A 55328-nucleotide genomic window follows, 5' to 3' on the forward strand; every position below is an offset into this window, starting at 1 on the left:
GCCGAAACTGATGAAACCGAGCTTGAGCCAGAACAGGAAGGCTTCGCGCAGGCTGATAGTGCGCGGGGGTGGCACAGCCTGTCCGGTGATCGGGGAGGGTGTCGGGCTCAAGCGGAAATTCCTTGCGCAGATAAGCGTTGAACCCGGGACTGTAGCTACGCGCGAGCGCGTTGGATAGACGCTTCAGGCGGAGTTTGTGCCAGTGCCATCGGGCCCTGGCGGCGCGTGTTGGCAGACCCACCGCCATCGCGAGCAGGCCCGCTCCCACAGGTTTTGTGTGTTTCCTGAAAATCAGGTCAACACAAAATCCACCGGCTCCAGTTGTGGCGGTAACTCCGTCACGCCCAGAGCCGTCAGCACATCACGCTCGATGTTGCGCACGATGGCGTCGGTGGGCAGGTCGTTTTCGTCGCGGCCGAACGGGTCTTCCAGTTCATCGGCAATCGCATCCAGGCCGAAAAAGGTGTAGCTGACAATCGCCGTGAAAATCGGCGTCAGCCAGCCCAGGGGTTCGGCCATGGCGAACGGCAGGAGGATGCAGAACAGGTAGATGGTGCGGTGCAGCAACAGGGTGTAGGGGAAGGGAAGCGGGGTGTTCTTGATCCGCTCACAGACGGCCTGGGCATGGGTCAGGCTGGTCAGATGATTGGCCATGAGCGTGTAGCGCCAGTCGTTGATCGCCCCGGATTCGTTGAGTGTCGAGCACTGCTGACCGACCTGCATCAGTATTTGTCCGGTAACGTCCGTGGAGTTGCCCTTGGGCATCGGCTGCAGCCAGTCGCCACTGGCGGCCATTTCGTTTTCCTGGCGCAGCCGCGCGTTCAGGGCATGGGCAAAGCCGCACAGGTTGCTGAGGATCGTATGCCGTTCATCCGTGTCCTTGATCACCAGGGTTTCACGAATCATCGAGCGGACCTCGACGATCACATCGCCCCAGGCCTTGCGTGCTTCATACCAGCGGTCGTAGCAAGCGTTGTTGCGAAAGCTCATGAAGATCGACAGCGACAAACCCAGCAGCGTGAAGGGCGTGGCGCTGACCTTGGAAAAGTAACTGGGGTGCAAGGTTTCGATGAGCACGATGGCCGAGGCGAGCAGCGTCACCATCAGGCTGCGCCAGGCGATGCGCTTGGCAATCGAACCCTTGAGGGACGTCAGCACGCCGATCAGGTTGGGTTTGGGTCTCACGATCATGGGTTTCAGCCGCCCGTCATGTTCATGAAGCGAACCACCTGGACATCGTCGTTCACTTCGAAGTTGTGTCGATAAGGCTTGAGTTTCATCGCCTCGATAATGGCCTTTTCCAGGCGCTCGGGCTGTCCGGGTTGGCTGCGCAACACAGCCTTGAGATCCACCGAGTGCTCATTGCCCAGGCACAGCAGCAGACGTCCTTCCACGGTCAGCCGCACCCGATTGCAGGTGTCGCAAAAGTTGTGGCTGTGGGGCGAGATGAACCCCAGGCGAATCTGCGGCGCCTCGGCCAGGCGCCAGTAGCGCGACGGCCCCTGGGTCGACTCGGCGGAATCAATCAAAGTGTAGCGTTCGGCGATGCGCTCGCGGACCTGGCTGCTTGCGAAAAACGCTTCGGCGCGGCTGTGCTCGTGGATGGTGCCCAACGGCATTTCCTCGATGAAGGAGATGTCGAGGTTGCGGTCGATGGCGAAGCTCACCAGATCATTGATCTCATGGTCGTTGCGGCCTTTCATCACCACGCAATTGAGCTTGGTGTTGCGAAAACCGGCCTGGTTGGCCGCGTCGATGCCCTTGATCACCTGCGCCAGGTCACCGGTGCGGGTCAGCTCGCGAAAACGTTGCGGGTCCAGGCAGTCGAGGCTGATGTTGAGGCGCTTGACCCCGGCGTCGAACAGCGGCCCGGCCAATCGGGCCAACTGCGAACCGTTGGTGGTCATGCACAGCTCACGCAAGCCGGGCAGGGCGGCGATCTTCTCGCACAGTTGCACCACGCCCGGACGAATCAGCGGCTCGCCGCCGGTGAGGCGAATCTTGCGGGTGCCCAGTGCGACGAAGCTTTGTGCCAGTTGGTAAATCTCTTCCAGGGTCAGCACCCGTTGGCGCGGCAGGAACTGCATGTCCTCGGCCATGCAATAGACGCAACGGAAATCGCAGCGGTCGGTGACCGACATCCGCAGATAGTCCACGCGCCTTGCAAACCCATCGATCAGGACTCGTTCTGACATGACACCCTCGCTTGGAACCGCACGCATTGAATGAATATCCGAAAAACCTGTAGGAGCGAGCCCTGCTCGCGATGGTCGTTAACGATTACGCGGGCTTTCTGGTTGAGCGCGGTGCCCTTGGGTCCATCGCGAGCAGGCTCGCTCCTACAGATGCGAATTCTGTTAATAACGGATTTGTTGAGCGCAAGCTAAGAGCAACTTTAACGGGCGTCCAATCACTATTAGTGACCGGGTGATCGACCGGATCTATGATGAACTTTATTTTGTGGTAAATGAGCCTAAAGTTATTTCAAGTAATTGAAAATAAAGTTAAAAAATCGTGATGGAGCGTTTGGATAATGCTGTCATAAATAGCGATTAGACAATATTTAAACGCCATTCATATGCTTTCTCCGTCAATTCGAACAATGACCTGAATCCGGTCCAAGCCGGTGTGCATTGACACGGAGAAGTACCATGTCTCAAGTCGACCGCTACAAACCCTACAAAGGTGCCGCCGCTGGTTGGGGTGCGCTGATCGCTGATACCAAAAACTGGCTGGGCAGTGTGGTTGCGTTGGGGGTGGTGGCGGGGGCGTTGCGGAGGTTGATGCATGCGGTCGGGATGAGTAGCCACTGAGGTTCACTGCGAAAAATGAAACCCGGAGCCCACGATGGGTCTCCGGGTTTTTTGTTGGGCAGGCGGTGTGATTTTTCCAGAACGGACTTGATTCTTTAGTACGTTTCAATGGCTCCCTATGAAGTAGGTTGAAACCCTGAGTGCGATCAGGGAAAAAAACAAAACGAACAAAATAATCACCGGAATTATCAAAAGATTCTTGTAGTGCCTTGGAAGGTTTTCCACTTCTTTGGCATCAACAACGCCTCTTCGAGCGCTGAGTCCAGGCATCATCAATACCAAGGCAATAACACCACCGCGCATGACCTTGCCGACCAGACCGTCAGTTGAAAATGCGTCTCTGGTGGTTTTTATAAAAGAGCAATTGGGTAGACGCTCTTCGATCGAGTCAACGTACTTGTGTGCGATGAATGCGACAGCAAAACAAGTCAGTATCATCGGCGCCAGTATCAATCCGGCAATCAAACCTATCGGGATGCTTGTCATTTTGTTACCTCGCCGTAAAGAAATTCGCCAAATTGCTCACTGCGCCCCAAACATCGCCGTCCAGTAAATCCCCGCATCGCTCTTCGGATCCGTCGCGTACGCCGCGCCCAGTTCGCGGAACTGCGGGTTCATCAGGTTGGCGCAGTGGCCGGGGCTGGTCAGCCAGCCTTCTACCACCTTGTGTGCGGTATCCTGCCCGGCGGCGATGTTTTCGCCGATCTGCTGGAAGTTATACCCGGCCAGTTCCGCGCGGTCGCCCGGGGTGCGGCCGTCGCGGTCCTTGTGGTCGAAATAGTTGTTGTTGGCCATGGAGCGCGAGTTGCCTTCGGCGGCGCTGGCCAGCGTGGCGTTCCAGGCCAGCGGTGGTGCGGCGGCAAAGGATTGCGCGCCGCACTGGCGTGGCCGGGTGCGGGCTGCGTTGAGTTCGGTGAGCAGCTTCTGGCCTTCGGCCTGCGCGTCGCCCAGGCGTGCGCTCAACAATGGCCGTGCGACCACGATGCGCCATTCACGGTCCTGGCGGCTGACGCCGACATCGACGAATTGCGGGTCGAGGACGATCTGGCAAAAACTCTCCTGAATCGCTTTCATCGCCGAGGCGGCATCGCGAGGCCCGGACAGGCTGATGGCCTGCACGTTCTTCATCGGGTAACCGGCAGTGGCCATGGCCTGCTGCAGGTTGCCGATGCTCGGGGCGGACAGCACCAGGCGCGGGTCGGCCGACAGCGGCGGCAACTCCGATGAGACCTGGCCGGCACAGCGCTGCAGTTGGCTGCGGTAGACGTTGATCGATTCGATCAATTGCGCTTCGTCGGCCGCCATGGCGTTGGTGGCGAATACCAGGCCCAGTGACAAACCGGCCAAACGCAGTGCGGATGAGATGTAACCCATGAAAATCCCCCTTGAGCAGATTGCGCCCATGATGCGCGAAGTTGCCCCGTGTAAGACAACGGATTTATCCAAAGTGTAGTGGGGCGGGTGCAATCATTTCACTACTACACTGAATCGAACCGCTCACCGAGTGAGATCGATCATGCGCCTCCACTGGATCGCCACCTGCCTTGCCCTCACGTTGCTTGCCGGCCCGGTTTTCGCTTCGGATCAAGAGCAAAAACAGGCGTCGGCCGAGAACAAGGCCGAGGTGCTGGAACAGAAGGCCGCCGAGAATAAAGGCTCCGCAACGACTCCCAAGGCCGATGCCATTACCCAGTCCGAAGTCCAGGCCGTTGACCCGGCGGGTGCCGCGCCGCTGGACGATGCGATCACGTGCCTGGCTCGGTCGATCTACTGGGAAGCCAAGGGCAAGGACTCCGCCGACATGGAGGCGGTGGCCAACGTGGTGATGAATCGCCTGGGCCACGAGGGCTTTCCGGACACGGTGTGCAAAGTGGTCAAGCAGGGTTCGGAGAGCAAGAGTTGCCAGTTCTCCTGGTGGTGTGACGGCAAATCCGACTCGGTCCAGGAAGAAGTGCCTTACGCGATGGCCAAGGAAATCGCGCGCAAGGCCCTGAACAAGGAACTGCCGGATCGCACCCAGGGTGCCTTGTATTTCCATGATCGTACGGTCAAGCCGGATTGGGCCAAGGAATACATCAGGACCGTGGATATCGGTCTGTTCCGGTTTTACAAGCCCCACGCCGGATCGGCCAGATAGGGTTTTTTGCAGCGGTCGAGTACGGCGTTATCCAAACTGAAATGTTCCTGTTTTATAAGCTTCATGACGCAACCGTGCGTGCAATGACGCCATAAGCAGGAACTGCACATGAAGCTGGTCTGGATCACTCATCTCGCGCCGATCACGGCGCAGTCGCCGGCGCGCAACGAATGACCGTCCTGGTCACCGGTGCGGCCGGCTTCATTGGTTTTCATACGGTCCGGCGCCTGTGTCGCGAGGGGCAGGACGTCGTCGGTATCGACAACCTCAATGACTACTACGACGTGGAACTCAAGCACGCACGCCTAAAGGTGCTGGAGGCATTGCCGGGTTTTCGCTTCCGGAAAATGGACATCGTCGACAAACCGGCATTGATGAGCCTGTTTCAGGACTACGGTTTTACCGAGGTGATACACCTGGCCGCCCAGGCCGGGGTGCGTTACTCGCTGGACAACCCGGACATCTATGCGCAATCGAACCTGGTGGGGTTCCTCAATGTGCTGGAAGCCTGCCGGCACCATCGTCCCGGGCACCTGATCTACGCCTCGAGCAGTTCGGTGTACGGCACCAACAGCAAGATGCCGTTCAGTGTCGAGGACCCTGTCGATCATCCCGTTTCGCTCTATGCCGCGAGCAAGCGCGCCAATGAATTGCTGGCTGAAAGTTACTGCCATTTGTATGGCCTTAAAGCCAGCGGCCTGCGCTTTTTTACCGTCTATGGCCCGTGGGGTCGCCCGGACATGGCGCTGTTCAAGTTTACCGACGCCATCCTCAAGGGCCTGCCCATCGACATCTACAACCAGGGCCGGATGTCGCGGGACTTCACTTATGTCGACGACATTGTCGAAGCCATCGCCCGGTTGCGCCCAAAACCTGCAGTGCCGCAAGGCACGGCTACCGGGGTCAACCGGCTGTTCAACATCGGGCGTGGCATGCCGGTGGCGTTGCTGGATTTCGTCGAGTGCCTGGAGTCGGCGCTGGATCAGCAGGCCCGGCGCAACTACCTGCCGATGCAGGCCGGCGATGTGGTCAAGACCTGGGCCGATGTCTCGGCACTGGCCGAGTGGGTGGGTTTCAGCCCGCAGGTGACGCTGGAAACCGGCGTAAGAGAATTTGTGCAGTGGTATCGGCAGTTCTACCGGATTTGAAGCGTTCGCCTCTGATCTCGAAAAAATCACAAAAAGGCGAGAGAGACTCCATGAGCCAAGACATTTTTGTATCCGTACTGATTCCCGCGAAGAACGAAGCGAACAACCTCAAGCCATTGCTCGAGGAAATCCGTGTGGCGCTGGCCGATGAATCCTACGAAATCATCGTCGTCGACGATGGCAGCACCGATGCAACCCTGCATGAACTGCGGCAGATCCGCCACGACGGTCTGGACACCTTGCGCATCCTTCATCACGAACGTTCGCTGGGGCAGAGCACCTCGCTCTATCACGCGGCACGGGAGGCTCGCGGGCAATGGCTGGCGACCCTCGATGGCGACGGCCAGAACGACCCGGCGGACATTCCTGGCATGCTCGCGCTGGTGCGTGGCGAACCGGGCAAGGTCGACGTGCAACTGGTCGCCGGGCACCGGGTCAATCGTCGTGACACCGCGAGCAAACGCTACGCCTCGCGTTTCGCCAACAACCTGCGCCGGCGCCTGCTCAAGGACGCCACCCCGGACACCGGTTGCGGCCTGAAGCTGATCGAGCGCGCGGCGTTCCTGCGCCTGCCGTACTTCGACCACATGCATCGCTTCATTCCGGCGCTGATCCAGCGTCACAACGGGCGCATGATCGTGCACCCGGTCAACCACCGGCCGCGCACGGCCGGGGTGTCGAAATACGGCAACCTCGACCGCGCGCTGGTCGGCATTCTTGACCTGATCGGTGTCTGGTGGCTGATCAAGCGCACGCGGCTGAACACCATCGCCCAGGAGCTCGAAGGATGATGCTGACCCGTGAAACCCTGTGGCTGGTGGTCGGTTTTGCCGGCCAGATCGCCTTTACCGGGCGCTTTGTCCTGCAATGGCTGTACAGCGAGTACAAAAAGCGCAGCGTGATCCCGACCAGCTTCTGGTACCTGAGCATCGTCGGCAGCTCCTTGCTGCTGGCCTACGCCATCTACCGTCAGGATCCGGTGTTCATCGCCGGACAGGCCTTTGGCTCCATCGTCTATTTTCGCAACCTGCAATTGATTGCCAAAAGCCGCAGCGTGAAGGAATGAACCATGCATAGATCCTTGTCGCCCCGGGTCGAGTGCCTGGGGCTGATGCTGCTTGCCCTGTTGTTGATCGGCGCGGGGCTGGGGTTGCGTCAGGCGCAGAACGTGGACGAAGAGCGCTTCCTCGGCGTCGCCCTGGAGATGCTGCAAAACGGCTCGTGGCTGATCCCGCACCGGGCCGCCGAGATCTACGGCGACAAGCCGCCGATTTTCATGTGGACAGTGGCGTTTTTCACCTGGCTGACCGGCAAGCCGAACATCGCGCTTTATATCCCGGGACTGTTTTCGGCGGTGACGGTCACGGCGATGGTCTATGACCTGGGCCGTCGCCTGTGGACCCAACGTACCGGGCGCAACGCTGCGCTGCTGTACCTGGCGACGTACCAGACCTACAGCATCCTGCGCACCGGGCAGATCGACAGCCTGTTGATTCTGTTCACCTCCCTGGGCCTGTACGGTCTGGCGCGCCACCTGCTGCTGGGCCCGGCGTGGCGCTGGTTTTACGTGGGCTGCGCGGCCATGGGCATTGGCGTGATCACCAAGGGTGTGGGTTTCCTGCCGGCGCTGATGCTGATCCCGTATGCCTATGCGGTGCGCAAAGGCTGGCCTGGCGTGGTGGCCATGCCCGGCGAAACGCGCAAGTGGTTGCTGGGGTTTGCAGTGATGCTGGGTGCCATCGCGATCTGGCTGTTGCCCCTGGCCTTGTCCATTTTCTTCAATGGCAGCGCCGATGAAGTTGCCTATGCGCGGGAGATCCTCCTGCGCCAGACCGCCGGCCGCTATGCCGCGGCGTGGCATCATCGCGAACCGTTCTGGTATTTCTTCACCAAGGTGATTCCGCAGTACTGGCTGCCGTTGGTGCTGGTGCTGCCATGGCTGGTGCCGGCCTGGCGACGGCAGTTGCAAAAGCGCGATGGCCGGGTCCTGGTATTGCTCGGTTGGGTGGCGCTGGTGGTGCTGTTTTTCTGTATCAGCACGGGCAAGCGCAAGCTGTACATCTACCCGGCGCTGCCCGGGCTGGTGCTGGTCGCCGCACCGTTGATCCCGTGGCTGCTCAAGCGCTGGTTCAAACGGCATCCGCGTTTGCGTCGGGTATTCCCGGCACTGCTGGCGACCTGGTTCGCGTTGTGGTTCGCCCGTGGATTCATCGAACCGCTCAGGGACGGCAGCAACGTTGATCAGGTGCTCATGACCCAGGCTGCGAGCATGACCCGAGGCGCCGATCTGGTGCTGGTCAACTGGGAGGAGGGGCACTGGTTGTTCGCCCGTCAGCCGATCGTGCATTTCGGCATGGACTATTCAACCATCGAAAAAGCCGCCCTGTATCTGCGCGAACATCCCAAGGCCTATGCGCTGGTGCCGGATGAGGTGCTGAACCAGTGCTTCAAACCCGAAGCGGCCCGTGAACTGGGGGAAAACGCCCGGGCGAAATGGTCGATCGTGGGCCTGGAGGCCGACAACGGTAAATGCCTGCCGCAAGAGTCCAGCAAGGCCTATCGATTCACCTGGAATGACCCGCACATGCCAGTGGCGCCTGCGCAGGCAGCCAATCCGTAGGAGCCGGCTTGCTGGCGATGGATTCAAGTGCGCCGCGTTTATCCAGGTTGCACGCGTTATCGTTAACGTCCATCGCGAGCAGGCTCGCTCCTACAAGGGACCGTGCAATACCTGTAGGAGCCGGCTTGCTGGCGATGGATTCAAATGCGCCGCCGCATCGTCACCTGTCACTGACTGGCATCCAGCACCACGCGGTAGCGCGCCTTGCCGCTGCGCAAGTGATCGACGGCTTCGTTGATCCGGCTCATGGGAAACATCTCGACCTGCGGCAGGATCTGATGGCGGGCGCAGAATTCCAGCATCATCGCCGTGTTGGCCGGTGAGCCGACCGGTGAGGCGGACATGACCTTTTGCTGGGGGATCAGGTTGAACACGTGCACCGGTATGGCGTCGGGCACGATGCCGACAAAGTGCAGGCGCCCCTTGCCGCGCAGGGTGGCGAGCATGGCGGTCCAGTCGAGGTTGGCGTTGGCGGTGATCAGCAGGAAATCCAGGGTACCGGCAATCGCCTTGAGCGCATCGCTGTCGGTCGAGGCGACCACCTTGTGCGCGCCCAGGCGCCTGGCTTCGTCCTGCTTGCTCAGCGATGAGGTGAAGGCGGTGACGTCGCAGCCCCAGGCATTGAGGAAGCGCAGCGCCAGGTGACCGAGGCCGCCGATGCCCACCACGCCGACCCGGTCGGTGGGCTTGATGCCGAATTCCACCAGCGGGTTGAACACGGTCGAGCCGGCACAGAACAACGGCCCGGCCATCGCCGGGTCGAGTCCGGCCGGAATCGGCAGGGCCCAGGCCCAGTGCGAGCGGATGCGGTCGGCAAAGCCGCCGTTGCTGCCGATGATGGTCGGTTGCACCGTGCTGCACAGGTTATGCGAACCTTCGATGCACGACGTGCAATGCATGCAGCTGCCCTTGTACCAACCGATGCCCACCCGTTGCCCGATTTCCAGACCGCGCACCTGGGCACCTGCGCGCACGATACGGCCGACCACCTCGTGGCCGGGGATGAACGGGTACTGGCTGATGCCCCAATCGTTGTCGATCAGCGACTGGTCGGAGTGGCACACGCCGCAATATTCCACGGCGATTTCCACTTCATCGTTGCCCAGCGGACCGGGATCGTAGCTGTAGGGTTCCAGTGGCGCGCCGGCTGCCGTGGCGGCCCAGCCGGTAAATGTAGTGAGTTCGCTGCTGTCGCTCATGGGATACCTCCAGATCAGAAGTCAGGGGTCATGGCCGCTCGGGTGCAGCGGCGGAGCGAGGAAAGTGTAGCGGGTTGCCGGCATTGCATCGGGCGCGAGCCTGGCTACTTGAACATACAAAGGCGCCGGATCCGGACACATTGCAGATACATGGGCGCGGTTTCATGGGCCAGGTCCCACGCGCACAGAGAGATCCGCCATGTTCCGCAAATTGCAGCAGTTCGTCAGATTGTTCAGCCAGAGCGCCCGATTGATGGTCGGCGTTCCCGAATACGACAACTACGTGGCACAGATGGCCCGCAACCGTCCGGGCGAACCGGTCATGAGCTACGAGATGTTTTTCCGTGAGCGTCAGGAGGCGCGTTTTGGCCGGGGCAAGTGCAATACGCGGTGCTGTTGACCCGAGAGTTACCTCAGAAATACAGATCGATGACGAAGGCCTCATCGAAATCAGGATTTTCATTGATGCCATTCTTGGCGTATCCCCGGGGGTTGCAGATCACACGGGTGTTGCCCACCTGATAATCAAAGCTGCCATGGGTGTGGCCATGCAGCCACAGCGCCGGCTGCCAGGCTTTGATCCGTGCTTCGAGGTCCGAGACGAAGCTTGAGTTGATCGGCGAACCGGCAAAGGTCGGGCTGATACTCGACCGTGTCGGGGCGAAGTGAGAGACCACCACCGTGGGCGTGCTGCTGTCGCGGGTGAAGCAGTCTTCCAGCCAGGCGACCGTTTGCAGAAACACCAACTGGGAAATGGCGGGCGTGAACAGATCTGGAAAGTCGGGGGCAATCCTGATGTGGCTGAAGTCACGGATCAGTTGGGTCGCCAGATCGATGCCCAGCGCCCTGTCCTCAGGGCTGTCGAGAAGGCGATAGTCAGACCACAGCGTGCAGCCGAGAAAGCGCACGCCGTCGTGGACGTACTCCGAACGTTCCAGAACGTGGATCCGGGTGCCTTGCGCCAGGCTGTTCAACTGTTCGTAGGTGGAGACCAGGTCACTGCCATAGAACTCGTGATTGCCCGCCACGTACAACAGCGGAACCGGGCAGGCTCTGGCCCACTCGATGGCCTTGGCCGGCCGGGCGATGTCACCGGCGAGCACGACGATATCGGCCTCCACGGCGGGAAAAGGGATCGCGTTGACGGACAGGTGCATGTCGGACAGCAAGGCGATGCGCATTGATCAACTCCGGCGTGTCTTGAAGGGCAGGCCGTTCAAACTACCCGTTGTGAGCCCATTGCCACAAGCCTGCCACCGGACCTGTAGGAGCCGGCTTGCCGGCGAATGCGGTGGGTCAGGCGCCATTTATTTTGGATGTGATGGCCTCATCGCTGGCAAGCCAGCTCCCACAGGGATCTTCATCGCACGCAGAATTTGATTCCGTCCTCTACCACAGTGGATCTTCAGTGAACATAGAGTTTGTGTCAGATGCCGATTACTGTAGGAGCCGGCTTGCTGGCGATGCAGGCACCACGGTCTGCCAGACAGCTTTACTTCAAGTACCACCCCCAAGGCTGGTCACTGACGTACTCGGTCACCTGCTTGACCTCAAGATAATTGTGCAGCCCCCATTGCCCCAGCTCCCGGCCGATGCCGCTGTGTTTCATGCCGCCCCAGGGTGCTTCGACGAAGGTCGGTTGCGAGCAGTTGACCCAGACGATCCCGGCGCGCAGCTGGTTGGCGACCCGGGCGGTGCGTTGCAGGTCCGCGCTCATCACGGCGGCGGCCAGGCCGAAGCGGCTGGCGTTGGCCATTTGCACCGCTTGCTCTTCGTTCTTGAAGCGCTTGATGCACAGCACCGGGCCGAAGACTTCCTCGCGCCACAGAATGCTGCTGTGGCCCGGCTCGTCGAAGATTGCCGGCTCGACGAAATAACCCTCGGCCAGATGCGCTGGTCGCCGACCGCCGGTGAGCAAGCGGGCGCCGCTGGCCAGGCCCTGGTCGATGAAACCGAGCACCTTGTCGTACTGGCTCTGGCTCACGAGCGGACCGAGCAGAACCCCAGGCTGCATACCGGGGCCGATGCTGATCTTGCGGGTTTCTTCCACCAGCCGTTCGATCAGGCGCGGGGCGATGCTTTCCTGTACCAGCAGGCGCGATGTGGCGCTGCACACCTGGCCCTGGTTCCAGAAAATCCCGAACAGAATCCACTCCACCGCCGCCTCGACATCGGCGTCGTCGAACACGATGAACGCTGACTTGCCCCCCAGTTCCAGGCTGATGTTCTTGATGTCCCGCGCCGCCGCCGACATGATTTTCGCCCCGGTGGGCACGCTGCCGGTGAAGGCCAGTTTGTCCACGCCGGGGTGCTCGGTGAGCGGGCTGCCGGCGTCGGGGCCGAGGCCAGTGACCAGGTTCAATACCCCGGCCGGCAAGCCGATACGATCGGCGGCGGCCGCCAATTCCAGGGCGGTCAGCGGCGTCAGCTCGGACGGTTTCAACACCACGGTGGCCCCGGCAGCCAAAGCTGGCGCGACCTTCCACGCGGCCATCAGCAGCGGGTAGTTCCAGGGGATGATCTGCCCGGCCACGCCAATCGGTTCGTGGCGGATGCGGCAACGGAAACGCTCATCCGGCAAGGCCAGCGGCTGATCCTGCTGCTGGTCCAGTTCACGGGCCAATCCGGCGTAGTAACGAAAGCAACCAATCGCATCGCCGATATCCCACTGTGCTTCGGGCAATGGCTTGCCGTTGTCGCGCACTTCCAGTTCCGCCAGCGTCTGCTGGCCACTTTCCAGTTCATCGGCGAGCGCCTCCAGCCACTGCGCGCGCTCGGCGCCGCTGGTCTGGCCCCAGCCATTGTCGAAGGCCCGCCGGGCCGCGCGCACGGCATGGTCGACATCCTCTTCAGTGCCTGCCGCCACGCGGTGGAAGACTTGCTCGGTGGCCGGGTCGATCACGTCCAGATAGCCGCCCAGGTCCGGGCTGACCCATTCGCCGTTGATGTAGAGCTGATCACGCATGGTGCGACTCCTGGACGCCGGTGCGGCGGTTTTGCAGATGGCGGGAAGTGAACAGCAGGGCCAGCGATACGCAGATGATCACCGTGGAAATCGCGTTGATCTCCGGCGTCACGCCACGGCGGATCGACGAAAAGATGTAGATCGGCAGCGTCGTTTCAGAACCTGCGACGAAAAACGCGATGATGAAATCGTCGAAGCTGAAGGTGAACGCCAGCAGGAACCCGGCCATGATCGCCGGGCTGATCTGCGGCAGGGTCACCCGCCAGAAGGTGTCCATCGGTGGCGCGTACAGGTCCGCCGAGGCTTCCAGCAAGGCCTTGTCCAGCGAGTCGACGCGGCTGCGCACGATCACCATCACCAGCGCCATGGTGAACAACGAATGCGCGGCGATCACCGTAAAGAACCCCATGTTCAACTTCGGCACCGTCGGCAACCAGCTCGCCAGCAGCGGGTTGATCAGGTCGAACAGGCTGATGAAGGCAATCAGTGTCGAGATGCCGATGACGATGCCCGGGACGATGATCGCGCAGTAGGTCAGCGCATCGAACAGCATGCGCACCTTGCTGCCGCAGCGCTGCAAGCCGAACACCGCGAGGGTGCCGAACAGTGTGGCGATCACTGCTGAACTGAAGGCGATCAGCGCGCTGTTGCCCAGGGCTTCCATGATGAACGGGTTGCCGAACGCGGTGCCGAACCATTGCACCGAGCAGCACTGGAACGCCAGGCCACTGCGCCCGGCGTTGAAGCTGAACAGCACGATCAAGGCAATCGGCGCGTAGAGAAACAGGTACAGCGAAGTCGAATAGCTGCGCAGCCACATGTCACAGGCCTCCGTCGGCAGGGCGGCCGCCGTAGCGCGCCACGAGTTTCAAGTACAGGCCGATAATCAGCAGCATCATCGCCACCAGCGTCATGGCCAGCGCGCTGCCGAACGGCCAGTTGCGCGATTGCAGGAACAGGTCGACCAGCGCGTTACCGACAAAAAACACCTTGCCGCCGCCGAGAATGGCCGGGATCAGGAACTCGCCCATCAACAGGATGAACACCAGCATCACCCCGGTGATGATCCCCGGCGCGGACAGCGGCAGGGTGATCCGGCGGAAGCTTTCGAAGGCACTGGCACCCAGGTCCGCCGAAGCTTCGAGCAGGCGCTTGTCGAGTTTTTCCAGGCTGACGTAGATCGGGAACACCATCAGCGGCAGGTAGCCGTAGACGATGCCGATCAGCACCGCCCACGGCGTGTTGATCAGCCGCACATCCTCAAGGCCCAGACTGGCCAGCAGCGCCGGAATGCCTTTGCCGCTGAGGATGAAAATCCACGCATAGGTGCGGATCAGGAAACTGGTCCAGAACGGTACGATCACCAGGGTCAGCAACAGCGAGCGATTCCTGCTGACCTTGACCGCGAGGAAATACGCCAGCGGATATGCCGCCACCAGGCATACCAGGGTGCCCAGCGGCGCCAGCATCAGTGTGTTGCTGAAGGCCGCGCCGCGAGAGCCGAGGTTCAGGTAGTTGGCCAGGGTGAAGCCACCGGCATAGCCGCCCACGGCGCTGCGCTCGCCGAAACTGAAAACCATGATGATCACCAGCGGCATCAACAACAGCAGCAGGAACCACAGGGTCGAAGGCAAGAGCATCAGCAGGGTGATGCGTCGGCCGAGGCTGCGCCGCTGGCGCACCTCGACCGCCAGGGCATGGCCCGGCTGCACCGTTTGCGGGTGGGCGGCGGCATTCATGGGTGACTCCTCATTGGCCATTGTCAGGCGATCAGGCGGACTTGAAACGCGCCATCAGTTCGGCGCGCGCCGGGCTGGTCAGCGTCGCGGCGGCACCGAACTCCAGCGGGCTCAGGGCCTCGGCGGCGGGGTACATGATCGGGTCGTCGAGCATCGCCACCGGCAGCAGCGCGTCGACACGCTTGTCGCCGCTCGGGTAGCCATGGCTCAACACTTCCAGCTTGTTGTGCTGCGGGTCGAGCAGGTAGTTGATGAAGGCGTAGGCGGCGTCCTTGTGCTCCGAGCTTTTCGGAATCGCGAAAAAGTCGCTCCACAGCTCGCCACCTTCCTTGCCCAGCTCGAACTGCATTTGCGCGTTGTCGCGGTGCAGTTGCGAAGCGTCGCCGGTCCATGACATCGCCAGCCAGGCATCGCCGCTGCGCATCGACGGCTGGATGTCGGAGTTGATCGCGAACAGGTGCGGCTTGACCTCGATCAGCAGTTTTTCCGCGTCGGCCAATTCTTTCGGGTCCAGGGAGTTGAAGCTGTAGCCGAAGCTTTTCAGGGCGTTGCCGATGGCGGTCAACTGGTAGTCGTGGACCATCGTCCGGCCGCTGGCCGGGCCTTGGGCGGCGGCCCAGAATTCCTTCCAGCTGGTCGGGCCGTTTTTCAGCTTGCCGCTGTCGTAGAGCATGCCGGTGGTGCCCCAGTTTTTCGGCACCGCGTAGACCTTGCCGTCCACCGTGCCCTGGGCCATGAACTTCTGCTGGAACGCCGAGGCGTCGAAGTTGGGAATGCGCGACAGGTCCAGCGGCTCGATCAGGCCCAGGCCGACGTAGGTGCTGATGGTGTAGTTGGTCGGCACCAACACGTCCCAGCCACTGCCGCCGGCCTGCAATTTGGCGAGCATTTCTTCATTGGAACCGAACACGCTCATCGACACCCGGGCGCCGGTGGACTTGCCGAAGGCGTCGAGGTTTTCCTGGCTGTGGTAGTTCGGCCAGGTCGCCAGCGACAGGCGATCACCCAGCTTGGCTTGTTCGGCGGCCTCGGCGCTGGAGGTCAGCAGGCCGGGCATGTTGGTGGCGACCACGGCGGCGGCGATCCCAAGGCCCGTGCGGCCAAGGAACTCGCGGCGGCTGATCGAGCCGTTCTGCCAGCTGCGCAGGGTTTTTATAAAAGTCTTCTGGTCCATAGCACGCTCCACATCCGGTTGATGAAACGAATCGATGATTTACAACGCCATGGCCAGGCCATTGGCGTGATCCCAGCCGACGCGAACCGCTGCGCCGTGTTCGAATGCATTGGCGCCGTGATCCTGTTGGCGCGGCACCCGCACGCAGACCACGCCGAAGGCCTGGGTGCGCACGCGGTATTCGGTGGAGTTGCCCAGGTAGATGCGGTCTTCGACGCAGCCCGGCAGCTTCACTTCGCGGCTCATCTCGGCATTGGCGCCGGCGATGCTGATCAGCTCCGGGCGCACCGCGATGCAACCGGCGGCGTTGGCGCTCAGGCCCTTGCCGGTGGGGGTGAGCGGGCTGGTCAGTTCCAGCCCTTGCTCGGTGCGCAGCACCACCGAGTTGCCGTTGAGCTGGCGCACGGTGCCGTCGAACAGGTTGGACTCGCCGATGAAGTCAGCCACGTAGCGACTGGCCGGGGCTTCGTAGAGTTGTTCCGGGGTGGCGGTCTGGATGATCGACCCGTTGTGCATCACGCTGATGCTGTCGCTCATCGACAGGGCTTCCTCCTGGTCGTGGGTGACCAGCACGAAAGTGATGCCGACTTCACGTTGCAGGCGCAGCAGCTCCGACTGCATCTCCTTGCGCAGCTTGCGGTCCAGCGCGGCCAACGGCTCGTCGAGCAGCAACACCGTCGGCTTGTTGACCAGGGCGCGGGCGAGGGCGACACGCTGTTGCTGGCCGCCGGAAAGCTCGCTCGGCTTGCGCTGGCCGAAGCCGCTCAGGCGCACCATCTCCAGCGCCTCATCAGCCATGCGCAGTTGCTGTTTCTTGTCCGGGCGAGGGGTGCGATAGCGCAGGCCATAGGCAATGTTCTGCGCCACGGTCAAATGCGGGAACAACGCGTAATGCTGGAACACCATGTTCACCGGCCGCTCGAACGCCGGCACACCGGCCACGTTTTTACCGGCCAGGCGCACCTCGCCGCTGGTGGGCTGCTCGAAGCCGGCGATCATGCGCAGGGTGGTGGTCTTGCCACAGCCCGAACCACCGAGAAAGGAATGAAACGAGCCACGCCGCACCGCAAAATCCAGACCGCTGACGGCCTGCACCTCGCCATAGCGTTTGACCACATTGCAGAATTCGATATCGCTTGGCGGGGTGTTGTTCACGAGGCGGGCTCCCTTGCAGTGATGAATCAGTGCGTCGGGGGCCAAACTAGCAATGGGGGTTTTGCGGTGTATATATCCCTTGGGGGATAGGAGGGGAATGGTTCAAACGTTCGGTAGGCGGTGAGGTGTAGAGATCACACGCGAATGCTGCATTTTAGTACTGGTAGGCCAAGTCGACATTCGAGTTCATTTCAGCAAACGGGTATCCAGTCCAAAACGCTCCTGCGAAACAAGCTTGAATTGATCCGCGGCCAAATCACAGCTAACCAGCAGGTTCCAGGAGTGGCGCGTAACTGCAGACGGAATAAGCACGAATGGATGTTGCGCCAGTAGCTCATCAGCAAAATGCTGTTGATTGGGCGAGAGTTCAGATGGAATGAGCCAGTTGGGGTTCGGCACGTCTTCGGGCTGAACAACCTTGATGACATTCGAATCCAGAACTTCGAAACACGTCAGCACATAAGGCACCCTGTCGAGAGTATCGAAGCCTGCGTGGGTGGCGACCTCTAAAATCGCCGTAGCCGGGTCGGCCGAAGCGTAAATGACCCGGCGGCCAGGAGGATTCCATCGGCCGCCGGATTGTTGCGCACCAATGCCGCTATCCCATGTGTCCTTGAAAACCGCACGGTCCAGACGCCAAGCGTGCCACTTCCCATCCCAAGGCAAAGGATTCATTGATAAACCCCGTGTTCAATGCGGGTCAGGTAGTCCTCTACCACCTGGAAACCCAGCGAGTTGTCGATCAGTTCCAGCGGAATATGACCCTCCAGGTACTTGCAGGGTTTCTTCAGCCAGTCCTCAGCCAACTGCTGATCGCCAAACACATTGATGGCGTGTTCGAGTACCTGTGCGTACTGAAAGGCGACAGTGCTTTGCTGCTGGTTCAGCCGAACCGGCTGGGTCTCCTTTGCCAGGCGCTGCACCGTCCTCAGGGATTTCCCGGTAATGCGCTGAACAAGGTCGTGCTCCATGTACAGGCCGGATATGGAAATCATGTCCCTGACGTCACTCAGGTCAAAGCCTTCTTGCGTGTATCGGATGATCAACATGCGTGTATCGCCACTACGGCCATGTAGCAGCACTTCAGTAGGCTTGCGGGTGACACGCTTTGTCTCTGTCCCTACGACTTCATTTTTGACGGCGGGCATACCGTTTACCTCTATGCGACATTTGACGCGATCATAGCGCCAAATGTCGCCAATCGGGTAATTGCCTTTCTCGACCCTTGTCTCGCGCATGTAATCGTTTCACCCTGAATGCCTGAAAGAACGCCCGCATCAGGCGAGAAATTGCTATCCCTGATCAGCGCGGCCAAGTTAAACCTCAAGCTTCCGGCCGCCAACCTTAAAAATACGTCAGATATTTCCTCTGCGGTCCTGGGAATTTCAACGTGGGCAAGCCACGTAAATTCAAGGCTGAGACACGTATGTTTAATCGCTGTCAGCGTTACTTCCCGCAAGCTACACCAGCTTGCGTCGTTGCCTACAGGTACGCCAGAATCCGCCGGCTTGTGCGCCTTGGGGCTGGGTTTTATCGTTTGCCGGTCGCTGGAAAACTTCAGTGATCGGGTTTGGTAGCCCGGTGTAACAAGGTGCAATGCGTCACTGTCAGCAGCGTTTTTCTGCTCTGCTTTATGGTGGCCATGCACAGGGCGCCTTCGGGCGCGCCGGTTTCCTTGTACCCGGTCTACCAACCTGCGTATGGCCACCACCCAACGTTTGGTAGCGTGAGAGTGATGGCTCCTTTTGACGGTACAAGGAGTTTCACTATGTTCAAAGTCACACCCAATCCGCCGGACTCCGATCCGGCATCCCCGTACGAAAGCTTCGATCTCAACCCTGGCCGCCACATCATGGCGACGCCGCGCAAGCCGGGCACGATGTTCATCGTCAATCCCGACCTCAATCTCGAAACCTTGCTGGTGCACGCCTGCGAATCGCTGGCCTCGGCCAATGTCATGGCGACCGATCTGGTGGATCATCTGGAGGGGACGAGCCGCAATGCGCTGCTGGGGATTGCGCAGGTGATCATGCTGGGGGAGTTGGCGGTGAATCGCGCGCTGGATCAGCTTGATCCGCCCTGACCACAATCTTCAGAACACCGATAGACCTGTGGGAGATTCTATGGTTGAGGGGAAGCCCTCAACTGGCTTTTGGTTGGTATTCGCTCTGCCCCTTCAGTAGGGCGAATACGATCCGAGCAAGCTTGCGAGCCAGTATCACCAGTGCCTGAGTGGTGCTGAAGCCTCGAGCTCTTTGCTCTTCGTAAAAGCCTTTCCAGGCTGACGTTCGGCTGGCCGACATCGCCGCGTTGTGCAAAAGCCGGCGGGCTTCCGGGTCACCTCGCTTAGTCAAACTCCGGCGACCGTCTTTTTGTCCTGACTTCGACACTCGTAAATCCATCCCCAGAAAGGCGATAAACGCATCCGCGCTTCTGAACTCGCCCCGCTGAAACGTCGTGAGCAAACGGGCTCCGGTCAGAAATCCAATGCCTTCAACTTTCAGGCAACGCTTCAACTGACCGAGCAAACCAGCTTCTTTGAGACGATCGTTAATCGTCTTTTCGACCAGCGTTTCAAGCTTTTGCATGGACTTCACTTGCTCGGCGAAAGCAGATTTCAGCAGCGGCTCATTCGCCCAGCTTTGCACCAGCCCGACCCGCGCCTGAACCAAGGCTGCGCGACGACGAAAAAGGCTCAAGAGCTGGCGGTACAGCGGTGATGGCGGGGTCCAAGGGTGAAGATCATCACCTTCGTTCTTCAGATAGCGAGCGAGCAGTCTGGCATCCAGCGCATCGGTTTTGGCGCGGATATTCACCCCTTTGCGGTAATGGCTGAGTTCATAGCCACCCACCATATAAATCACGCAGCCGGCCTCATAGGCCAGATCGGCAAACTCCAGGTGATAGATATTGGTCGACTCAATGGCTACAGCAACAGTCCCCGACAGGACCTTCAACCAATGCTTGATGGCTGTTTTGTTGTTGGGGATCTCTTCGAGCAGGTCAAGTTCGGCGTGATAGATCACCAGTTCGTTCTTGGCGACATCCACGCCTACGATCGGCTTTTTGACAGAAACCGGCATTGCCATTGGATTTCCTCCGGGATATGGTTTTGAGCACTTGAAGGGCTCACCCAGAGGCGCAGGCTTGTTCCTATCGTCGGTCTAGCCAGATGCATTCTTTATCGGCGCTTGGGTGAAAGGAGGAGGGGCGAAATCTCCCACGGATCTGTACTGCGTCAACAGTCAGAATCGGGCTTTGTCCCTCCTCCTCCCTTCAAGTCCTACCATACAAGCGGGCTTGCCCGCGATGGCGGTATGTCAGACACATCAATGTTGAATGTGCTGCCGCTATCGCGGGCAAGCCCGCTCCCACAGGATTTTGCTTACCGACAGGATCAGGCTTGCAGCTTGAGACCGGGCACCTGCAACGGATCCTCCGTTAACTCCCGGATAAACAACCCGAGCAACTCCGACTGGCTACCAATCCCCAACTTCGCATAAATATTCTTGCGATGAATCTTCACCGTCCCGGGGCTGATGTTCAGTTGTTCGGCCACCGAGGCGCTGGAGTGGCCGCGCAGCAACAGTTGCACGATCTCCTGCTCACGCCCGGTGAGGATGTGCGCGCCGAAGTGGTCGAAGGCTTCGCGGATCTTGAAGTCCAGGTCCTGCGCCGGTCGCGGTTGCTGGGCCTGACGCAGGCGCCAGGCTTCGTTGATGACTTGCTCGACCACCGCTTGCGCACACTCGACCAGTTGCATTTCGTCCCGGCTGAACGCGCAACCGGCGTTGGAACGCATCAGCGACAACACCGCCGTGGCACCACCGCCGAGGTCGACGAAAAACGCCACTTCCTCGGCGAGGCCGGTCTGCTGGTAATAGGTCAGGAAGTACTCGCCGAGGTAGAAGTGGTCGGGGGCGAACTGGCGCAGTCGCCACAACCCCGGCGCCTGCCCGCGGGTGCAGGCCAGGTAGAACGGGTCGAGCAGGTAGGGCCCGCACTGATAGTCGTCGACATACACCGCGCGCTTGTCCGCCGAGAATGTATCGAACATCGCCAGTGGCCGGTGATTGCCTTCGTAGACAAACAACACGAAATGATCGACCGGGCAGATTTGCCGGAGCCAGTGGCTCAACCCCGACAGCCGCGCATGCCCGGCAGGCAGGTCGAGCAGGTGGGCGACTCCGGTGGTCCAGAGTTTCAGTTCCTTGGGGCGCATGGCGACTACAGGCAGAAGAGGATGGCCATTGGATGCACAAAGTACGCCATGGCGATTTTGCCCGTGTGGAGCGGGGCAGGTGGCGGTGCGCCGTGGAAAAGACGCACCGCAACAGGGCCGGGTGTTACCGAGTGCTACAGGGCGGGTAGCAAAAATGATCGGCTGAATCCTTCAGCGAGCACTCCGGGTCGAAGGCAACAGGATCGTCAAAACTCCCAGCAACGGCAGGTACGAACACAACGTGTACACGTACTCGATGCCATGAATATCCGCCAGGTGCCCCAGCAGCGCCGCACCGATCCCGCCGAATCCGAACATCAGGCCGAAGAACACCCCGGCGATCATGCCGACGTTGCCGGGCACCAGCTCCTGGGCGAAGACCACGATGGCCGAGAATGCCGAGGCGAGGATGAAACCGATGATCATGCTCAGCACGCCCGTCCAGAACAGGTCGACGTAGGGCAGGGCGAGGGTGAAGGGCGCGGCGCCGAGGATCGAGAACCAGATCACCTGCTTGCGGCCGATCCGGTCGCCGATCGGGCCGCCAAAGAAGGTGCCCGCCGCGACGGCGCCAAGAAACAGGAACAGGTACAGCTGCGAACTGGCCACCGACAGCTCGAATTTCTCGATCAGGTAGAAGGTGAAGTAGCTGGTGAAACTGGCCATGTAGAAGTACTTGGAGAACACCAGCAACGCCAGCACCACCAGGGCGAAGGTCACTCGCCGCTTGGACAGGCCGTGGGTGGCCTTGCTGCCTTGCTTGAGCTTGAACAGGTTCAGGTGATTGCGGTACCAGCGGCTCAGGCCGTATTGCACGAGGATGGCGAACACCGCGAACAGGCCGAACCAGGCCACGTTGCCCTGGCCGTAGGGAATGATGATCGCGGCGGCCAGCAAGGGGCCGAAGGCGCTGCCGGCATTGCCACCGACCTGAAAGGTCGACTGCGCCAGGCCATAGCGACCGCCCGAGGCCAGGCGCGCCACCCGCGAGGTCTCCGGGTGGAAGGTCGACGAACCGACGCCCACCAGCGCCGAGGCCACGAGAATCGCCGGGAAGCTGCCGACCATCGACAGCATCAGGATGCCGATCAGGGTGCAGACCATGCCGGCCGGCAACAGCCACGGTTTGGGATGACGGTCGGTGTAGAAACCGATCCAGGGTTGCAGCAGCGAAGCGGTGAGCTGGAAGGTCAGGGTGATCAGGCCGACCTGGGTGAAACTCAGGCCATAGGTGCTCTTGAGCATCGGGTAGATCGACGGCAGCACGGCCTGGATCAGGTCGTTGATCAGGTGCGCCAGGGCGCAGGCGCCGATGACGCGCATGACCAGCGGGCTGGCCTGGCTTGCAACCGAGGCGGTGGGTGAGGGGGAGCTGAGGGTGGTGGTCGACATGGGCGTTCTTCCGGATAAACGCGAACTGCGAAGCAGTCAATTTCAGGGTTCGGCGTTATCCTAGGGGCCTTGAAATCGCCCGTCTCGCGCAGATCGGGCATCGACCATCGCAAAAAGGGCGTCATGATCAAACCACTGGATAAATTTCTCGCGGACATCGACCAAGGCGACTGGGACGTTCGCAGCAGCGCGACCGATTACCCGGAAAACTGGTTTATCCAGCCGCACTCCCACGAGAAGCATCAACTGATCTATGCCATCGAAGGGGTGATGGTGGTGCACGCCGCAAGCAGCCAATGGACCGTACCGCCGAGCCGTGGCATCTGGATGCCGAGTGGGCAAGTGCACTCGATTCGCTGCGTGGGGCCGATCAAGATGCGCAGTGTGTTCGTGCACCCTGACGCGAGCATCGGACTGCCCGCCGAACCTCGGGCCGTGAGCGTTTCTGCACTCCTGAGTGAGCTGATCAAAGTCTCGGTTGATTTCGACTTCAGCGAACAACCGAACGCACGGGAGACCCGCGTACTGCGGCTGATCCTGGATGAACTGACGATCCTGCCGACCCTGCCTTTGAACCTGCCACAGCCCGCCGATCCACGGATCAACCTGATCTGTAGCGCATTGCAGCGTGATCCCGGGGATGGCTCGACACTGGCGGACTGGAGCGAGCGGCTGAGCCTGGACGTCAAAACCATCCAGCGCCGTTTCCGCAAGGAAACCGGCATGACCTTCGGCCAATGGCGCCAGCAAGCGCGACTGCTGCTGGCGCTGGAACGAATCGCCGTGGGGGAGAAGATCATCGACATCGCCGGGGAGCTGGGCTACGACAGCCCGAGCGCGTTCACCACCATGTTCAAGAAGCAGTTCGGCAAGACGCCGAGCGATTTTTTCAAGTGATGGCGGCCGCCCGCGGGACGGCCGCTTGACGGCTCAGGAACCTTGCGGTGTTTCACCCCGCGCCAGGCGGGCATTGATGTCTTCGATGACCGCCGGCAGATCGACGATGGTGTCGATCAGGTAGTGCGGGCGAGAGGCCTCGAACATCTTGACGATGCGGCTGCGCTCGCTGTCCAGCCTGTCCGAGGGCAGGGCCTTGTATTGCTCGTAGGTCAAGCCCAGGGCATTGCCGGAGCAGGTCAGCGCGACTGTCCACATCCCGGCGGCACGGCCTTCGAGAATGCCGGGCCAGGTGTCGTCGACCTTGACGCAGGCGGCGACGTCGCTGATGCCCAGGGCTATCACGTTGGCCAAGGCCTGGGCCGGGTAGGGGCGGCCGTTGGGCACTTCATCGGTGGCGACCACATGGTCGGCGACATAGCCATTGTGCCGCGCCAGCTCGACCACTTTTTCCATGACCACCGCCGGGTAACCGGAGCAGGAGCCGATCTTCAGGCCCTTGTCGCGCAAGGCGTCGATGGTGTTCAGCGCGCCCGGAATCAGCGCCGAGTGCAGGGCGATTTTCTCGATCTGCAGGGGCATGAAGCGCTCGTAGAGGGCGGTGACATCGTCGTCGGTCGGCAGTCGATCGAACACTGCCCGATAGCGTTCGGCGATCTGCGGTTGGTTGCACAGGGTGCGGATGTGATCCCACTTGCCCATGCCCATCGGGCCCCGCGCTTCTTCCAGCGAAACGGCGACGCCGAACTCGGCAAACGCCTCGACGAAAATCTGCGTGGGGGCGAAGGAACCGAAGTCGACGACGGTGCCGGCCCAGTCCAGGACCACGGCTTGCAGTTGGGTCGGTTGTTGGTAGTTCATGGTGGTGCTCCATTTTTTGTTGTGGGCAGGCCGTCCCTCCTGTCGCCAGGAAGTAGGCCCATGGATTGCTAAAGCTAAAGGTCAGGCGAAATCAGGTGGCCGGAATCGGGCTCGAGTCAAACAGCTCCGCGATCATCGGCCGGTTGCGGCGAATACCCAGGCAGCACAGGTGGTAGTCGATGGAAAACGGGTGATTGACGAAGGTGATCGGTTTGGTGCCCGGGGTTTCGGCGTATTCGACCGCCGAGACAAAACCGATGCCGATGCCCTTGGCGATGGCATGGACAATGGCTTCGCGGCTGTTCAACTGCATGACGCAGTTCAGGGCCACGCCGAGCTGTTTGCAGCGTTCCTCCACCAGTTGGCGGGTGCGCGAGCTTTTCTCGCGCATGACCCATTTTTCTTCGCTGATCTGTTCGACGTGCACTTCGTTCTGGCTGGCCCAGGGATGGTCATCCCGTACCACGGCGATGATCGGGTAGCGCCGGTACAGCTGGGTGTCGAAGCGTTGGTCGAACTCGGAGAGAGCGAGGATCGCCACGTCGATGTCGAAATTGAACAGGCGATCCAGGGTCTCTTTTTCCGGTGAAAACGAAGTTTCCAGTTCGATGTCCGGGTGGCGCTGCATCAGTTCGTAGGTCAGGTTCATCGCAATCGGCGGCGACACTGCGCCCAGGCGCAGCATGCCGGTCTTGCGTTGCTTGAAACTCTGCAGCAGTTGCACGGCTTCATCCTCCTGGCCGAACAGGCCTTGGGTGATCGAATACAGTTGGTGGCCCGCCGCGCTCATTTCGATGAAGCGGCCACGGCGGTGGAACAGCTCTACGGAAAACTTCTTCTCCAGCGCATTGACCTGCTCACTGACAGTGGGCTGGCCGACGCTCAGGTACTCGGCGGCGAGGGTGAAGCTGCCGGTCTTGGCCACCGCATGAAATGAACGTAGCCACTTGTGGTACTGGTACATAGGCGATCCTGTTCCTCAGCCGCTGTCTCGATTCAACTTGCCTGGCCGGGCGCTCAACGCCTGATGAACAACGCGACCACCGCACTGCACAGGCAGGCGCTGGTGACCACGATGAAGATCAGCGAGGTGTTGCCGGTACTGTCGAGCATACTGCCGATCAGCGGTTCCGCCAGGCCGGCGAACAGGTAGGACGAGAAGTTCATCACCCCGGTTGCGGTGCCCGCACGCTTGGCGCCCACCAGGTCCGGGCACAACGCCCAGAAGCTGGAAGCCGGGCCGTAGACGAAGAAGCCGCAGAGAAACAGGGCAATCAGGCCGGTCGCGCTGTGGGGGGCAAGGGTCCACATCCACAAACTGGTCGCCGCACCGAGGAACATGTAGAGCATGATCGCCAGGTAGCGTTTGGAGCCGAACAGCTTGTCGGAGATCCAGCCGTTGCTCAGGGCGCCGATGGCCATGCCGACGGGAAGGGCCACGGTGATCCACTTCGGATCGATCATGCTGTCGCCGCTTTTCCAGTTGGCGCCCAGGAAGTGCACCGGCACCCAGACGATCAGACCGTAGCGGGCGGCGTTCTGGAAGCCCAGGGACACGGCGGCGATGATCAGGCGGAAGTTTTTCAGGACCGCTTTGTAGCGCTGGGCGGAGGTTTCGACTTCGCCATGGGCCACTTCATGGCTTTTGTCCTCGGCATTGGCTACACCGGTGTCGGCAAGCGGCTCGAAACCCAGGTCTTGCGGACGTTCGCGGGCCACCAGGTAAAAGATGATGCCGCCCGCCAGCATGAGCAGCACGGGCAGGCGGAAGATCCAGCGCCATTCCAGATGCATCACCTCAAGCACCACGATCGAGGTCACGTAAGAAAGGACCGAGGCGCAACCGGCGGCGAACACGTATAGGCCGTACACCTTGCCACGCTCGCCGGCACTCCACCAATTGGAGATCAGCCGACTGCCCGGCGCCCACCCCAAAGCCTGAAAGTAGCCGTTGATGCCCCAGGGCAGGATGAGCGCGGCAAAATTACCGGCGAAGCTGGTCACCCAGTTGGCGGCGCAGGACAGCACGGCACCGGCGGTCATGATGCGGCGGCCACCAAACTTGTCGGCAAGGTTACCGTTGATGGCTTGGCCGATGGCATAAGCCCAAAGCATGGCGGCTGATGCCCACCCAAGGTGTTCCTTGGTAAAGCCGAACTCGGCCTGGATACCCGGGATGGCGAAACCGAACGTTTGTCGCCCGGTATAGAAAAACAGATAACAAAACATGGCTGCCAGCAGCATGCGCCACTGGGCGACACGAAACGATGCGGTGTGTACGGCGAGACCTGGCATGGTTTGGGCACGATTCATGATCTTTTCCTTATTCTTGTTCGTTCCCTGCGAGTTGCATCGCAGGGTGCACTCTTTTTCAGGTGCTGCAGGAAATCGTCGCGGCTCGTTACGCCGCTGGCAGTGTAGTGTCTTGGGGGCTGGGGAGCCCTAGGCCGCTCGTGCGCCGATGAAGTTCTTGCCGCGTGCGCCTTGCAGGGCGAAATCGATCATGGTTTGGGCCTCTTCGGCCGACACGCCGTAGTCGGCGAACTCGGTTTTCACATCCAGGCTGTGCAGGAAGGCGCGCAAGCGGGCCTGGGCCTTGTCCAGGTCAGGTCCGAAAACCCGCTGCAGGGTCTTGTCGCGCGTCTCGTCGTGGCCCCAGGCAAGGCCCAGGACCAGCGGCAGGGTGAAGGAGCAGGCAATGCCATGGGGCAAGCCGTAGTGCAAGGTCATCTCGTAGGAAATGGAATGGGCCAGCGCGGTCTTGGTGTTGGAGAACGCCATGCCGGCCTTGAGTGCGGCCAGGGCCATCCGTGAACGCAGTTCCTGGCTGGACAGGTCGCGCCGCAGCAACGGCAGGCATTCGAGGATGTCTTCGATGGCAGAGATGGCGAAGGTGTCGGAAAGCGGATTGGCGTTGATGTTCCAGATCGACTCCAGCGCGTGGGACAGGGCGTCCAGCCCGGTGGACACGGTGACGCCGGCCGGCACCGTGAGCATCAGTTGCGGATCGATGATCGCCACTTTTGGCCAGGTGCATTCCAGGTGCAGGGAATACTTCTTGTGGTTGCTCGCGTCCCAGATCGTCGCCCAGGGCGTGACTTCACTGCCGGTGCCCGCCGTGGTCGGCGCCGCAATCAACTGTTTGCTGCGTGCCGGAACAAAGGGTTTGCCGCTTGCCAGCAATGCCAGCAGCTCATCGAAGTGCCCCGACTCGGTACCGACAATCAGCGCCTTGGCGGTGTCGATGGCACTGCCGCCACCGACGGCAATCACCGTATGGCAATCGCCGGCCTCCTGCCAGAAGCGTTCATAGGTCGCGCGAAGTTGCGCCACATCGGGGTTGGGCTGGACATCCTCGATGACGTAGACCAACCGTTCGCCCAGCAGTGCTTGAAGGCGATCCACCAGCCCCAGGCCACGGGCTTCGGGAAAGGTCACTAGGGCAACGTTCTGGTGTTCGGTGATGGCGGCAAGTTCTTGCAGGCTGCCCCAGCCGAAACGGGTATCAACCGGGTTGTGAAATCGGGCGGTCATGGCGGGTCCTTGGTTTTTGTTGTTGGAAGTGACGCCATGCTCGCGGTACCCGGACTCCTGCACAAATCGATAATTCGCAGGTTTGAATCGGCTGGGCCGATAACGGCCTCACAATGCAAAACACCGGCACGGGGGCCGGTGTTCTGTTCAGCTAATAGTTTGAGCACCGCACGTCCCGAGGGAGCGAGCTTGCTCGCGATTGCGGTCGTACATTCAACATCTATGTATCAGACACAACGCTATCGCGAGCAAGCTCGCTCCCACAGGGTTTGTGTGTTGAGAGCTTCAGACAAACAGGCGCAACAGGATCGTCGCCAGAATCACCGTCGAAGCTCCGCCAATCCGGGTGGAAATCTGTGCGAACGGCATCAGCGACATGCGGTTCGACGCCGAGAGGATCGCCACGTCGCCGGTGCCGCCCAGACCGCTGTGGCAGCAGGTGACGATGGCCGATTCGATGGGGTACATCTTCATCAGGTTGCCGATGAAGAAACCGGCCACGGTCATCGACACCACCACCGAGACGCAGACCAGCACATAGCCGACCGAGAACACTTTGACCACGCTGTCCAGTGGCACGTAGAGCATGCCCAGGCCGATCATCACCGGCCAGATGAAGGCGGCGGACACCAGTTTGTAGAAGGTGTTGGCGCCTTTCTCGAGTTTTTCCGGCAGCACCCGGGCGTACTTGAACAGCACCGCCGCGAGAATCATCATCACCGGGCCGGGAATGCCCACGACTTTTTCCAGCAGGCCGCCGAGGACGAAAAACGCGCAGATCAGCAGCACGCCGGCGCCCATGACGCGGAAGTCGACAAGGGAGCCGGTGTCTTCCTTGACCTTGAATTTATCGTTCTCATCCCTGGCGCGGATCAGCGCACCTTCGCCATTGATGCTCGGGCGTTTCAGCGCCAGGCGAGCGAGAAAGCCGGCGCAGATGATCGCCACGATATTGCCGACCACCGCCGCCGGTGCCAGTTGCGCGACATAGATATCCGGCGTGCCGCCGAGGATCGCCGAGTAAGCCAGCGACAGGGGCAGGATGCCTTCGCCGATCCCGCCGCCAATGATCGGCACGATGATGAAGAAGAACGTGTGGTGGAAGCTGTAGCCGACCAGTTTGCCGACGATCAATCCGCTGGCGACGGCCGCCAGGGTGCCGACCAGCAGGGGGATGAACATCCTGATCATGCCCTGGACCAGAATGAAACGGCTCATGCCCAGGATGCTGCCGACCACCAGGCTGGCGATCACGAAGTACAAGAAGTTGGCGTCCTTCATGAGCATTTTGGTCGCGTCGATCGTCGCCGGCCCGAAGAAGCCGTAGAACACCAGGATCGACGGCAGCATCAGGCACAGGATGGCGCCGCCACCGATTTCCTTGAGGATCGGCAGGCGCGAGCCCAGTTGGCCGAAGAACACGCCCATGGTCATGATCACGGCGAGCCCGCCGATCATGTTCTTGGGCAGGAAACCCAGGTGCGCGGAGAGAAAGACAATCAGGGCGATGCCAAGGAATATCGGCAGCGGGATGACACCGATTTCGTAGGCGCAGAGGCTGCGCAGGCGTTGCACGAAACCGCCGTCGGGGGCGTTAAGGGTTTGCTCATAGGGCTTGTTCATGTTGCGCTTTCCTCATGCTTGTTTTTATCGAGGATGCAGAAACCACGGCTCACCGGGGATGGATTGCCACTCGGTAGATCGATGGTATCCTTCGCAAATAACGCAATAAACAGCGAAAGTATGAGGCGTATGAACACGAATCGTGATCAGTTTCCCTTGCCGGAAGACCTCAAGGTTTTCCTCACCGTCGTGCGCAAAAACGGCTTCGCCAGTGCCGCCGAGGAGCTGGGGTATTCGCCGGCCTACATCAGCAAGCGCATCTCGGTGTTGGAAACTACGCTTTCGACCCGCCTGCTGCACCGCACCACACGGCGCATCGCACTGACCGACGACGGTGAGCGGGTACGGGTATGGGCGGAGAAACTGCTCGGCGACTTCGATGACTTCGTCAGCGAAATATCCGAGGCGCGGCAACAGCCCATGGGTTCGCTGCACATCTGCAGCAGCTTCGGTTTTGGCCGCAACCATGTGGCACCGGCGATCTGCGAGCTGTCGCAAACTTACCCCAAACTCGAACTGCGCCTGGACGTGTTCGATCGTGTGGTCGACATCGTCGGCGAGGGTTTCGACCTGGAAATTCGCGTGGGGGATGACCTGCCGGGCCAGCACCTGGGACGCAAGCTGGTGAGCAACCGGCGGGTGCTGTGTGCCACGCCCGAATACCTGCAACGGCGCGGTGTGCCGCAATCGCTGGCGGACTTGAAAGACCACGATTGCCTGGTGCTCAAGGAGCGCAACAACGCGTTCGGCGTGTGGAGCCTGACGAAGGACGGGCAAGACGAATCGGTGCGCGTCAGCGGGCCCTTATCCTCCAACAACGGCGAGATCGTGTTGCAGTGGGCCTTGAGTGGCGGCGGGATTCTGTTGCGCTCGATGTGGGACGTGAAGCCGATGCTCGAGCAGGGGCGGCTGGTGCAAGTGCTGCATGAGTACACCCAGAGCGCCAACGTGTGGGCCGTGTACCCGACACGGCTGAGCCAGTCGGCCAAGCTGCGGGTGTGCGTCGAGTTTCTCGAAGAATACTTCCGGCATCTGTCGGTTGAGTGAACCACCGACGCCTTGATCCTCTGTAGGAGCGAGCCTGCTCGCGATGGTCGTCAACGATAACGCGTGCTAACTGGTTAAACGCGGCGCCCTTGAGTCCATCGCGAGCAGGCTCGCTCCTACAAAATCATTGACGCAACAGCCACAGCCAGAGGTTTTTCCGTCAGACCAACCAGGGATTTTCCGCCAGGTGCCGGGCTTCGAACTGGCGAATCTGCTCGGCCCGTTGCAACGTCGTGCCAATCGCATCCAGCCCCAGCAGCAACGATTGCTTGCGCAGCTGATCGATATCGAACGCGATCACCTTGCCGTCCGCCAGTTCGATGGTTTGCTCCGGAAGATTGACGCTGATTCGCGCCGTTGCCGGATCGCTGGTCAACGCGGCCATCTGCTTGAGTTGATCCTCGGCCAGCTGTATCGCCAACACCCCGTTGCGCTGGCAGTTGTCGTAGAAAATCCCGGCGAAAGAGGTGCCGATCAGTGCGCGGATGCCCACTTGCTTGAGCCCCCAGACCGCATGTTCGCGGCTCGAACCACAACCGAAATTCGGCCCCGTCAGCAGAAACGCAGCGTCGTTCCAGGCCGGTTGATTGAGGATGAATCCGGGGTTGGGCTCACCGGACGCCAGGAACCTCAGGTCAAAGAACAGCCCCTTGTCCAGGCCCTTGCGATCAATCCCTTTGAGGAACTGCTTGGGCATGATCACGTCGGTGTCGATGTTGGCGGCCAGAAGCGGGGCGGCGCTGCCGCTGACGAGAGTGAAAGGTTGCATGGTTCAAGCCTCCAGCGCGAACGTGCGCACGTCGGTCAAATGCCCGGTAATCGCTGCAGCGGCGACCATGGCCGGGCTCATCAAATGGGTGCGCGCACCGGCGCCCTGGCGTCCTTCGAAGTTGCGGTTGGTGCTTGAAGCGCAGCGATCGCCGGGGGCGAGCACATCGTCATTCATCGCCAGGCACATCGAGCAACCGGACTGGCGCCATTCGAAACCGGCATCGAGGAAGATCTGCGCCAGCCCTTCGTCTTCGGCCTGGTTTCGCACCAGCGTCGAGCCGGGCACGATCATCGCCCGCACGTGGGCCGCCACGCGTTTGCCGCGCACGACGCGGGCGACATCGCGCAGGTCTTCGATGCGCGCATTGGTGCAGGAACCGATGAAGGCATGGCTGATCACCACGTCGCTCAGCGGCATGCCCGGCTCCAGGCCCATGTAGTTCAGGGCGCGTTGCATGCCCTGGCGCAGGATCAGGTCTGGTTGCGTGGCCGGGTCCGGCACATGCCCGCCCACCGGTGCGGCCTGATCGGGGCTGGTGCCCCAGGTGACCATGGGTTCCAGCGTCCCGACATCCAGGCTGACTTCGCGATCGAACACCGCGCCTTCATCGCTGTGCAGGCCGCGCCATTTCGCGACAGCTTGGTCCCACAGTTGGCCTTGAGGGGCCCGGGGCTTGAGTTGCAGATAGGCAAAGACCTTGTCATCGGGCGCCATGAACGCGCCCCGGGCGCCGGCTTCGACGGCCATGTTGCAGATGGTCATGCGCGCTTCGACGCTGAGGGCGTCGATAGCCTGGCCGGCGAACTCGATGGCGTAACCGGTGGCGCCGGAAGCGCCGATGTTTTCGATCAGGGCCATGATGATGTCCTTGGACGTCACGCCGGCCCCGAGCACGCCATTGACCGTTACGCGCATGCTCTTCAGGCGTTTGTAGACCAGGGTTTGCGAGGCCAGCAGGTGTTCAATTTCCGAGGTGCCGATGCCGAAACCGAAGGCTCCCAGGGCGCCGTAGGTGGTGGTGTGGCTGTCGCCGGCGGCCACGACCATGCCGGGCAGGATAAAGCCTTGCTCGGGGGCCACGACGTGCTCGATGCCCTGGCGCTTGTCCAGCACGTCGAACAGCTCGATGCCGAAGTCGCGGCAGTTTTCTTCGAAGTAGGACACCTGGAGGGCGCCCCCGGCATCCGGCATGGTGGCAATGCGCGTCGGTGCCGTCGGGTTGACGTGGTCGACGACCGCCAGCGTCGCCCCCGGACGCCACGCCTTGCGACCCGCTTCGCGCAGGCCGCTGAAGGCTTGCGGGCTGGTGTATTCGTTGGCGACCTGGCGGTCGATGTACAGCAGCACATGGCCCTGATCGTCGAGGGCGCAGACCGTGTGACTGTCGATGTGTTTCTGGTAGAGCGTTCTAGGGCTGTGCATGGAGTGGGCTCTTGTTGTCATGCGAGATCACGGAAACATGCTCACAGCATATTCATCGCGAATCCTGCATCAAGGTCCATTGGGTAAAGGCATTGCTCACGTTTTGTGTGTAATTGCTCAGCCAATGCTGAACACGATCGAGGCCGTCGACCCCACACTGAGTCGTGCCACTTTTTTACACACTTGTGAATTTACTACCCGATTTTCTGAGCAAAAACAGTGCATTTTGCAGATGAAGTATTATTGGATACCAAATTGGCGCCAATATTGATTGGGTTTTTGTGAAATTGGCCTGTTCCTTGCTCCATGTCTTGCTCAAACAATCAGAGGGCGTGGCATGAGCGGTCAATTTCCTTGTATCGAACTGAGTGGCGGGCCATTTGCCCGGGGTGTGCAATACGGCAAAGCATGCCCACAGATCATTGCCCGCAGCATTGAAATCTACGGTCAGCAGTTGTTGGACATGGGTTACGACTGGTCCGGCATCAAGCGCCTGGTCAATCAGTTCATCCCCAACATCGAAGCGTTCGAGCCGCAGTACCTGGAAGAGATGCGCGGCATCGCCGAAGGCTCGGGCCATGATTTCGAGGCCATCGTGCTGATCAACGCGCGCACCGAGATCATTCATCTGGGGCGGCGTTCGATGCAGGACAAACCGGAATTGGACGGCTGCACCGGCGCGATCATCCTGCCGGGGGCCACGGCGAACAACGAAGTGCTGCACGGCCAGAACTGGGACTGGCGCATGGAATGCGCGGAGACGGGCGTGGTCCTGCACATCCGTCGTGACGACGGTCCGGACCTGTTGACGTTTACCGAGGCGGGCGGCCTGGCGCGTGCGGGCATGAACTCCATCGGCACCGCGATTACCGGCAACAACCTGGAGTCGGATCGCGATTACCAGGCCCTGGGCGTGCCGTTGCCGTTGATTCGTCGCAAGGCGCTGGAAGCCAACCACTTCGCGCTGTCGATGAAAGCGGTGGCTGTTACACCGAAGTCGGGCTCGAACAACATGATGCTCAGCCACGCGAGCGGGTTTGGCATCAATTACGAATGTGCGCCGGATGAAGTCTTCCCGTTGTACGAAGTCAACGACCTCATTGTGCATGCCAACCATTGGCGCAGCCCGGTGGCGCAGGTCAAGCTGAAGAACACCGGTATCGTTGGCGCACCGGAAAGTTTCTATCGCGATATCCGCGTCGAACAATGCCTCAAGCCGTTTCATGGCAACCTGACGCTGGAACATCTCAAAAACGCGTTCTTCGACGACTTCGGCAAGCCGTTCGCCGTGTGCCGGCCACCCCGTCCAAGTTCGGGGGGCGAGGACAACCTGTCCGCCACGGTGGCAATGATCCTGATGCGACCGGCCAGCGGCTTCATGGAAATTGCCTCGTTGCCGGCAATCAACCGCACGTTCGGGCAGTACCGCCTTGAGATGGAGTCCGACTACGCACGCTATGCAACCTGGTAAGCAGCGAACTGTTGCCCGTTTGTGATCTGCCCGATCCCGGGCTGCGTATCAACATCGAGGAACCCACATGTTTCGTTTGATCGTTCAGCGTCTGGCCATGGCGGTCCCGACGCTATTGCTGATCTCAATTGCGGTCTTCGCAATGATCCGGCTGATACCCGGCGACCCGGCGCTGTTGATGCTGGGTGATATGGCCGACCCGGCCAGCCTGATCAAATTGCGTCAGTCCCTGGGGCTGGACCAGCCGTTGATCGCGCAGTACCTGATCTGGCTCAAGGCATTGTTCCAGGGCGATCTGGGCGTTTCGATCACCAGCCATGAAGCGGTTTTGCCGCTGGTGCTCGAGCGATTCAGTGTCAGTGTGACCATCGTCCTCACAGCGGTGGCCCTGGCGGCCCTGATTGCCGTGCCCCTGGGCATGCTCGCCGCGTGGAAGCAGGACACGCTGGTGGATCTGGGACTGGTCACCACCGCGACGCTGTTGCTGTCGATCCCCGGCTTCTGGATGGGCCTGTTGCTGCTGTATGTGTTCGGCCTGGAGCTGGGCTGGTTGCCGGTGGTGGGGTATGTACCGTTCTCCGCCGATTTTGGCAAGGCACTGGCCTACATCATCCTGCCGGTGACCACGCTGGTGTTGCATGAAAGCGGCGTGATTATCCGCATGCAGCGCGCCAGTTCGATCGAGGTGCTGCGCCTGGACTACATCGCCCACGCACGGGCCAAGGGTTTGTCCGAGCGTGCCGTGCTGTGGCGCCATACCTTGCGCAATGCCTTTGCACCGACCTGGACACTGATCGGCCTGATCCTCGGCAACCTGCTGGGCGGGATCGCCGTCATCGAAACGGTGTTCACCATCCCGGGTATAGGCCGCCTGATGGTCGATTCGATCTACGCCCGTGACTACCCCGTCCTGCAGGGCTGCCTGTTGCTCATCACGTTCGTCTACGTGCTGGTCAACCTGCTTGTCGACTTGATGTATCCGCTATTCGATCCCCGGGTGAAAGCATGAAGACCTTAAGCGAAATGGCTGCGCCTCCCGTGACTGAGCCTTTGGCCCGCGCTAAAAAGCGTCCACTCTCGTTCAACGCGCTGATCGGCGGCGGCCTGGTGTTGCTGCTGGTGATACTCGCGGTGGCGGGCATCGTCTGGACGCCCTACGACCCGTTGCGCCTGGATTTGGCCAACCGCTTCCTGGCGCCATCCTGGTCGCACATCCTGGGCACCGACGAGTTCGGTCGCGATGTGTTCAGCCGGATCATCATCGGTGCGCGCACCAGTCTGTGGATCAGTCTGTTGACCGTGTTGCTGGCCATCAGCATCGGCACCTTGTTCGGCCTGCTCGCCGGTTACCTGCGAGGCTGGACCGATCGCCTGTTGATGATGGTCAACGACGCGCTGCTGGCGTTCCCGGGCATGCTGCTGGCGCTGGGGCTGCTGGCGATTGTCGGGGCCAGTCAGTACGGCATCGTCTTGGCGCTGGGCCTGGCGTACATCCCCACGGTCGTGCGAGTGGTGCGCAGTACCGTGTTGTCGCTGCGCGAGCGGGAGTTCATCGAAGCTTCGCGGGTGATCGGCAACGGTGAGCTCTACACCATGTGGCGGCACATTGCGCCGAACTGCGTCGCACCCCTGATCGTGCTGGCCACGAGCATGTTCGGCTGGGCGATCCTGTCGGAAAGCGCCCTGAGCTTTCTCGGCCTGGGCGTTCCACCGCCGGCCGCCACCTGGGGAAACATGCTGGCTTCCAGCCGTCCGCATCTGGTCACCGCGCCGTGGCTGGGTTTCTTCCCCGGCCTGATGATTTCAATCGCCCTGATCGGCATCAATCTTTTCGGTGACGCCTTGCGTGATCGCCTTGACCCCCCGGATGAGTCGCTAATGGATACCGTCAAGCCTATGCTTCGCGTCAGTAATCTTTGCATCCAGGTGGCCAGCGATGGACCGCTGGCGGTCGACCACCTGAGTTTCGACATGGCCCCGGGCGAGATCGTCGCGCTGGTGGGCGAGTCCGGCAGCGGCAAGACCATGGCTGCGCGAGCGGTCATCGGCTTGTTGCCGCCGCCGATGCGCGTCGCCTCCGGTCGTATCGAGTTCGGCGGCAACGATCTTTGCGCCTTGTCGACGGATCAATTGCGCAATGTGCGTGGTTCGAAGATCGGCATGGTGTTCCAGGAGCCGATGGTTTCGCTCAACCCGACCCTGACCATCGGCGAGCAAATGGCTGAAGGGTTGCGCCTGCATACCGATCAGGATGAAAAAACCATCCTCGCCCGGTCGCTGGAGATGTTGCGACGCATCGGCATCGATGACCCCGAGCGTTGCCTGAAAGCCTTTCCCCACGAGTTCTCCGGCGGCATGCGGCAACGCATCATGCTCGCGTCGGTCATGTTGTTGCGCCCGGCGCTGTTGATTGCCGACGAGCCGACCACGGCCCTCGACACCCTGGCCCAGGCGGATGTGATCGAGCTGATGCTCGACCTGACGCGGGAGGAGGGCACGGCGATCCTGTTCATCAGCCATGACTTGTCACTGGTGGTGCGCCATGCCCACAAGGTCGTGGTGATGCGCAGCGGCAAGGCCATCGAAAGCGGCCCGACCGAGCAGATCCTGCTGGGTCCGAAGGCCGAGTACACGCGGCAGCTGCTTGAGGCGCTGCCGACCCGGGGCAACCTTGACAGCGCACCCGTGGCCGCGCCGCTGGTCGATATCCGCAATGTCACCATCGAGCATCCGGGCCGCCAGGGTTTCCTGCTGCGCGGTAAGCCCAAGCGCGCGGTGGACGGGGTCAGCCTGCAAATCTCTGCCGGTGAAACGTTGGCGCTGGTCGGCGGCAGCGGCTCGGGTAAAACCACCCTCGGGCGGTCGGTGGTCGGTCTGGTGACGCCTGTTGCCGGCGAGATTTTCTTCGATGGCGTCGACATCCTCAAAAGCGCCAACCGTGAGCACCGCCTGCAATGCCAGATGATCTTCCAGGACCCGGTTTCCTCCCTTGATCCGCGCGCGAGGATCTCGGAAATTCTTGCCGAGCCGTTGCGCCATGTGCCGGGGCTCAGTCGCGAGGAGCGCGCCGAACGGGTACGCACCATCCTGCACGATGTGGGGCTGGCGCCGATCTTTGCCGAGCGCTTCCCGCACCAGCTCTCCGGCGGTCAGCGTCAGCGGGTGGCGATTGGTCGGGCGCTGATTCGGCATCCCAAACTGGTCATCGCCGACGAGCCGATTTCCGCCCTCGACATGACCATCCAGAAGCAAATTCTCGAACTGTTCGAGCGGCTGCAAAAGCAGTACGGCTTTGCCTGCCTGTTCATTTCCCACGACCTGGCGGCGGTGGAGCGCATTGCCCACCGCGTGGCTGTCATGCAGCAAGGCCGGCTGGTGGAAGTCGGCACCACCGCGCAAGTGTTCGATCACCCGCAACACGCCTTTACCCACCGACTGCTGGCAGCGGCCAACCCGTTGGTGCGCCAGGCCGATGGCAGTTATCAGCTGCGCGGCAGCGTGGCCGTATGAAGCACATCAAGGCCGTCACAGCGGTGACGGCAAGCCCCCGTTTCAGTTCACTCAAGGACTCGTATATGAATCGTTTTCTGCTAAACGCCCTGACCCTGAGCATGATGACCGTGCTCGGCTGCGGTGCCGCCCAGGCGCAGACGCTGCGCCTGGCGATGAACTCCGATATTCGCAGCCTCGACCCCGGGGTCAATCGTGACGACCGTTCCGACGCGGTGGTGCTGCACATGGTCGAAGGGTTGGTCGCGTATGGGGAGAAGGGCGAAGTCAAACCCCTGTTGGCGAGCAAGGTCGATGTGTCCGCCGATGGCCTGACCTACACCTTCACCTTGCGCCAGGGCGTGAAGTTCCATAACGGCGAGCCACTGACGGCCGCCGACGTGCTGTGGAGCTGGAACCGCGACATGGACCCCAAGACCCAGTGGCGTTGCCTGCCGGAATTCGACGGCAGCGGCCTGACCAAGGTGAGCAAAGTCAGTGCACCGGATGCGCAGACGGTGGTAATGGAACTGGAAAAGCCCAGCGGCATGTTCCTGGCCACACTGGCGCGTACCGACTGCGGCGGCACGGGCGTGCTGAACAAGGCCTCGGTCAATGCCCAGGGTGAATTCGTCTCGCCGGTCGGCACTGGCCCCTATCAGTTGGGCGAGTGGAAGCGCGGGCAGTACGTCACGCTGAGCAAATTCGCCGGCTACCAACCGTTGTCCGGGCCGCGCGACGGCTACACCGGCGGCAAGAACGCCCTGGCCGATGAAGTGCGGTTCGTGATCATTCCCGATCAGGCGACGGTCAAGGCGGCGCTGTTTTCCGGGGACCTGGACATGGCCGAGGTGACGGAAACCGATCTGCCGGAAATCAAGGCACACGACAAGCTCAAGGTGTCGACCGCCCCCAGCGCGACCATGAATGTGCTGATGTTCCAGACCCGCGATCCGTTGCTCAAGGACAAGCGCATGCGCCAGGCCATCGCGGCGGCCATCGATGTCAAGCAACTGGTGGCGACCACCAGCAATGGTTTCGGGGTGCCCAACAACTCCATCATCAGCGTCGCCTCCAACTACTACGGCCCCAGCGAACAGAAGGGTTTCACCTACGACCCGCAGAAGGCCGCAACGCTGTTGCAAGAGGCGGGTTATCGCGGCCAGCCGCTGACGATCATCGCCAACCGGCGTTCGATGGTGCCCAGCTATGACCTGGCAATCATCGCCCAGGCCATGCTCCAGGCCGTGGGGATAAACGCCCAGGTCGAAGTGATGGAGTGGGGCACTCAGCTCGAGCGCTACCAGAGCGGGCGTTATCAGTCGATGTCCTTCACCTATTCGGCGCGCTTCGATCCGGCCCTGAGTTTCGAGCAGGCGACCGGCAACAAGGACAAGGAATCGCGCAAGGTCTGGGAAGACCCGGTGGCGATCGAGATGTTGGGGCAGGCCTTGAAGGAAGGGGACGTCGCCAAGCGTCAGTCGATCTTCGACCAGTTGCATGAACGCTTCATTGACCAGGTGCCGATGATCGTCATGTACAACGGCCTGGACATCGTCGCACTGAACGAGAAAGTCGAGGGTTATGACGCCTGGATCGGGCAGAAGCCGCGCCTGTGGGGCGTCAGCGTCAAGCCCTGATCTTCACGGTTGCAGTGGGGTTTGACGAATGTGTGCCGCGATCAGTTGCTTGAGGCGGTCGCGGTCACCGTTACGCAGGGCATCAAGGATCTGGAAGTGTTCGCGGCCCGACTGCTCGGCACGCAGGTGCGTGCGCCAGGTGCCGCCTGGAGACGATGGCGGGCGGCTGCGAATCTCCTCGATGAACTCGATCATGACCCGGTTGGTGCACATGTCGTAGATGCCGCGGTGAAACTCCAGGTTGGCGATGTAGCACTCCTGCATCGTGCCTTCGTTCACCAGGCGGGCGAAGCGTTGGGCGATGAGGTCCAGCGCCTGCAAGCGCTCTTCGGTGACGACCATCTGGTCGACTGCGGCGCACTCGAGGGCGATGCGCACTTCGCGGGTATCGGAGACCTGGGTCAGGTCAGGGGTGTGGACGTAGTAACCCCGATTGGGGATGTGTTCGACCATGTTTTTCTGGACCAGTTGGTCCAGCGCCCGGCGGATGTCCAGCCGTGTTGCGCCATAACGCTGTTCAAGGTCGATCTGTTTGAGCCAGCTACCGGTCGGAAGCACGCCGGCATTGATGTCGTTTGAAATCAGCAGCACCAGTTGGCTGCGATCAGTGGTTTTTTTGTTCAAGGGTGACTTCCACAAATCTTGGTCGTGGGTGTGTGGGTCGTCGGCTGTGCACGACCCTTACCCGCTGTAGTTATCAATAATGGCACAGTTATCAACGAGGTTTCACAATGTTGAGCAACCAACAAGACACTCCAGAAGCGCGGCATCGCCAGATGTACTATCGCGGCAGCACTACCATCTTTTCCTGCCGCAAGGATCCGCGTTTTTCCTATTGCCTGTATGTTCCGCAAACCTTTGACCAGGCGCCTGAAGGGCATCGCCTGCTGGTCGCCGTGCATGGTACCGGACGGACGATGGTCGAGTATCGGGACGCGTTTGCCGAGTTCGGCCGCTTCAATCGCTACATCATCCTCGCGCCACTGTTTCCGGTCGGTCCATTGGGTGACGGCAACCCGCACGGTTTCAAGTACCTGAAGGAAGGCGACATCCGTTACGACGAAGTCCTGCTGGCCATGGTCGATGAAGTGAGCGCCGCGTTGAACACGTCGTTCGAACGTTTTTCCTTGTTCGGCTATTCCGGCGGAGGCCATTTTGCCAACCGCTTTTACTACCTGCACCCCGAGCGCCTGCGTTCGGTTTCCATTGGCGCACCGGGCTCTGTGACCCTGATCGACGAGAGCCGCGACTGGTGGGTGGGCACCGGCGGGATCGAGGCTATTTTCGGTAAAAGCCTGAACCTTGCAGCACTGCGTGAAGTGGATGTGCAATTGCTCGTGGGCGCTGCCGACCTGGAGACCTGGGAGATCCATTACGCCCCGGGTTCCGTGCAATACAAGGAAGGCATCAACGATGCCGGGCGCACCCGGGTCGAGCGCAATGCAACGCTGGCACGCAACCTGGCGGCCCATGACATTCGAGTCCAGCAGGACATCGTTCCCAACACCGCGCATGCCGGCGTATCGGTGGTGCCCTATGTGCAGGATTTCCTGTTGCAACTGGGCGCGTGACCAAGAGCACCGTTGAGTCCTGCTCGACGGCGCTTTGCTAAAGAAACTACCTAGCTTCCTGCGGCAATTACCATCAGCGATGGTGATTGCCTCAATATTCCGCGTCCGGGGGCTGCCTTAGGCTGTGGGCTTTTGGCAAACCGGTGGGCGAGTCGCTATGCGTTTATTTGAACTGATCACTTTCACTGTGCGGGTGCGCACAGTTGCGCAAGCGCTGGCTCAGATCGAGGCGGCGCTGGACGACCCGCAAGTCGGCGGCACCTTGATGGGCTGCTGGGCCTCGGAGATCGGCCAGTTGAACCAGATTGCCGTGTTGCGCGGCTATGGGGACGAAAGCCTGCGCCAAGCCGAGCGCGAGCGTTTCCTGCTGGAGGGCGGGGCGTTCGGCATCAACGAATGGATCACCGACCTGCGCATCGAAAACTACACGCTGTTTCCCTTCCTCGAACCCTTGAGCGCCGGCCAGCAGGGTCCGTTCTATGAGTTGCGCGTCTACGATCTGGTCAGCAGCGGCTTGCAACCGACCCTCGACGGTTGGAGCAAAGCCATCGAGGCGCGGACCGCCGAGCAGTATTCGCCGGTGTACGCGGCGTTCTACGCCACCGACGGTGCGCTGCCGCGCTATCTGCACATCTGGCCGTGGGCCAGCCTTGAACAGCGCTTGCAGGTGCGCACCCAGGCGGTCGCCGACGGCGTCTGGCCGCCGGAAAACTCCGGCCCGCAACTGCGCGACATGCGCTCGACGATCTATTTGCCGGCGAAGTTTTCGCCGTTGCAATGACGAGGGTTCGGCTCGACCGGAGCCTCAGAAACGATCCAGCCGGTACGGCGCCGTCGCCGGCAGACTGTGAGGCGGGGCGTCCGTCAAAGGCGAGGCCATTTGCGCAATCATTTCCGCCGTGACCGCTGCCTGCGTCAACCCCAGGTGCTGATGCCCGAAAGCGAGCAGGACCTTGCCGTCGCAAACCCGGTCGATCACCGGCAAGGAGTCGGGCAGGGAGGGGCGGAAACCCATCCACGGTGTGGCGGCTTCAGCACTCAGGTCGCGCTTGAACAGGCCTTTGCTCAGGCGATGCAACTGCCAGGCGCGCTCCATGGTCGGCGGGCATTCGAGACCGGCGAATTCAACGGTGCCGGCCAGGCGCAGCCCGTCGGTCATCGGCGTCATGATGAATTTGCGCTCCATTGAAGTCACGGCAAATGGCAGGCGCCCGTGTTCGTGGGGCAGCATCAGGTGATAGCCGCGTTCGGTGTCCAGTGGCACCTTCTTGCCGGTCAGCGCGGCGGTGAGCTTCGCTGAGTGGGCGCCACAGGCAATCAATACCTGGCGACTGTTGAAACGGCCTTGATCGGTGATCAACGACACGCCGAGTTCATTCAGTTGCCCGCCCTCGACCCGCTGCTTGAGGAACTGCACGCCGCTGTTTTTGGCCGCGTGGACCAGTTCGCCGACCACTCGGAACGGATCGAGGAAATGCCCGGTGCGCGGGAAAAACAGGCCGCCGCGAATCTGCTCGCTGAGCTGCGGCGCCGCATCACGGACGGCCTTGGCCTGCCAGAAGTCCACCGGCACTTGCTGTTGGCGCATGCGCGATTGAAGCGCTTCGATCGCCTGCTGCGAGTCGGGACGCTCGAACACCAGCAGCGAGCCGTCTTCTTTCATCAGTTCGGGACGGTCGATGGTCTGCAGCAAGCGGTGCCAGGCACCCAGGCTGCTTTCATTGAGCGCGCGGATGCCGGCCACGGTGCGCTGGAACGGCGCCGGGCGCAGGTTGAGCAGCAGGCGTGCGAACCAGGGCAAGGCCCGGGGCATGTATTTCCAGTCCAGGCGCAGCGGGCCCATCGGGTCCATGAGCATGGCGGGCAGGCGCTTGAGGATGGACAGGTCGGCGATCGGGAACACCTGTTCGGTGGCCAGGTGCCCGGCGTTGCCGAACGAGGCGCCACGACCGGGCTCCTGCTGGTCGATGACCACCACCCGCCGGCCCTGACGCGCCAGGCGCAGGGCGCAGGCGACGCCGATGATGCCGGCGCCGATCACGGCAACGTCTGCCTCGATGTGCGAGGGGTTTAAAGGAGAATGGTTGGTCATGGCCTAGGCTTCTCTCTGGCCGTCGAGCAGGCGACGCAACTGCAATGGATTGCCGTGCTTGAGCGCTGTCGGCAACAAGGCATCGGGGAAGTCCTGGTAGCAGACCGGGCGCAGGAAACGCAGGATGGCGGCGGTGCCGACCGAGGTGCTGCGCGCATCGGACGTCGCCGGGAACGGGCCGCCATGGACCATGGCGTCGCACACCTCGACACCGGTCGGCCAGCCATTGACCAACAGGCGCCCGGCCTTGCGTTCAAGAGTCGGCAGCAAGGCGCGGGCGCTCTCCACATCGCCGTCGTCCAGATGCAGGGTGGCGGTCAGTTGACCTTCCAGGTGTTCGAGGACCTGACGGATTTGCCCGTCGTCGGCACATTGCACGATCAGCGAAGCAGCGCCGAACATTTCTGCCTGCAAGGCCGGGTCGGCGAGAAACTCGCTGGCCTGGGTGACGAAAAGGTGGGTCTGGCACTGGTTCGGCGTTTCCCCACGTACGCCCGTTGCAACGGTTTGCGCGAGTTCGGCCAGTGAACTGACGCCGGACTCATAAGCGTTGAAAATGCCGGGGGTGAGCATGGTCTGCGCCGGGCTGCGCTGTAGCAGTTGCGCAGCCGCCTGGATGAAGCGATCAAGGTCCGGGCCTTGGCGGGCAATCACCAGACCCGGGTTGGTGCAGAACTGGCCGGCACCCTGGGTGAGGGAGGCGACGAAGCCTTGCGCCAGCGATTCGGCGCGTGATTGCAGGGCTGCCGGGAACAGCAACACCGGGTTGATCGAACTCATTTCCGCGTACACCGGGATCGGCTCGGGCCGCGCCTGGGCCGCCTTGCACAGGGCCATGCCGCCGCTGCGCGAGCCGGTGAAACCCACCGCCTTGATGCGCGGATCGCTGACCAGGGCGATGCCCACTTCGCGGCCGGAGCCGTACAACAGCGAGAACACGCCTTCAGGCAACCCGCACAGTTTGACCGCGCGGGCCACGGCTCGGCCCACCAGTTCACTGGTGCCCGGGTGCGCGCCATGGGCCTTGACGATCACCGGGCAACCGGCGGCCAGTGCCGAGGCGGTGTCCCCGCCGGCGACGGAGAAGGCCAGGGGGAAGTTGCTCGCGCCGAACACCGCCACCGGGCCGAGCGGCACCTGACGCTGGCGCAGGTCCGGGCGGGGCAGGGGTTGACGCTCGGGCAACGCGTTGTCGACTCGCACATCGAGCCATTCGCCTGCGCGCACGGTGCGGGCAAAGGTGCGCAGTTGCTGGCAAGTGCGGCCGCGCTCACCCTGGATGCGCGGGCGTGGCAGACCGGACTCGGCCACGGCGCGGTCGATCAATTCATCGCCGAGGGCTTCGATTTCGCTGGCGATGGTTTCGAGGAACTCGGCGCGTGCGTCCAGGGACGTCGCGCGGTAGCTGTCCAGTGCATTCCACGCCAGGGCGCAGGCCAGTTCGACGTGTTCACCGCTGCCACCGTGGTAGGCCGGTTCAAGGGGCAGGTCCGTGGCGGGATCGATGCCGCGGATCGCTTCGCGGTTGCCGGAGATGGCCTGCTGGCCGATCAGCATGTTGCCTGTCAGAGTCATGGTCGTTCCTGAAAAAAAGAGAGCGGGGCGTTGGCGAAAATAAAAGCGGCGCGCATTGGCACGCCGCTGTACGTCAGGCGAAGTTCTGCTCGGCCGACCACTGCTCGTACCACTGGCGGAACAGCGTGTACTGGTTCTCGGCGTATCGACGCTGGGCATCGCTGAGCACGTCGGTCTCGTTGAAGTGCAGGCTGTATTCCTTGTCGCCATTTAGCACCATCAGGTGCTTGTAATAGAGCACCAGGTCGCAGCCTTCATCGAAGGACGACAGCACCGCCAGTGCCGATTCCAGTTCCCGCGCCTGACGACGCGCCTTGGCATCGCCCTTGGCCGCTTGTTTGCTCAGGGCCACCAGGCGCAACACTTCGCGCGGCAGGGCGTTGCCGATGCCGGTGATGGAGCCGGTGGCGTTGCAGTTGACGAAACCATGCACCACCTGGGTGTCGACACCGACCATCAGGGTCACGTCATCGTCCCTGGAGGTGATGTGTTCGGCGGCGTAGCGCATGTCGGCGGCACCGCCGAACTCCTTGAAGCCGATCAGGTTCGGGTACTCGCGGCGCAGTTCGAAGAACAGGTCGGCGCGGGTGGCGAAGCCGTAGTAAGGGCTGTTGTAGATCACAGCCGGCAGGCCTGGAGCCGCTTCGAGAATCGCCGCGAAGTGGGCTTTTTGCGCGGTGGCCGAGGCGCCACGGGACAGCACGCGAGGGATGACCATCAAGCCATGGGCGCCCACTTTGGCTGCGTGTGCCGCATGGGAAACAGCTTCGCGGCTGTTGACCGCACCGGTGCCGACGATGGTCGGCACACCGGCGGCCACCAGGCGCGCCACGCCTTCCTGGCGCTCGGCTTCGGTCAGCAGCGGCCAGTCACCCATGGAACCGCAATACACCACTGCGCTCATGCCGATGTCGATCAGCTCGCGACCCTTGGCCACCAGTGCGTCGAAGTCGGGCTTGCGCTCGGCGGTGCACGGGGTCATCAGGGCAGGGATGCAGCCAGTGAAAATGTTGTCGCTCATTTTGTTGATACTCCTTGAAGCGTTCATGCAGATCGGGTGAAGGAAGAAACGTGGCGGCTCAAATGCCCCACGCAAAGGGATCTTGTTCGTCGATCAGCAAGGTGCTGTCGGCGGTCATGTAGGCGCGGCCGGTGATGAAAGGGATGATGCGTTCGCCCTCCCATTCGTAGCTGCCGATGAACTGGCTGGCGGTGATACTGGCCTGGACCCAGCGTTCACCGGCGGCCAATTTGCCGTCGGCCGCCAGGCACGCGAGTTTGGCGCTGGTGCCGGTGCCGCAGGGCGAGCGGTCGTAGGCCTTGCCGGGGCACATGACGAAGTTGCGGCTGTCGGCATGGTCGTCGTCGGCGAACAGTTCGATGTGGTCGATCAGTGCGCCGTCTTCACCGTGGATGCCCTGGTCCTCGAGGGCCTTGAGCATTGCCCAGGTGTATTCGGTGAGAAAGTCGACGTTGTCCATCTGCAAGGCCTGGCCGTGGTCGGATACCAGGAAGAACCAGTTGCCGCCCCAGGCGATGTCGCCATACACGCGGCCATGCCCCGGCACTTCGACCGGCACCTGTTGGCGGTAGCGGTAGGCGGGCACGTTGCGCAGGGTGACGTTGCCGTCCTCGTGCAGGGTGGCGCTGACCGGGCCCACTGGCGTATCGATCTTGTGCTCGCCAGGCTGGATGTGGCCCAGGTACTGCAGCGAGTTGACCAGGCCGATCGTGCCGTGGCCGCACATGCCGAGGTAGCCGGCGTTGTTGAAGAAAATCACACCGCAGGTGGCGTCCGGCGACACCGGTTCGCAATACAGCGCCCCCACCAGCACATCGTTGCCACGGGGCTCCAGCAGGCAGGCGCGACGCCATGGGTCATGCTGCTCGCGAAAGGTATCGCGCTTCTCGGCCATGGTCCGGCCAGCCAGCTGAGGCAGGCCCGACATCACCAGGCGAGTCGGCTCGCCGCCGGTGTGGGAATCAATGACATGTACTTTTTTCATAAACACATCCATTAGAGGAACACGCAGGTTTTGCCGGACTGAATTTCAGCGAGCGGTTTGGGCAGACACACCGATCGGACGCTGGCCGCGGTAGACGGGAACGGCTTCGTCTTCACCGTCCTCGGCGTCCAGGCGAACCAGATGCGCCGGCACGCCGGTGGCCGCGCCCCAGTAGTAGATGCCCATCGCGCAGGCCGCCACGACCAGGGTGTCGAACGGATGGGTGAGCACACCGATGCCGCCGAAACTGCCGAGCCAGGACAGCACGATGGTCACGGCGTAGAAGCCGATCAGCCATGCCGAAGAGCGCACTTGCTGGGCCTGGCTCAGGTGTTGGGTCGGCACGAAGCGACCGCACAGCAGGTACACCACGAACATCAGGATCTGCAGGCCGAGCAGCCAGGACACGGTGTTCCAGCCGGACCAGTAGACGATCAACGCGGCGATGATGAACGACACCGGGCCGAGGACGCCCATGTGCTTGACTCGGAACGGGCGCGGCATGTCCGGCGCATTGCGGCGCAGGGCGGCCACCGACACCGGGGCGACGGCGTAGCTCAATACCAGCGCGGCGGAGACCACGTTGATCAGCGCTTCCCACGAAGGGAAGGGCAGGGTCCAGAACACCGACAGGGCAAAGGTCAGCCACAGTGCCGGGCGCGGGATGCCGGACTTTTCGTCGATGCGCGTGAAGACCTTGAAGAAGGTGCCGGTCTGCGCCCAGCCGTAGATCACCCGCGGGGTGGCGTTCATGTAGATGTTGCCGCAGCCGCTGGGGGAGATCACCGCGTCGGCCACCACCAGGTAGGCCAGCCAACCCACACCCAGGGCCAGGGCGATGTCGCGGTATGGCAGGGCCAGTTCCTTGGCGACGCCGGCCCAACCGTTGGCGAGCATTTCGGTGGGCACGCCGCCGAGGAACGCCACTTGCAGCAACACATAGATCGCGGTGGACAGCAGCACGGAGAGGATCAGTGCAATCGGGATGGTGCGTTGCGGATTCTTCACTTCGCTGGCCACCGAGATGATCGGTGTCAGCCCCAGGTAGGCGAAGATAATGCCGCCGGCGGACACCGCCATCTCGACACCGGACAGTCCGAACGGCATGAAGCCCTGGGCCTGGAAGTTCTCCGGCTTGAAGAAGGTGAACAGCACACCGATCACCAGCAACGGCACGATGAACTTGAACATGCTGATCAGGTTGTTGGCCTTGGCGAACGTCTTCACGCTGTAGTAGTTGAGCATGAAGAACAGGCACAGCAGGCCGAACTGGAGCAGCCAGCCAAGCGCCGTCGGGTTGCTGGAACCGGCCTGGGTCAATGCGGGAAACCACGCAGCGGCGTACTGGCGCGCGGCGACCACCTCGATGGCCACCAGGCTGGAAAACGCGATCAGCGTGATGAAGCCCATCAGGTAACCCAGCAGCGGGCCGTGGGAGTAGACCGGGTAGCGAATCACCCCGCCGGCACGCGGCAGTGCGGCGCCGAGTTCGCAGTACACGATGCCCAGCAGCAACACCGCAAAACCGCCCAGCAGCCAGGAAAAAATTCCCGCCGGCCCGGCGATGGCGGAGACGTGGCTGGCTGCGAACAACCAGCCGGAGCCGAAGATGGCCCCTAGTCCGATAAACGTGAGGTCTATCAACGAAAGTTGTTTTTTGAACTTGCCTTGGCCTGACATTACATCGCCTTCTTGTGAGTTTTTGGATAGGCAGGTGTGCACTTCAAATCGCCTCTTTTCGGTTTTGCCGAGGAGGGCGGTGGGCATAGATTGAACCTGGCGGCGTGCTCGCGATTGATGTTTTGCTTGGGTGTCGATGACGAAATCAGCACAATGGCAACTGTCTGATTTTTGCGAGGGGCCGGTTGATGACTGAGGATGCATTTGCGCTGTTGTGCCAGGGCGACGACTCGAACCGCCCCGAATCCATCGAACAACTGCTGGCCGGCATTGCGCTGCTGCTGCCCATGCTCGATGTGATTCCCAATGCCGCGATCTTCATCAAGGATGTGCAGGCGCGGTATGTCATGGCCAACCGCACGCTGGTGCAACGCTGCGGTTTGAAACACCTGAAACCGCTGCTGGGCAAGACCAGCGCCGAGGTGTTTCCCGAGCAATTGGGGCCCGGTTACACCGAGCAGGACCGGCGCGTGCTGGAGCAGGGCTTTGTGCTGGAGGACCAGCTGGAGTTGCATCTGTACGGCAGCCGCGAGCCGGGCTGGTGCCTGACCCACAAGCGCCCGCTGTACAACCGCCGCAATGAAATCATCGGCCTGGCGGGCATCTCGGTCGACCTGCAATCAGCCAGCGACACGCACCCGGCGTACCAGCGCCTGGCGGCGGTGGACGAACACATTCGCGCGCATTTCAACCGGCGCGTCACCCTCGGTGAGCTGACGCGCATCGCCGGGATTTCCGTGGCGCAACTGGAACGCTACTGCAAGCGTGTGTTCCACCTGACGCCCCGGCAGATGATCCAGAAGGTTCGCCTGGAGCACGCGCACCGGTTGCTGCTTACCGAGATGCCGATCACCGAGGTCGCCCTGCAGTGCGGCTATACCGACCACAGTGCGTTCACCCGGCAGTTCAAGGCCTTGACCGGTTTCACTCCGCGCCAGTACCGCCAGGCCACCGGCCACGCGCAACCGTCCGGCCTGGATTAGCGACGCGCCAGCAATGGCCCTGTAAACTGGCCGCGCAAAAGGCGCTGGCCTTTCCACTTCTTCAAGCAAGAGATCCCCCATGGCAAACCACGACCTGACCTTCACGCCCGACCTCGATGCCGATTCGATTTCTTCCGACGTCATCGGTTTCGCCGGTGTGCTGGTCTCCACCCAGATCCCCACCCGCGCCGACGGCAGCCTGGAACTGGGCGACATCACCCTGCAAAGCGAATGCACCCTGCAAGCGCTGAAGGTTGCGCTGGAACGTGCCGGCAGCTCCATGGACCGCGTGATGCACCTGACCATCTACCTCACCGACATGGCCGACCGCGCCGCGTTCAACGAAGTCTACAAGCGCTACTTCGCCAAGCCATGGCCAGTGCGCGCAGCCGTCGGGGTTGCCGCGTTGGCGGTAGAAGGCATGCGCGTGGAAGTCACCGCCATGGCGGCCAAGGCCTGAATCAACACCACAAAACCCCTTGTAGGAGCGAGCCTGCTCGCGATGGACGTCAACGATGACGCGGGCATCCTGTATGCACGCGTCGCCCTTGTGTTCATCGCGAGCAGGCTCGCTCCCACAGTTGAATTCCGACATACCCCTCCCATGTGGGAGCGAGCTTGCTCGCGATGGCGGCGTGTCAGTCGACATCAATTTTGACTGTTCTACCGCCATCGCGGGCAAGCCCGCTCCCACAGTTGAATGGTGTTGTGCACACTTTCCGAGTACGCCATAAAACCCCCTTGTAGGAGCGAGCCTGCTCGCGATGGACGTCAACGATGACGCGGGCATTCTGTATGCACGCGTCGCCCTTGTGTTCATCGCGAGCAGGCTCGCTCCTACGGGGATGGAGGGCGGCCAGGTCCGCTTGATGCGCCATCGGGCAGCGCACGGGTGCCGGTCGGGCGATTCGCCGCTACAATGCACGCCTCGACCGTGACAAGCCTGACTAAAAAAACTATGTCTTTGCCCAAACATCACCTGGAATTGCTCAGCCCTGCCCGCGATGTGAGCATCGCCCGCGAGGCCATCCTGCATGGCGCCGATGCCGTGTACATCGGTGGCCCGAGCTTCGGCGCCCGCCACAACGCCTGCAACGAGGTGAGCGAGATCGCCGAACTGGTGGAATTCGCCCGTCGTTATCACGCGCGGATCTTCACCACCATCAACACGATCCTGCACGACAACGAACTGGAACCGGCGCGCAAGCTGATCCACCAGTTGTACGACGCCGGCGTCGATGCGCTGATCGTCCAGGACCTGGGTGTGATGGAGCTGGACATTCCGCCGATCGAACTGCACGCCAGCACCCAGACTGACATCCGCACCCTGGAGCGGGCGAAGTTCCTCGATCAGGCCGGTTTCTCGCAGCTGGTGCTGGCCCGCGAGCTGAACCTCCAGGAGATCCGCGCCATCGCCGACGAAACCGACGCAGCCGTCGAGTTCTTTATCCATGGCGCGTTGTGCGTGGCGTTTTCCGGCCAGTGCAACATTTCCCACGCGCAGACCGGGCGCAGCGCCAACCGTGGCGATTGCTCCCAGGCCTGTCGCCTGCCGTACACCCTCAAGGACGAAAAGGGCGGGGTGATCGCTTACGAAAAGCACCTGCTGTCGATGAAGGACAACAACCAGAGCGCCAACATCCGCGCGCTGGTCGAGGCCGGCGTGCGCTCGTTCAAGATCGAAGGCCGCTACAAGGACATGGGCTATGTGAAGAACATCACCGCCTACTACCGCCAGCGCCTCGACGCCGTGCTCGAAGACCGCCCGGACCTGGCCCGTGCTTCCAGTGGCCGCACCGCGCACTTCTTCCTGCCCGACCCGGAAAAGACCTTCCACCGTGGCAGCACCGATTACTTCGTCACTGACCGCAAGATCGATATCGGCGCCTTTGACTCGCCGACCTTCACCGGTCTACCGGTAGGTGTGGTCGAGAAAGTCGCCAAGCGTGACATGCAGGTCGTGACGCACGAGCCGCTGTCCAACGGCGACGGTCTCAACGTGCTGGTCAAGCGTGAAGTGGTGGGTTTCCGCGCCAACATCGCCGAACCGAAAGGCGAGTTCGAGGAAGACGGCGAGAAGCGCTATCGCTATCGCGTCGAGCCCAATGAGATGCCGGAGGGGATGTACAAGCTGCGCCCCAACCATCCGCTGAATCGCAATCTGGATCACAACTGGCAACAGGCGCTGCAAAAGACCTCTGCCGAGCGTCGCATCGCCCTGAGCTGGGTCGCGCGCCTGCGTGAAGAACAGCTGGAACTGACCGCGACCAGCGAGGAAGGCATCAGCGCCAGCGTCACGCTGGCCGGCCCGTTCGGCGCGGCCAACAAGCCGGAGCAGGCGCTGGAACAATTGCAGGATCTGCTCGGCCAACTCGGCACTACGCAGTACCACGCCATCGATATCAGGCTGGACGCGCCGCAGGCGTACTTCATCCCGAACTCGCAGCTCAAGGCCTTGCGTCGTGAAGTGATCGAAGCCTTGACCGAAGCGCGGGTCGCCGCGCACCCGCGTGGCAGCCGCAAGGCCGAAACCACACCGCCGCCGGTGTACCCGGACTCGCACCTGTCGTTCCTGGCCAACGTCTACAACCAGAAGGCCCGCGATTTCTATCACCGCCATGGCGTCAAGCTGATCGACGCCGCCTACGAGGCCCACGAGGAGGCGGGTGAAGTGCCGGTGATGATCACCAAGCACTGCCTGCGTTTCTCCTTCAACCTGTGCCCGAAACAGGCCAAGGGCGTGACCGGCGTGCGCACCAAGGTCGCGCCGATGCAGTTGATTCACGGCGATGAAGTGCTGACGTTGAAGTTCGACTGCAAGCCTTGCGAGATGCACATCATCGGCAAGATGAAGGGCCACATCCTCAACCTGCCGCAACCGGGCAGCGTGGTCGGTCACATCAGCCCCGAAGACCTGCTCAAGACCATCCCGCGCGCACCGCACTGAGTGACCGGTGAGCGCGCCGCAACGGCGTGCTCACCTGTTGTTCAAAATCCCGTGTAATTGAAATAAACGACTGCCACGGCAACGGCGAGACCAAACGCTGCCAGGGCTTTTGTCTGTGCGCTCGGCTGGAATTCACTCGACGCTTGTTCAGGGAGAGGCGGGTACGCGGAGTCGTCCTGGCGGCGCTGCAGCATGGCCCGATAGCTGTAGCGCAAGCCGATCAGCAGGGAAATGGCCAGAAGGCCGAGGATCGCCCAGCGTACCGTGGCCGGTTTTCCGCTGGCGGCCTGGCTGTCCTCGTGCTCACAGGCCGGGCTGTTGAACTCCAGGACAGAAATCGGCTGGTAGACCGTCGAGGGCTTCGTTGCATCACTGTGCAGCTCCGCCATCTGGTCCAGGTCCAGTGCCTGATACTTCCAGAGAGTCTTCGATCCTTCCCGGCAATAAGTGAACGCAACAGGATTCGAGGCACCGATGATGCACGCGTCGTTGATGCCGGCTTTTTTCAGGGTCTCCGTCGCAGACCGTGTGAAATCCAGTTCGAGGACAGGAATCACGCCGTTGGCAGACACCGCGAACGACACCAGCAGGCACGCCATGGCGCAGAAGATGGATATTTTCAAAGCGGAGGCGTCCTCGTTTGTCGTTATTTTTATTTGTTATAAACGCGGAGTCGGGGTGCAATCTGTTCTTGCTGGAGTCTAGACGCTGGCGAAAAATCCGGAGGGGTGAACGACACTAGCCACAGGTGTCGGCGACGGCTTTTTCAGCGCGTTTGAATTCCTGTTTGATGTCGGTGGGAATGCGTTGCTTCTTGAGTTCCTGGCCGAGGAAGGGTTGATCGCCCCGGGACTGGACCTCTGCGTCTTCGGCGGTTATCTGCGCTTCGACGGCAGCGGAGTGTTTATCGATGACGGCGTTGACCTCGGCTTCATCCTTGGCCGTATCAAGTGCCAGGACCAACTGGCCGGCCTCGGCTTTCTCGGCTTCGGCATAGGCTTCTACCGTCAACCCGGAGGCCAGGGCGCGCGCCTGGGTTTCCAGTCCGTTGAGATGCTCCCGGGCGGCCCTGCAGACCGCTTCCTGTCGCTGGCTCTCGATGTGTTCCCAGGTGTTGAGCCCATAAATCGCGGCCCCGACCACCACCAGGGTTGCAACGGTGCTCATCAATTTGCCTTTCACATTTGCTGCCCTCAAATGGCAAAGGAAGGGTGCTACGCAAACGATTCCCGATTCGATCCGTTCAAGGAAAAGCGTAGCAGACGTGGTCGGGCTGAATGTGCATCGAGTACTCCCCCGAGATTCGGCTCAACACTAAGCGTCTGTTTTAAAAAACAAATTGTTTTATCAGGGGCTTCCCAGACGAGGCAAAAGTTGGTAAATTTCCGCCCACTCTTGCACAGGCCCTCACAGAGCCCGTCACGCAAGCAGGCAACAGCTCTTGTTGCCGCTCAAGAAAGCGAGTGCCAGGCACTCATCGCAACAGATACAGGGGCGTCGCCAAGCGGTAAGGCAGCAGGTTTTGATCCTGCCATGCGTTGGTTCGAATCCAGCCGCCCCTGCCATTTTCTTCCTGCGCAATCAGATAACACTCGACGAACGGTTACTATTCGTCGGTTCGGCGCGCTTCATGAAAACTTCCAGGCTGCGGCCATCCGTCACTGAGCCAGAGCGGCGCTGTAGTTGCTTCTATATAGCGCCTAAACTAATGATGCACGCCGTTTCCTAACTTTAAAGTCAAGAAAAGGACGCATCAAATGAAAGTCAGTGCACGCAACGTATTCAAAGGCAAAGTCAGCCAGGTCCAGCCAGGCGCAGTCAACGCCGAAGTGGTGCTGACCCTGGAGGGTGGCGAACAACTGGTTGCCGTGGTCACCATGGAAAGCATCAAGAGTCTGGGCATCGCTGTCGGCAAAGAAGCCGTTGCGCTGATCAAGGCGCCCTGGGTGATGTTGATGACCGAGTCGAGTGACATTCGCCTGTCGGCGCGCAACTGCCTGGAGGGCAAGGTACTGAGCGTTACCGATGGTGCGGTCAATGCTGAAGTGGTCATCGAGCTGGCCGGCGGCTCGAAGGTCTATTCGATCGTGACCCGCGATGCGGTGGCGGAACTGGGTCTGGCAGCCGGCGTCAGCGCCACGGCAGTGATCAAGGCTTCCCACATCATCCTGGGCGTTCCGGCCTGATTGCACGCAGGCATTATTTGCTGATCCCCGTGATCCATTGCTTGATGGATCACGGGGATTTTTTTTGTCGGCCGATCACCGTTTCCGAAACCGTGGCGCAATAGCCTCGGCAAACGGGTACATGGAAAAGTACGGTCTCGCTTCGTCGATGACCCGCTTGACCGAGGGTCGTTGGACCAACCTGTCGAAATAAGCGCGTAAATGACGATGCTCGTCGGCAAAGGGGACGAGGGTGCTGGCGTAGAACAGCGCCGGGGCGGCGGCGCAGTCGGCCATGCTGAATGCCGGGCCGGCCACCCAGGTTTTTCCCGCCAGTTGCAGTTCAAGCATGCCGTACGCGGTTGTCAGCGCGGCGCGTTCGCGGGTCAGATCGCCGTTTGCGGCATTTATTCGGTCGGCGACGATCTTCTGCATCGGCACCTGCACGTGAAGGTCGAAAAAACGATCCCACAGCCTGACTTCCAGGGCGGCTTCCCAAGCCTCGGGTATCAAGTGCGCCTGCCGGTCCAGGTACTCGATGATCACGCTCGATTCCGGCACAGCCTTGTTCCGCGCGTGGTCGCGAATGACCGGGAACTTGCCGAGTGGCCACAGCGCTTGTAGCTCGGCCCGGTCGGCAGCGTTGCCCAGGTCGATGATCCGTTTTTCAAACTCGATGTCCAGTTCATAGAGCGCGATCAATGCTTTGTGGCAGAACGACGAGAGCGGATGGAAATAAAGAGTCAGCGACATCCTTCAATTCCTCGGTGAGATGCTTCGTTGGTTTCAGGCAAAAAAACAGGGGACTGGCCCTTGTTCACGATAACGCGTGTGAACCGGATAAGCGCGGCGCACTTGAGGCCATCGCCGGCAGGTAATGCGTTGCAGGATTCGTTTCAACGACGCCAGAAGAAACGGGTCAGCAGCGCATCGATGCTGAGCTTGCCGGCACCCGACAACAACAACGGCGTGATCGCCACAAGGTAGAT

Annotated in this window: 54 protein-coding genes, 1 tRNA gene and 1 pseudogene (2 of these 56 running past the window's edge); 22 read left to right on the forward strand and 34 right to left on the reverse strand. The window is 61.4% G+C overall.

What is annotated here, in order from left to right:
* From chrA to moaA, 3 genes are all read right to left on the reverse strand, one after another.
* Positions 1–111: the 5' end (the start) of a chromate efflux transporter gene (gene chrA / locus AB4O16_RS29185; protein WP_460156497.1), read on the reverse strand. It extends 1248 nt beyond the left edge of the window; only the first 111 of its 1359 coding nucleotides appear in the window; its start codon is at positions 109–111; its stop codon lies off the left edge, out of view.
* A gap of 180 nt (positions 112–291) precedes the next feature.
* On the reverse strand, positions 292–1191 hold the full coding sequence (locus AB4O16_RS29190; protein ID WP_253560340.1) for a bestrophin family protein: 900 nt from the start codon (positions 1189–1191) through the stop codon (positions 292–294).
* A gap of 5 nt (positions 1192–1196) precedes the next feature.
* Positions 1197–2195, reverse strand: a complete 999-nt coding sequence (gene moaA, locus AB4O16_RS29195) for a GTP 3',8-cyclase MoaA (protein WP_460156498.1) — start codon at positions 2193–2195, stop codon at positions 1197–1199.
* A gap of 456 nt (positions 2196–2651) precedes the next feature.
* On the opposite strand from moaA, the gene AB4O16_RS29200 reads away from it, so the two are divergent.
* The gene (locus tag AB4O16_RS29200; protein ID WP_460156499.1) at positions 2652–2813 is read left to right on the forward strand and encodes a DUF2474 family protein; all 162 of its coding nucleotides are present in this window, start codon (positions 2652–2654) and stop codon (positions 2811–2813) included.
* Positions 2814–2918: 105 nt separating this feature from the next.
* On the opposite strand, the gene AB4O16_RS29205 is transcribed toward AB4O16_RS29200, so the two are convergent.
* Both AB4O16_RS29205 and AB4O16_RS29210 read right to left on the reverse strand, forming a co-directional pair.
* On the reverse strand, positions 2919–3299 hold the full coding sequence (locus tag AB4O16_RS29205; RefSeq protein ID WP_460156500.1) for a hypothetical protein: 381 nt from the start codon (positions 3297–3299) through the stop codon (positions 2919–2921).
* Positions 3300–3335: 36 nt separating this feature from the next.
* Positions 3336–4187, reverse strand: a complete 852-nt coding sequence (locus AB4O16_RS29210; protein ID WP_460156501.1) for a CAP domain-containing protein — start codon at positions 4185–4187, stop codon at positions 3336–3338.
* Positions 4188–4329: 142 nt separating this feature from the next.
* Between AB4O16_RS29210 and AB4O16_RS29215 the strand changes: the two genes are divergently transcribed.
* From AB4O16_RS29215 to AB4O16_RS29235, 5 genes are all read left to right on the forward strand, one after another.
* On the forward strand, positions 4330–4950 hold the full coding sequence (locus AB4O16_RS29215; protein WP_460156502.1) for a cell wall hydrolase: 621 nt from the start codon (positions 4330–4332) through the stop codon (positions 4948–4950).
* A gap of 170 nt (positions 4951–5120) precedes the next feature.
* Entirely contained in the window at positions 5121–6098 is a 978-nt protein-coding gene (locus tag AB4O16_RS29220) for an NAD-dependent epimerase (protein WP_160387880.1), read from the forward strand.
* 50 nt (positions 6099–6148) lie between these two features.
* Complete coding sequence (locus tag AB4O16_RS29225; RefSeq protein WP_460156503.1) at positions 6149–6889, forward strand: glycosyltransferase family 2 protein; 741 nt, start codon at positions 6149–6151, stop codon at positions 6887–6889.
* Entirely contained in the window at positions 6886–7164 is a 279-nt protein-coding gene (locus AB4O16_RS29230) for a lipid-A-disaccharide synthase N-terminal domain-containing protein (RefSeq protein ID WP_007976061.1), read from the forward strand. Before AB4O16_RS29225 ends, AB4O16_RS29230 begins: the two co-directional genes overlap by 4 nt.
* A 3-nt stretch (positions 7165–7167) precedes the next feature.
* Complete coding sequence (locus AB4O16_RS29235; RefSeq protein ID WP_460156504.1) at positions 7168–8718, forward strand: ArnT family glycosyltransferase; 1551 nt, start codon at positions 7168–7170, stop codon at positions 8716–8718.
* Between the two features lie 167 nt (positions 8719–8885).
* Here the strand turns inward: AB4O16_RS29235 and ahr are convergent, their stop codons facing one another.
* Positions 8886–9917 (reverse strand): NADPH-dependent aldehyde reductase Ahr, encoded by a 1032-nt coding sequence (gene ahr, locus AB4O16_RS29240; protein ID WP_460156505.1) that lies wholly within the window; start codon positions 9915–9917, stop codon positions 8886–8888.
* Positions 9918–10116: 199 nt separating this feature from the next.
* Here ahr and AB4O16_RS29245 point away from each other — a divergent pair, with 199 nt between their 5' ends.
* Positions 10117–10317 (forward strand): YbdD/YjiX family protein, encoded by a 201-nt coding sequence (locus AB4O16_RS29245; protein WP_008001923.1) that lies wholly within the window; start codon positions 10117–10119, stop codon positions 10315–10317.
* 13 nt (positions 10318–10330) lie between these two features.
* On the opposite strand, the gene AB4O16_RS29250 is transcribed toward AB4O16_RS29245, so the two are convergent.
* From AB4O16_RS29250 to parS, 8 genes are all read right to left on the reverse strand, one after another.
* On the reverse strand, positions 10331–11098 hold the full coding sequence (locus tag AB4O16_RS29250) for a metallophosphoesterase (protein WP_460156506.1): 768 nt from the start codon (positions 11096–11098) through the stop codon (positions 10331–10333).
* Positions 11099–11409: 311 nt separating this feature from the next.
* Positions 11410–12882, reverse strand: coding sequence for an aldehyde dehydrogenase family protein (locus tag AB4O16_RS29255; protein WP_460156507.1), 1473 nt, complete (start codon positions 12880–12882; stop codon positions 11410–11412).
* Positions 12875–13702 carry an ABC transporter permease gene (locus AB4O16_RS29260; protein ID WP_110659223.1) on the reverse strand — a complete coding sequence of 276 codons (828 nt, stop codon included), beginning with the start codon at positions 13700–13702 and terminating at the stop codon, positions 12875–12877. Before AB4O16_RS29260 ends, AB4O16_RS29255 begins: the two co-directional genes overlap by 8 nt.
* Before the next feature lies 1 nt (position 13703).
* A complete protein-coding gene (locus AB4O16_RS29265) occupies positions 13704–14621 on the reverse strand; it encodes an ABC transporter permease (RefSeq protein ID WP_460156508.1) in 918 nt (305 codons plus the stop codon).
* A gap of 31 nt (positions 14622–14652) precedes the next feature.
* The gene (locus AB4O16_RS29270) at positions 14653–15795 is read right to left on the reverse strand and encodes an ABC transporter substrate-binding protein (protein ID WP_460156509.1); all 1143 of its coding nucleotides are present in this window, start codon (positions 15793–15795) and stop codon (positions 14653–14655) included.
* Positions 15796–15834: 39 nt separating this feature from the next.
* Positions 15835–16950, reverse strand: a complete 1116-nt coding sequence (locus AB4O16_RS29275) for an ABC transporter ATP-binding protein (RefSeq protein WP_460156510.1) — start codon at positions 16948–16950, stop codon at positions 15835–15837.
* A gap of 186 nt (positions 16951–17136) precedes the next feature.
* Positions 17137–17625, reverse strand: coding sequence for an RES family NAD+ phosphorylase (locus tag AB4O16_RS29280; protein ID WP_160387871.1), 489 nt, complete (start codon positions 17623–17625; stop codon positions 17137–17139).
* On the reverse strand, positions 17622–18098 hold the full coding sequence (gene parS, locus AB4O16_RS29285) for a type II RES/Xre toxin-antitoxin system antitoxin (RefSeq protein ID WP_103393764.1): 477 nt from the start codon (positions 18096–18098) through the stop codon (positions 17622–17624). Before parS ends, AB4O16_RS29280 begins: the two co-directional genes overlap by 4 nt.
* 620 nt (positions 18099–18718) lie before the next feature.
* On the opposite strand from parS, the gene AB4O16_RS29290 reads away from it, so the two are divergent.
* Positions 18719–19033 (forward strand): DUF6124 family protein, encoded by a 315-nt coding sequence (locus tag AB4O16_RS29290; RefSeq protein WP_460156511.1) that lies wholly within the window; start codon positions 18719–18721, stop codon positions 19031–19033.
* A 58-nt stretch (positions 19034–19091) separates the two neighbouring features.
* Here the strand turns inward: AB4O16_RS29290 and AB4O16_RS29295 are convergent, their stop codons facing one another.
* From AB4O16_RS29295 to AB4O16_RS29305, 3 genes are all read right to left on the reverse strand, one after another.
* On the reverse strand, positions 19092–20039 hold the full coding sequence (locus tag AB4O16_RS29295; protein ID WP_460155370.1) for an IS110 family RNA-guided transposase: 948 nt from the start codon (positions 20037–20039) through the stop codon (positions 19092–19094).
* Positions 20040–20347: 308 nt separating this feature from the next.
* Positions 20348–21172 carry a response regulator transcription factor gene (locus AB4O16_RS29300; protein WP_460156512.1) on the reverse strand — a complete coding sequence of 275 codons (825 nt, stop codon included), beginning with the start codon at positions 21170–21172 and terminating at the stop codon, positions 20348–20350.
* A 171-nt stretch (positions 21173–21343) separates the two neighbouring features.
* Positions 21344–22564 (reverse strand): MFS transporter, encoded by a 1221-nt coding sequence (locus AB4O16_RS29305; RefSeq protein WP_460156513.1) that lies wholly within the window; start codon positions 22562–22564, stop codon positions 21344–21346.
* A gap of 123 nt (positions 22565–22687) precedes the next feature.
* Between AB4O16_RS29305 and AB4O16_RS29310 the strand changes: the two genes are divergently transcribed.
* Positions 22688–23461: an AraC family transcriptional regulator gene (locus AB4O16_RS29310; protein WP_460156514.1), complete on the forward strand. Its 774-nt coding sequence runs from the start codon at positions 22688–22690 to the stop codon at positions 23459–23461.
* Positions 23462–23494: 33 nt separating this feature from the next.
* On the opposite strand, the gene phnX is transcribed toward AB4O16_RS29310, so the two are convergent.
* The 5 genes from phnX to AB4O16_RS29335 all read right to left on the reverse strand — a co-directional run bounded on the left by phnX (position 23495) and on the right by AB4O16_RS29335 (position 29479).
* Positions 23495–24322 (reverse strand): phosphonoacetaldehyde hydrolase, encoded by an 828-nt coding sequence (gene phnX / locus AB4O16_RS29315; RefSeq protein ID WP_460156515.1) that lies wholly within the window; start codon positions 24320–24322, stop codon positions 23495–23497.
* A 91-nt stretch (positions 24323–24413) separates the two neighbouring features.
* Entirely contained in the window at positions 24414–25286 is an 873-nt protein-coding gene (locus AB4O16_RS29320) for a LysR substrate-binding domain-containing protein (protein WP_460156516.1), read from the reverse strand.
* A gap of 53 nt (positions 25287–25339) precedes the next feature.
* A complete protein-coding gene (locus tag AB4O16_RS29325; RefSeq protein WP_460156517.1) occupies positions 25340–26635 on the reverse strand; it encodes an MFS transporter in 1296 nt (431 codons plus the stop codon).
* A gap of 129 nt (positions 26636–26764) precedes the next feature.
* Positions 26765–27856 carry an iron-containing alcohol dehydrogenase PsrA gene (psrA, locus tag AB4O16_RS29330; RefSeq protein WP_160387864.1) on the reverse strand — a complete coding sequence of 364 codons (1092 nt, stop codon included), beginning with the start codon at positions 27854–27856 and terminating at the stop codon, positions 26765–26767.
* A gap of 285 nt (positions 27857–28141) precedes the next feature.
* Positions 28142–29479 carry a 2-hydroxycarboxylate transporter family protein gene (locus tag AB4O16_RS29335; protein WP_460156518.1) on the reverse strand — a complete coding sequence of 446 codons (1338 nt, stop codon included), beginning with the start codon at positions 29477–29479 and terminating at the stop codon, positions 28142–28144.
* Between the two features lie 129 nt (positions 29480–29608).
* Between AB4O16_RS29335 and AB4O16_RS29340 the strand changes: the two genes are divergently transcribed.
* Complete coding sequence (locus AB4O16_RS29340) at positions 29609–30526, forward strand: LysR substrate-binding domain-containing protein (RefSeq protein WP_460156519.1); 918 nt, start codon at positions 29609–29611, stop codon at positions 30524–30526.
* A 160-nt stretch (positions 30527–30686) separates the two neighbouring features.
* Here AB4O16_RS29340 and leuD read toward each other — a convergent pair whose 3' ends face one another.
* Together leuD and leuC are read right to left on the reverse strand one after the other, a co-directional pair.
* On the reverse strand, positions 30687–31295 hold the full coding sequence (gene leuD / locus AB4O16_RS29345) for a 3-isopropylmalate dehydratase small subunit (RefSeq protein ID WP_460156520.1): 609 nt from the start codon (positions 31293–31295) through the stop codon (positions 30687–30689).
* Positions 31296–31298: 3 nt separating this feature from the next.
* Complete coding sequence (gene leuC, locus AB4O16_RS29350) at positions 31299–32720, reverse strand: 3-isopropylmalate dehydratase large subunit (RefSeq protein WP_460156521.1); 1422 nt, start codon at positions 32718–32720, stop codon at positions 31299–31301.
* Positions 32721–33057: 337 nt separating this feature from the next.
* Between leuC and AB4O16_RS29355 the strand changes: the two genes are divergently transcribed.
* The 5 genes and pseudogenes from AB4O16_RS29355 (at position 33058) to AB4O16_RS29375 (ending at position 39320) form a co-directional block, all read left to right on the forward strand.
* On the forward strand, positions 33058–34191 hold the full coding sequence (locus AB4O16_RS29355; protein WP_460156522.1) for a C45 family autoproteolytic acyltransferase/hydolase: 1134 nt from the start codon (positions 33058–33060) through the stop codon (positions 34189–34191).
* A gap of 67 nt (positions 34192–34258) precedes the next feature.
* Complete coding sequence (locus tag AB4O16_RS29360) at positions 34259–35200, forward strand: ABC transporter permease (RefSeq protein WP_103393754.1); 942 nt, start codon at positions 34259–34261, stop codon at positions 35198–35200.
* Between the two features lie 14 nt (positions 35201–35214).
* Positions 35215–36042 (forward strand): annotated as a pseudogene (locus AB4O16_RS29365) (ABC transporter permease); the annotation flags it as partial.
* A 27-nt stretch (positions 36043–36069) separates the two neighbouring features.
* Positions 36070–37701: a dipeptide ABC transporter ATP-binding protein gene (locus tag AB4O16_RS29370; RefSeq protein WP_160387857.1), complete on the forward strand. Its 1632-nt coding sequence runs from the start codon at positions 36070–36072 to the stop codon at positions 37699–37701.
* Between the two features lie 65 nt (positions 37702–37766).
* Positions 37767–39320: an ABC transporter substrate-binding protein gene (locus AB4O16_RS29375; protein ID WP_160387856.1), complete on the forward strand. Its 1554-nt coding sequence runs from the start codon at positions 37767–37769 to the stop codon at positions 39318–39320.
* Between the two features lie 3 nt (positions 39321–39323).
* On the opposite strand, the gene AB4O16_RS29380 is transcribed toward AB4O16_RS29375, so the two are convergent.
* Entirely contained in the window at positions 39324–39944 is a 621-nt protein-coding gene (locus AB4O16_RS29380) for a GntR family transcriptional regulator (RefSeq protein WP_178120629.1), read from the reverse strand.
* Positions 39945–40051: 107 nt separating this feature from the next.
* Here AB4O16_RS29380 and AB4O16_RS29385 point away from each other — a divergent pair, with 107 nt between their 5' ends.
* Positions 40052–40891: an alpha/beta hydrolase family protein gene (locus tag AB4O16_RS29385; RefSeq protein WP_160387855.1), complete on the forward strand. Its 840-nt coding sequence runs from the start codon at positions 40052–40054 to the stop codon at positions 40889–40891.
* A gap of 157 nt (positions 40892–41048) precedes the next feature.
* Positions 41049–41672 (forward strand): NIPSNAP family protein, encoded by a 624-nt coding sequence (locus AB4O16_RS29390; RefSeq protein WP_460156523.1) that lies wholly within the window; start codon positions 41049–41051, stop codon positions 41670–41672.
* Between the two features lie 24 nt (positions 41673–41696).
* Here AB4O16_RS29390 and AB4O16_RS29395 read toward each other — a convergent pair whose 3' ends face one another.
* The 5 genes from AB4O16_RS29395 to AB4O16_RS29415 form a co-directional block, all read right to left on the reverse strand.
* Positions 41697–42983, reverse strand: a complete 1287-nt coding sequence (locus AB4O16_RS29395) for an NAD(P)/FAD-dependent oxidoreductase (protein WP_460156524.1) — start codon at positions 42981–42983, stop codon at positions 41697–41699.
* A 3-nt stretch (positions 42984–42986) separates the two neighbouring features.
* Positions 42987–44558, reverse strand: a complete 1572-nt coding sequence (locus AB4O16_RS29400; RefSeq protein WP_460156525.1) for an aldehyde dehydrogenase (NADP(+)) — start codon at positions 44556–44558, stop codon at positions 42987–42989.
* 73 nt (positions 44559–44631) lie between these two features.
* Complete coding sequence (locus tag AB4O16_RS29405) at positions 44632–45579, reverse strand: dihydrodipicolinate synthase family protein (protein ID WP_110660059.1); 948 nt, start codon at positions 45577–45579, stop codon at positions 44632–44634.
* 58 nt (positions 45580–45637) lie between these two features.
* The gene (locus tag AB4O16_RS29410) at positions 45638–46564 is read right to left on the reverse strand and encodes a 4-hydroxyproline epimerase (protein WP_460156526.1); all 927 of its coding nucleotides are present in this window, start codon (positions 46562–46564) and stop codon (positions 45638–45640) included.
* 45 nt (positions 46565–46609) lie between these two features.
* Entirely contained in the window at positions 46610–48244 is a 1635-nt protein-coding gene (locus tag AB4O16_RS29415; RefSeq protein WP_460156527.1) for an APC family permease, read from the reverse strand.
* Between the two features lie 188 nt (positions 48245–48432).
* Here AB4O16_RS29415 and AB4O16_RS29420 point away from each other — a divergent pair, with 188 nt between their 5' ends.
* From AB4O16_RS29420 to AB4O16_RS29430, 3 genes are all read left to right on the forward strand, one after another.
* Complete coding sequence (locus AB4O16_RS29420) at positions 48433–49227, forward strand: AraC family transcriptional regulator (protein ID WP_160387847.1); 795 nt, start codon at positions 48433–48435, stop codon at positions 49225–49227.
* Positions 49228–49306: 79 nt separating this feature from the next.
* Positions 49307–49687 (forward strand): RidA family protein, encoded by a 381-nt coding sequence (locus AB4O16_RS29425; protein ID WP_150717662.1) that lies wholly within the window; start codon positions 49307–49309, stop codon positions 49685–49687.
* A gap of 498 nt (positions 49688–50185) precedes the next feature.
* Complete coding sequence (locus AB4O16_RS29430) at positions 50186–52174, forward strand: peptidase U32 family protein (protein WP_160387846.1); 1989 nt, start codon at positions 50186–50188, stop codon at positions 52172–52174.
* A 41-nt stretch (positions 52175–52215) separates the two neighbouring features.
* On the opposite strand, the gene AB4O16_RS29435 is transcribed toward AB4O16_RS29430, so the two are convergent.
* Complete coding sequence (locus AB4O16_RS29435) at positions 52216–52797, reverse strand: hypothetical protein (protein WP_460156528.1); 582 nt, start codon at positions 52795–52797, stop codon at positions 52216–52218.
* A gap of 115 nt (positions 52798–52912) precedes the next feature.
* Positions 52913–53341, reverse strand: a complete 429-nt coding sequence (locus AB4O16_RS29440) for a hypothetical protein (protein WP_160387845.1) — start codon at positions 53339–53341, stop codon at positions 52913–52915.
* Positions 53342–53664: 323 nt separating this feature from the next.
* On the opposite strand from AB4O16_RS29440, the gene AB4O16_RS29445 reads away from it, so the two are divergent.
* Both AB4O16_RS29445 and AB4O16_RS29450 read left to right on the forward strand, forming a co-directional pair.
* Positions 53665–53739, forward strand: a tRNA-Gln gene (locus AB4O16_RS29445).
* A 192-nt stretch (positions 53740–53931) separates the two neighbouring features.
* Positions 53932–54360 carry a TOBE domain-containing protein gene (locus tag AB4O16_RS29450; RefSeq protein ID WP_460156529.1) on the forward strand — a complete coding sequence of 143 codons (429 nt, stop codon included), beginning with the start codon at positions 53932–53934 and terminating at the stop codon, positions 54358–54360.
* A gap of 75 nt (positions 54361–54435) precedes the next feature.
* Here the strand turns inward: AB4O16_RS29450 and AB4O16_RS29455 are convergent, their stop codons facing one another.
* Positions 54436–55092 carry a glutathione S-transferase family protein gene (locus tag AB4O16_RS29455; protein WP_460156530.1) on the reverse strand — a complete coding sequence of 219 codons (657 nt, stop codon included), beginning with the start codon at positions 55090–55092 and terminating at the stop codon, positions 54436–54438.
* A gap of 143 nt (positions 55093–55235) precedes the next feature.
* On the reverse strand, positions 55236–55328 hold the final stretch of the coding sequence (locus AB4O16_RS29460; protein WP_460156531.1) for an HvfX family Cu-binding RiPP maturation protein. 414 nt of this gene lie beyond the right edge of the window; only the last 93 of its 507 coding nucleotides appear in the window; its start codon lies beyond the right edge, outside the window; it ends in the stop codon at positions 55236–55238.

This window comes from Pseudomonas sp. S2_H10 (genome assembly GCF_054668285.1).

What these genes read in the sequence shown, in the direction of transcription:
- leuD (WP_460156520.1), bottom strand. Translation starts at nt 31,295, where the DNA reads ATGCAACCTTTCACTCTCGTCAGCGGCAGCGCCGCCCCGCTTCTGGCC.
- AB4O16_RS29410 (WP_460156526.1), bottom strand. Translation starts at nt 46,564, where the DNA reads ATGAAAAAAGTACATGTCATTGATTCCCACACCGGCGGCGAGCCGACT.
- AB4O16_RS29325 (WP_460156517.1), bottom strand. Translation starts at nt 26,635, where the DNA reads ATGAATCGTGCCCAAACCATGCCAGGTCTCGCCGTACACACCGCATCG.
- AB4O16_RS29210 (WP_460156501.1), bottom strand. Translation starts at nt 4,187, where the DNA reads ATGGGTTACATCTCATCCGCACTGCGTTTGGCCGGTTTGTCACTGGGC.
- AB4O16_RS29390 (WP_460156523.1), top strand. Translation starts at nt 41,049, where the DNA reads ATGCGTTTATTTGAACTGATCACTTTCACTGTGCGGGTGCGCACAGTT.
- AB4O16_RS29360 (WP_103393754.1), top strand. Translation starts at nt 34,259, where the DNA reads ATGTTTCGTTTGATCGTTCAGCGTCTGGCCATGGCGGTCCCGACGCTA.
- AB4O16_RS29205 (WP_460156500.1), bottom strand. Translation starts at nt 3,299, where the DNA reads ATGACAAGCATCCCGATAGGTTTGATTGCCGGATTGATACTGGCGCCG.
- AB4O16_RS29265 (WP_460156508.1), bottom strand. Translation starts at nt 14,621, where the DNA reads ATGAATGCCGCCGCCCACCCGCAAACGGTGCAGCCGGGCCATGCCCTG.
- AB4O16_RS29450 (WP_460156529.1), top strand. Translation starts at nt 53,932, where the DNA reads ATGAAAGTCAGTGCACGCAACGTATTCAAAGGCAAAGTCAGCCAGGTC.
- AB4O16_RS29225 (WP_460156503.1), top strand. Translation starts at nt 6,149, where the DNA reads ATGAGCCAAGACATTTTTGTATCCGTACTGATTCCCGCGAAGAACGAA.
- AB4O16_RS29190 (WP_253560340.1), bottom strand. Translation starts at nt 1,191, where the DNA reads ATGATCGTGAGACCCAAACCCAACCTGATCGGCGTGCTGACGTCCCTC.
- psrA (WP_160387864.1), bottom strand. Translation starts at nt 27,856, where the DNA reads ATGACCGCCCGATTTCACAACCCGGTTGATACCCGTTTCGGCTGGGGC.
- leuC (WP_460156521.1), bottom strand. Translation starts at nt 32,720, where the DNA reads ATGCACAGCCCTAGAACGCTCTACCAGAAACACATCGACAGTCACACG.
- AB4O16_RS29250 (WP_460156506.1), bottom strand. Translation starts at nt 11,098, where the DNA reads ATGCGCATCGCCTTGCTGTCCGACATGCACCTGTCCGTCAACGCGATC.
- AB4O16_RS29305 (WP_460156513.1), bottom strand. Translation starts at nt 22,564, where the DNA reads ATGTCGACCACCACCCTCAGCTCCCCCTCACCCACCGCCTCGGTTGCA.
- AB4O16_RS29220 (WP_160387880.1), top strand. Translation starts at nt 5,121, where the DNA reads ATGACCGTCCTGGTCACCGGTGCGGCCGGCTTCATTGGTTTTCATACG.
- ahr (WP_460156505.1), bottom strand. Translation starts at nt 9,917, where the DNA reads ATGAGCGACAGCAGCGAACTCACTACATTTACCGGCTGGGCCGCCACG.
- AB4O16_RS29420 (WP_160387847.1), top strand. Translation starts at nt 48,433, where the DNA reads ATGACTGAGGATGCATTTGCGCTGTTGTGCCAGGGCGACGACTCGAAC.
- AB4O16_RS29200 (WP_460156499.1), top strand. Translation starts at nt 2,652, where the DNA reads ATGTCTCAAGTCGACCGCTACAAACCCTACAAAGGTGCCGCCGCTGGT.
- AB4O16_RS29290 (WP_460156511.1), top strand. Translation starts at nt 18,719, where the DNA reads ATGTTCAAAGTCACACCCAATCCGCCGGACTCCGATCCGGCATCCCCG.
- AB4O16_RS29395 (WP_460156524.1), bottom strand. Translation starts at nt 42,983, where the DNA reads ATGACCAACCATTCTCCTTTAAACCCCTCGCACATCGAGGCAGACGTT.
- AB4O16_RS29255 (WP_460156507.1), bottom strand. Translation starts at nt 12,882, where the DNA reads ATGCGTGATCAGCTCTACATCAACGGCGAATGGGTCAGCCCGGACCTG.
- phnX (WP_460156515.1), bottom strand. Translation starts at nt 24,322, where the DNA reads ATGAACTACCAACAACCGACCCAACTGCAAGCCGTGGTCCTGGACTGG.
- AB4O16_RS29335 (WP_460156518.1), bottom strand. Translation starts at nt 29,479, where the DNA reads ATGAACAAGCCCTATGAGCAAACCCTTAACGCCCCCGACGGCGGTTTC.
- moaA (WP_460156498.1), bottom strand. Translation starts at nt 2,195, where the DNA reads ATGTCAGAACGAGTCCTGATCGATGGGTTTGCAAGGCGCGTGGACTAT.
- AB4O16_RS29400 (WP_460156525.1), bottom strand. Translation starts at nt 44,558, where the DNA reads ATGACTCTGACAGGCAACATGCTGATCGGCCAGCAGGCCATCTCCGGC.
- AB4O16_RS29385 (WP_160387855.1), top strand. Translation starts at nt 40,052, where the DNA reads ATGTTGAGCAACCAACAAGACACTCCAGAAGCGCGGCATCGCCAGATG.
- AB4O16_RS29425 (WP_150717662.1), top strand. Translation starts at nt 49,307, where the DNA reads ATGGCAAACCACGACCTGACCTTCACGCCCGACCTCGATGCCGATTCG.
- AB4O16_RS29320 (WP_460156516.1), bottom strand. Translation starts at nt 25,286, where the DNA reads ATGTACCAGTACCACAAGTGGCTACGTTCATTTCATGCGGTGGCCAAG.
- AB4O16_RS29455 (WP_460156530.1), bottom strand. Translation starts at nt 55,092, where the DNA reads ATGTCGCTGACTCTTTATTTCCATCCGCTCTCGTCGTTCTGCCACAAA.
- AB4O16_RS29375 (WP_160387856.1), top strand. Translation starts at nt 37,767, where the DNA reads ATGAATCGTTTTCTGCTAAACGCCCTGACCCTGAGCATGATGACCGTG.
- AB4O16_RS29260 (WP_110659223.1), bottom strand. Translation starts at nt 13,702, where the DNA reads ATGTGGCTGCGCAGCTATTCGACTTCGCTGTACCTGTTTCTCTACGCG.
- AB4O16_RS29295 (WP_460155370.1), bottom strand. Translation starts at nt 20,039, where the DNA reads ATGGCAATGCCGGTTTCTGTCAAAAAGCCGATCGTAGGCGTGGATGTC.
- AB4O16_RS29440 (WP_160387845.1), bottom strand. Translation starts at nt 53,341, where the DNA reads ATGAGCACCGTTGCAACCCTGGTGGTGGTCGGGGCCGCGATTTATGGG.
- AB4O16_RS29370 (WP_160387857.1), top strand. Translation starts at nt 36,070, where the DNA reads ATGGATACCGTCAAGCCTATGCTTCGCGTCAGTAATCTTTGCATCCAG.
- AB4O16_RS29230 (WP_007976061.1), top strand. Translation starts at nt 6,886, where the DNA reads ATGATGCTGACCCGTGAAACCCTGTGGCTGGTGGTCGGTTTTGCCGGC.
- parS (WP_103393764.1), bottom strand. Translation starts at nt 18,098, where the DNA reads ATGCCCGCCGTCAAAAATGAAGTCGTAGGGACAGAGACAAAGCGTGTC.
- AB4O16_RS29215 (WP_460156502.1), top strand. Translation starts at nt 4,330, where the DNA reads ATGCGCCTCCACTGGATCGCCACCTGCCTTGCCCTCACGTTGCTTGCC.
- AB4O16_RS29280 (WP_160387871.1), bottom strand. Translation starts at nt 17,625, where the DNA reads ATGAATCCTTTGCCTTGGGATGGGAAGTGGCACGCTTGGCGTCTGGAC.
- AB4O16_RS29340 (WP_460156519.1), top strand. Translation starts at nt 29,609, where the DNA reads ATGAACACGAATCGTGATCAGTTTCCCTTGCCGGAAGACCTCAAGGTT.
- AB4O16_RS29235 (WP_460156504.1), top strand. Translation starts at nt 7,168, where the DNA reads ATGCATAGATCCTTGTCGCCCCGGGTCGAGTGCCTGGGGCTGATGCTG.
- AB4O16_RS29300 (WP_460156512.1), bottom strand. Translation starts at nt 21,172, where the DNA reads ATGCGCCCCAAGGAACTGAAACTCTGGACCACCGGAGTCGCCCACCTG.
- AB4O16_RS29310 (WP_460156514.1), top strand. Translation starts at nt 22,688, where the DNA reads ATGATCAAACCACTGGATAAATTTCTCGCGGACATCGACCAAGGCGAC.
- AB4O16_RS29355 (WP_460156522.1), top strand. Translation starts at nt 33,058, where the DNA reads ATGAGCGGTCAATTTCCTTGTATCGAACTGAGTGGCGGGCCATTTGCC.
- AB4O16_RS29270 (WP_460156509.1), bottom strand. Translation starts at nt 15,795, where the DNA reads ATGGACCAGAAGACTTTTATAAAAACCCTGCGCAGCTGGCAGAACGGC.
- AB4O16_RS29415 (WP_460156527.1), bottom strand. Translation starts at nt 48,244, where the DNA reads ATGTCAGGCCAAGGCAAGTTCAAAAAACAACTTTCGTTGATAGACCTC.
- AB4O16_RS29245 (WP_008001923.1), top strand. Translation starts at nt 10,117, where the DNA reads ATGTTCCGCAAATTGCAGCAGTTCGTCAGATTGTTCAGCCAGAGCGCC.
- AB4O16_RS29405 (WP_110660059.1), bottom strand. Translation starts at nt 45,579, where the DNA reads ATGAGCGACAACATTTTCACTGGCTGCATCCCTGCCCTGATGACCCCG.
- AB4O16_RS29430 (WP_160387846.1), top strand. Translation starts at nt 50,186, where the DNA reads ATGTCTTTGCCCAAACATCACCTGGAATTGCTCAGCCCTGCCCGCGAT.